Source organism: Metabacillus sp. YM-086 (assembly GCF_048059995.1).
Classification (GTDB): domain Bacteria; phylum Bacillota; class Bacilli; order Bacillales; family Bacillaceae; genus Metabacillus; species Metabacillus litoralis_B.
In genome coordinates this window covers 57,672-115,342 of the sequence record NZ_JBLUOI010000005.1, presented here as the reverse complement: position 1 = coordinate 115,342, position 57,671 = coordinate 57,672, and the positions used below count along the sequence as shown (strand labels likewise).

Below are 57,671 nucleotides of genomic sequence, written 5' to 3'. Positions count from 1 at the left end.
CTCTGTTTTCCCCTAAATGTTTTACTCCAGCAGCAAGGGCTTCCTTTGCACGTTGAACACTTACATACTTTGTTACAGCAACTACATGAACTTCATTTGCATTTCTACCTACTTGTTCACATGTTTTTTCAATTGTACTACGTATATTACGGTAATTTTCCTGCACGTTCATTTCTACAGGTGAGCCTCCTCATTTATTCCAATAAAGCTTAACATCCTGCCTGTTTTTCCTTTGTCACGACGATGAGAAAAAAACAGTCCACTTTCACAACTTGTACATAAATCGGATGTTATAATATTTTCATCCGGTATACCTGCACTCAGAAGATAGTATTTATTAAGTAGAGGGAGGTTTAATTTGTATTGCCCTTCTGATACAGTGTCATAAGGCAATGGGTAATCTTCTAAAATATTCTTATCTATTGAGGATATCACTTTTTCGTCAACAATATAACAACAATCATTAATTGCTGGACCAATAGCAACTTTAATATCCTTTAGGTTAACTCCCTCGTCTTTATTCCACTTTATGATCATTTCTCCAGCAATATTCTTTACTGTCCCTTTCCAGCCAGCATGAGCAAGGCCAATTAATGAATGTTCGGGAGCAATAAAGTATAAAGGCACACAATCTGCAAAACACAGAGATAGCATGATTCCCTTTTCAGAAGTGTAAATACCGTCAGACCCAGTTAATCCATCTGCATATACACTTATTCCTTTTCCTTTGCTCTCTTTTGTCACTTTCTTTATAACATTAGAATGAACTTGTTCTGCAAAAACCCAGTTATCTAATGAAAATCCTAGAGCCTTTGCAAGCTGATCTCTGTTCTTTATAACAATTTCGTTTTGGTCGTTAACGTGAAGACCTAGGTTTAAAGAGGAAAATTCTTCAACACTATTACCACCGTTTTTGGTTGTAAACCCAACTGAAAGACCATTTATTAAACCATCCCAGGCACTGACTGACAAATACGTTTTATCCTCTAACTGAAAAGAGTTTGCTGTCATCATTGTTTCAACCCTTTTATATTCGACATTAATTTGGTTCTAACGCTCTTTATTTTACCACATATTACCCGTTACGTTTAGCTTTCAGTGACAATTTATTCATCTTGAAGCTCAATTTGTCGATTCATTCTCACTAAAATAACATCTTCACCTATTTTTACTATATTTCGCCATGGAATGACGAATTCCTCGTCTTTTCCAAAAAAACCAAGCATTCTTCCTTGACCATTTATAATGATGGCTTGAATTTTTCCTGTTGTAACATTAATATCAAAATCTCCAATGTTACCCATCTTTTTTCCATCAGAAACATTCACAACATCTTTTGTTTGGAACTCAGATATATTCATTAACTTACCTCCATTATTCAAATTCATTATCTTTTAACTTATTACTGTATACATTTATAAGAAATCCTCTATTACATATCTATGTAGCTTATAGCATAAACTATTCAATTCGTTCAGATTTTTTTATGTCATACTTAAAGATAGGTATTTTACAGCTTGTTGTTGAAGTGAAGGGTAAGATTCCTGCTTATGGGTAGTGAAGGAAGTATACGGACTTTACAAGATGAGTCAGCTAACAACGTACAAAATAAAAAGACTGCTCAAAAGAGCAGCCTTAATTTTGGATATTTTTATTCATTTGTTTAATTGCAGCTTTTTCTAGACGAGAAACTTGTGCTTGAGAAATCCCTATCTCTTCTGCGACTTCCATTTGAGTTTTGCCTTGGAAAAATCTCTTGCGTAGAATTAGCTTTTCTCGACTGTTAAGGCGTCTCATACCTTCTTTTAATGCTAATTCTTCAATCCATTGAATATCACGATTTTTTTCATCACTTAGCTGATCCATGACAAAAATTGGGTCTCCCCCATCATTGTAGATAGGCTCAAAAAGTGAAACCGGGTCTTGAATAGCATCGAGTGCAAATACAATTTCCTCATGTGGGACATCAAGTACTTTTGATATTTCCTCTGCGGTTGGCTCCCGGGAGGTTTCACTCATTAAACGTTCTCTTACTTGTAGTGCTTTGTAAGCGATGTCTCTTAAAGAACGGGAGACACGGATTGGGTTATTATCTCTTAAGTATCTTCGGATTTCTCCGATAATCATTGGTACAGCATATGTTGAAAATTTGACGTTCTGGCCTAAGTCAAAATTATCGATTGATTTCATTAATCCTATACAGCCAACTTGAAACAAATCGTCAACAAATTCTCCTCGGTTGTTAAATCGCTGGATTACACTAAGTACCAATCTTAAGTTGCCATTTACCAGCTCTTCTCTTGCTGATATGTCTCCGTTTTGCATTCGCTTAAATAGCTCTCTCATTTTCTCATTCTTAAGAACTGGAAGTTTAGAGGTATCTACTCCACAAATTTCAACTTTATTTCTTGTCACATCTTTCCCTCCTAACAGGAGTTGCTGTACAGTGTTAAGTATCTCCTCGACAGGAAAAAATATGCACAAGCTTTCAAGTTAAAGGGAGTAGAAACCGTCTAAATAATTGATATAAAAGGACTTTTTACCGAAAAAATTTTTTTAGACCATTTTATTAAATTCTTTTTGCAGCCTTTTAATAATACGCTTCTCAAGCCTGGAGATATAGGATTGAGATATTCCTAACATATCTGCAACGTCCTTTTGAGTCTTTTCTTCACCACCAAGCAATCCAAATCTTAATTCCATAATTTGTTTTTCCCGATCATTTAATTGATGTAGTGCTTTTAATAGTAATTTTCTATCTACATTTGCTTCAAGATCCTTTGTAATAATGTCATCCTCTGTACCTAAAACATCTGATAAGAGTAGCTCATTACCATCCCAATCAATATTTAAGGGTTCGTCAAAAGAAACCTCTGAGCGTAATTTGTTATTTCTGCGTAAATACATGAGTATTTCATTTTCGATACATCTTGAAGCATATGTAGCTAATTTTATTTTCTTTTCAGGATTAAATGTATTAACTGCCTTAATTAAGCCAATTGTACCAATACTAATTAAATCTTCTATATTAATTCCTGTATTTTCAAATTTACGTGCAATATAAACAACCAATCGTAAATTTCGTTCAATTAAAATTGATCGAGCTGCTTGATCCCCTGAAGGTAGTTTTTGTAGCAAAACTGCTTCTTCATCTTTAGAAAGAGGTGGTGGTAATGCTTCACTTCCACCAATGTAGTATACCTCATCAGATTTAATCCCTAGTTTAATTAATAACTTATACCATAAGTATGTTAGCTGTAACTTTAATTTTTTCATTTTCCTCCCCCTTCTAAAATATGACAGTTACGTTTTTCTCCCCTGATCTCTTCCTTAAATTCATTATTTTAACAAATTGCTTATTGCCAAGTCCTAATGACGAGAGCCATCATTCTTCTATACTATCTACCATTAAACCTTTTACGTTCTGATAGTATAAAAAATCTTATACCTGGCGTAATAAATAAATGGAACCGGAGTAAGATAGAAGTAGGTAATTTTACGAAACATTTTGGATTGATGGGCCTTGAAGCATTTTGGGATGAACGATACATTGATATTCATCCTCTGAAGACAGAGCAGTTCGATTTAACCCAACAATTGTCTTTTGCACCTTAATTTTTTCATTATTTGTTTCTATCCACACTTCATCTGGCTTAAATCCTAATAAAAACTGATTCTCTTTTCCTACCACACGATAAGGTATAATACGAACTCGATGCTCCCATTCGTGGCCTTCTTGTTGATCGTCAGTCATTGCCTTCATCACATCATCTTGCAGCGCATGGTGAACGAGTTGATCAGGAATATAGTCCTTAACTTTCTGTGTATCTAAAATCATAACAGGACTACGAGTAATTGGATCAAAAAGTTGGTTTCCACTATCAACTAGCCCCTTTAAGGTCATTTGAGTTGAATCTACCTTTATCTTAACAGTCACTAATTGTTCGTAATGAATTTTTTTTGCCTCAAAGCCTTCTAAACTATTCCTTGCAAACAACCACAAAACCGGAAATCCAATAAGTACAAATAACCAGCTGATTGGGTGTCCAAAGCCAGTTGAATTAGTCATTAAGATTCCGTCTAAATAAGTGATTTCTGCCTGTAAAAAATAATGTACGCCGATCATTCCACCACCAACTAGAAAAGTGACAAAATAAAAGGTGAAAAGGCCATGAAAAAAATAGCGAAATCGTTTAAACCCAAATGCCAATAAGACCATTAAAATAGAGATACCCATTTTTCCAAGAGGATGTGTAGAGATAAATGCTAAAGGGCTAAACATCATAATAACAATACTTGAGCCTAATAGTGCCGCAAGAAGAATTCTTATTTTCATTATTTTCCTTTTCAATGCAATGGCTGTTAAAACAAGTAGAAACAAATCAAAGGAAAAGTTTAAGAGCCAAATAACGTCTAAATAAATAGACATCTGTTACTCCTTTCCCTTCTGTTTTAATTGTCCTTGCTACTCTGACTCTGTCTTTTATTACAATTCAAAGCTTTGGGACCTGTTGCATTAAGTATAAATCCTAAGAAATAGGAAGTCTGTCATTTAGTGCCGATAGAACGTAAGAATTTTTGAAAGATTATTAGAATTTTTGTCGACCAAATTATAAGAGTCATAGTCTAGGTTTGCAAAACAATTAGTAGAAAAAGAGATATTTGAGGAGAAGTATGAGGAAGATAAACTTTATTGGCTGGTTTATAGGTTTCTAGTACATCTTTTATACTTCAAAATAATAAAAGATATACAGATAAAAAAGAGTGCTAAATTTTCATTTAACACTCTTTTTTTGGTTTATCGACGTTTATTACGGTTACGTAAGAAGGTCGGAATATCAAGCGTTTCTTCAGGTTGTTGTGTATTAGTACGAGTTGGTGCTTCTTGTACAGGTTCCTCACGATGACTCTCACGTTTTGGCGGGACTTTTGTTAGCGTATTACCATTATTAAATTGACGCGTATTCTGTTGTTTTAAAGGACTAATTTCTTGTTCAGTAAAACCAGTTGCAATAACTGTAACAATGATTTCATCCTTTAGGTTTTCGTTAATAACAGAACCAAAAATCATGTTTACATCTTGATCAGAAGCAGTAGCTACAATATCAGCTGCCTCTTGTACCTCATATAAACTTAAATTCATTCCACCAGTAATGTTCATAAGAACACCCTGAGCACCATCAATTGATTTTTCTAATAGTGGACTGGAAATAGCTTTCTTAGCAGCTTCTGCAGCACGATTTTCTCCAGTGGCTACACCAATTCCCATTAAAGCAGATCCTCTATTTGACATAATCGTTTTTACATCTGCAAAGTCAAGGTTTATTAAACCTGGGGTAGCGATTAAGTCAGAAATACCTTGAACCCCTTGACGAAGCACATTATCTGCTTCTCTAAATGCTTCAAGCATAGGTGTATTTTTATCAACAATTTCAAGTAAACGGTCATTTGGAATCACAATAAGTGTATCCACTGACTCTTTCATTGAAGAAATACCGCCAGCTGCTTGCATTTGACGTTTACGTCCTTCAAATGTAAACGGTCTAGTAACAACACCGACTGTAAGAGCACCTAAATCTTTAGCAATTTGTGCAATAACAGGTGCTGCACCAGTTCCAGTTCCGCCGCCCATGCCGGCTGTAACGAATACCATGTCAGCTCCTCTTAAAGCTTCTTCAATTTGCTCTCTACTTTCTTCAGCAGCTTTTTTCCCTACTTCAGGGTTAGCACCAGCACCTAATCCTCTTGTAAGTTTCGAGCCAATCTGCATTTTCACTTCTGCTTTAGATAAGTTTAATGCTTGTGCATCCGTGTTAACTGCAATAAATTCTACACCTTGTACACCGTGCTCTATCATTCGATTAACAGCGTTATTACCACCGCCACCAACTCCAATTACTTTGATGGTAGCCAAGCCGTCAATATTCGTATCAAACTCCAACATGCAAAATCCTCCTAATCCATCAAATGACTTCTAATAGATGTAAACTATTCAAAGAAGTAGCCAAAAAATTTCTTCACTTTATTTACCTTTTTTTCTTCTGGGTGTTGCTGAGGTTTTGTACGCTGCTGTTGCGGTTCCTTTGTTGCTGCTACTTCTACAGCATCAACAGTAACGTTTGAACCTATTTTTCTACCTTGAATTTTAGCATTCTTATATGCAAATTGAATCAAGCCTACTCCCGTCATATATTGAGGTTCTCTGACACCAATATAATCCGGACTTGCAATTCTTACACTATTTTGAAGAACAACTTGTCCTAATTCAAGTACTCCAGGCATTCTAACTGTACCCCCGGTTAGAACAAAGCCGCCAGGTAATTCTCCGATTCCTAATCTTCTTAGCTCATGTAAGATAAGCTCATACAACTCTTCCAAACGAGCTTCGATAATGTCCGCAACTTCTAATTGGTTAAACGTTCTTTTCTGATCTGACCCTATAACTGCTGCTTCAAAAATTTCATCTTCTGAAGCATGATCATAAAAGGCATGTCCATATTTCAGCTTTATGCGTTCTGCTTCATCGGTAGTAGTACGAAGACCTATAGACAAATCCTTCGTAATGTGCTCACCACCGACAGGCAAGACACTGGATGCAATTAGGTGATTTTGTTCAAACACTGCGATTGTAGTGGATCCCCCACCAATTTCCACAAGTGCCACACCTAAGTTTTTCTCATCTTTTGATAATGCAACAGATCCCGCAGCTAGAGGTTGTAAACAGATATCAGTTATTTCAAGTCCTGCACGCTCTACACAACGCAATAAATTATGTAAGATCGTTTTAGATCCAGTAATAATGGTACCTTCCATTTCCAAACGAACCCCAAGCATTCCTCTTGGATCATTGATTTCATCTAGTCCATCTACAATAAATTGTCTTGGAATAACATCGATTATTTCTCGTTCAGGTGGAATTGAGATAACTTGAGCAGCTTCAATAACTCGTCTTACATCTTCATTAGATATTTCTCTATTCTCACTCGAAACAGCTACAACTCCGTGGCAATCCTGTAATTGCACATGATTTCCTGTAACACCTACTACCACTCTCGTTAAGGAGATTCCAACCATTCTCTCGGCCTGCTCAACCGCTTTTTTTATAGAATGAACTGTTTCGTCTATATCAACTATAGACCCTTTTCTTAATCCTTCTGATTTTACATTTCCTACACCAATAATGTTTAAAGCATCATTCGTCATTTCACCAATAATTACTTTAACACTGGATGTACCGATGTCAAGACTTACAAATAGTTCATTGCTGTTCATTCTAAGGCACCTCCCCATCTATCACTTTCTATTCTATTCTTTACAGAACAACATGACAATGAATCTAGTTTTACAGGTTTGTAACAAAAATTTTATTTAAATATTTGCTTGATTTCTGCTTTACTAGTGTTTATTCGTCAAATACTTAATTTTTCCTTTTTATTATTCAATTTTTTTCTTTTTTCCCCTAGAATTTGACCATTTCGTAATAAGAATCCTTCTTATTACGGCTATATTTTGAAATAGCCTTACTCCAAAGGCAAACATTGCTACTAAATACAAGTCTACACCAAGATGGACACCTAGAAAAGCTAAACTTGCAGCTAAAATGATGTTAAAGAAAAATCCAGAAACGAACACCATTTCATCATAGATATCCTGAAGATGTGCACGAATTCCTCCTAACAGTGTATCAAGTGCTGCTAAAATTGCAATTGATAAATAATTGGAATACTCAGGGGGAATACGTAACTCTGATACTAGACCTAAAAAGACACCGAGAATCAGTCCTAAAATTGGCAGCCACATTTTATTCTCCCCCTTTATCTGATGACTCTACAGGTTTCATATTCCGAACTCGAATTGGATCTTCATAAGGAGGAATAGTTAACTGTTCAATTGGGTCTGATATCGTTAACTTCAGATTATCAATGGCAAAATCTTCATCAGTATTCGAAGCATTCATTCTGTTATAAAGTTTGTCCACATTATCTGAAATTACGTTTATCTTTATAGGAAAACTGTTTAGGCTAAAATTATCCATCTTCGTTTGACCATTGATATCTCTGATGACAGTCGAATTAATAACCCTTCTGCCTTCTATTGAGATTTCTTTTGCTCCATAAGAATTGAGTTCATTGATTAGCCGTTTTAAAAGCTCTGGTGAGATATTTTGTATTTCTACTCCAAGTAATTCTTCTGAAAATAATCGATCAATTGTAATCGTTATGCCCTCTCCAGATATTTCGGTTAAACCAACTTCTTCCTTTAATACTGCCAAGGTTTCTTTTAAAGCTGTTTCCGGATTCGAATTTTCTTGCTTCTTATATGACTCAATAATTTCATCATATTTTCGTATCTCATTTAGAAGCTCTGCTTGAAGTTGTTGCTCTTTTTTTAAATCTTCCCTAAGCTGCCACATATCACGCGTATCTCTTTCAACTGGTTCTTTAATTGTTTGAAACTGAATTCCAAGCATTAAACCAAAGATCATTGTTAGCAAAGCAAAACTAAGACCCTTTTTCCAACTTTTTTGTTTCACACCAACCACCTATCTAAACAATAATCCTTTAGTGAAACATCGTATTACTTCCTATGACGAAGCTTTTTTTTCTTGTAGAAGTGGCTCCATCTTAATATTTTCTCGTTTTTCTAGAGTTACCACAACATTATCATAAGAAAGCTGATCTACAATTCCACCAGTAATATTCAATGCAGGTAATAAAACATTTGGGTCACCAATCGCAGATATAACAAAAGGTGCAGGGAACTGATTTCCATCAACTGTCACAACTGGGCCATTGCAATATATATACGAATGACTTGATAACCTTTGACCGTTTATTGAGATAGCATCTGCTCCCGAGATATACAGTTCATTAATAACACTAAACAAATGACTCTCATGCACGATATAATTGTTTACATTTTCTCCTTCAGGGACGTAAGAGGAATCTTCTAATGTTACTTGTATCCCTTTACCTTGAACTGCTATATCACCAACATACATGCGATACTTTTCAACATCTTCTACAAGGTTGTAGTACACCTGTTTTTGATCCTTTAGAGATTCTTCAATTTCTTTCACTTCTTCTTGTTTTTCAAAAAGTTCTTTTTGGAGATCCCGGTTTATTTCTTCTTTTGAAATAAGTTGTGACCTAATTTCATATTCTTTATCCCATTGTTCGGTGGTTATCTCTTGATTTCGATTACTTTCCCTTGTCAGCTGATAAGAATATGAAAATAGAAAACCTGCAACTAAGAGAATGAGAGAAAAAATTACATAACTACCCCTCAGTTTCATCTTGAGCTTCATCCCCCTCTTCCTTTGACTCTATCGGTGTATAAGATTCAAAATAAGAGCCTACTTCCAGATGAATAATCCCTTTACTGTTCTCGTCTAGCTGACTTACAATTTTAGTGTAAGTATTCATTTTCTTTGAGAAGGTACGAACAGATGCCATTACTTCATAACCATCATTCATATAAAGATGAACTAACCAAGGATCTGTTTTATTAGGAGTATGATGAATTTCTGAAATTGAGTTTAAGATACTAGGAGATAATTTTTTTAACTCATTTATCATCTCATTAATATCTTTCTCTTGATTCCAATTTATCAACACCGGTGCATCTGCCGGTACTTTAACAGTACGGTCCTTTAGAACTTGTCCATTTTCAAGAATCGGCTTATATGCACCATTCTCTTCTAGATAAGCAATACTGTCATACTCATCAACCTGCAAGACAATATGGTTAGGAAACTTTTTTTCAACAGTGGCTTGTTTTATTTGCAAATGCTCTTCAACCAACTGACTAGTCTTTGTTGTATTGATATTCCAAAACCCATTAGAAGTTGTAATTTTACTCATTTCAATGATCTTTTCCGACTCAACATGTACATTTCCTTTTACTGTTATACTTGAGACTTTACTTAAGGGAGACTGAAAATAGATAACAAGTAAAATTAATAGAAAAAAGATTGAAAGGAATGAAATAAGTCTTCGATTAGTCTTCTGTTTTCGCTGCTGCTGTAGTTTTGGTATGCGGTCTTCTAACGAAACAACCTTTTTCTCCAATCGTTTTCACCCCACCCTAGTAGTTCTCTCTAGGTAGATTTCTTGCACAATGTTATGGTACTAATCATCACAGTATGTAGTAATGAAATTCTTTCTATTTAAAAAGATTTTCCCCACTTACACACTGAAACGGCATTTAAAAATGCCGTTTAAGAATAAACTAAAATTGTTCAGCAATTTTTATAAAGACATTATAACACAATAAAAGGAAATAATGGGGAGTAATGTGACTATTTCCGACCTATTATTTCAACTTCAGTTTCCATTGTCACATCATACTTCTCGAGAATGGTTTCTTTAATATAATTTATTAAATCCAATACATCTTGAGCAGTTGCTCCTCCAGCATTAACAATAAAATTACCGTGCATCTCTGAAACTTTAGCACCACCTATTTGATATCCTTTTAGACCCGCTGCTTCAACTAATTGACCTGCATAATTAGGAAGTGGATTCCTGAAGATGCTCCCTGCGCAAGGATAATTCCAAGGCTGTGTTTCTCTTCTGTAATCTTTATTCTTTTGCATGATCGAAACAATTTCTTCTTTTTCACCCTTTTTAAGTTGTAGAACTGCTTCTATACAAATACCTGGTTTTTTCGCCTGAAGAATCGATGTTCGATAAGAGAACTCCATTTCTTCATTTGTCAGCCATTCCATCGTTCCATCTTCAAATAATACTAGAGCCTTCAACAGAATTTTTGACATATCTGACCCATGTGCCCCTGCATTCATGTAGACAGCTCCACCTATTGAACCGGGAATACCACTGGCAAATTCCAAACCTGATAAACCCTTCCTACTAATGAGTGTAGCAAGCTTTACAATGGAATATCCTCCGCCAACTGTTAAAACATCATCATCTAACTCAAAGTGATCGATTCCAATTCCTAGCTTAATTACAACCCCATCTATTCCTTTATCAGAAACAAGAAGGTTAGAGCCTCTTCCTATCACTGTCCATTTAGCTCCATATTGTTTTATTATTTTTATCGCTTTACTTAGGCTCTCACTGTCACTAGGTTCTAATAAGATATCTGCAGGGCCACCTATTTTTATTGTTGTATGTTTTGCTAATGGTTCATCCACAAGGACTTTCCCAATTTCTGCAGTTTTTAATGCCTCATATAACGTAGTCATAATTTACCTCCTCAGGTCAGTTTATCTCTGTTGTTACTTAGAAAGTTCCTTTAGGACTGAATAAAGTCTTAATGCAGCATCAGGAAGACCTAATTTCTTTGATGCCTGCTTCATTTCTTTCAACTTAAATTCATTAAGTAAAACTCCATCAATTTGCGACAGTAATATATCGCCATTCAATTCTTGCTCTTTCAGCATAATTGCTGCATGATGATCACTTAACGATCTTGCGTTTACTTCTTGATGATTAGCCGTTACATAAGGACTTGGAATTAATATACTAGGTAACCCCAATGCTGTAATTTCTGCAAGAGAGGTAGCTCCGGCTCTCGATACAATTAAATCCACTGCCGCTAATACTTCAGGCATATTGTGTATAAATGGTTTTATAATCAAGTTCTCAGAACTGTTTCCTTTTTTTACTTCATTCATTACTTTTTCATAATGTACTTCACCAGTGACATAAACAATTTGATACGGTTTTTCAGCAAGAGATGGAATCATTTCTAAAACAGCTTCATTAATAGCTTTAGCTCCCCTGCTTCCCCCGAAAATCAGCACTGTTTTTTTGTCTTTAATCAAACCGACTGAATGTCTCCCTTTTTCCGCATCTTGACCCAGCACCTCTGAAGCACGAGGATTACCGGTTAATACAACCTTATGTGCTGGAAAATGTTTTCTTGCTTCTTCAAAACAGATGGCAACTTTGTTAACATATCGAGACAAAAACTTATTTGTTATCCCAGGTAAACTATTTTGTTCATGAATAACTGTTGGAATCTTCATTTTAGCCGCGGCATAAACAACAGGTCCACAAACATAGCCTCCTGTTCCAATAACAACATCTGCATTGAACTCTTTTAAATATTTTTTACTAACAGAAACTGCTTTAAGAAATCTTGTAACAGTTTTCACATTTTCAAAAGAGATCTTTCTTTTAAATCCGGATATTTCTACAGATTTAAATGGTATGTTAGCTCTGTTTACAATATTTTGCTCAAGTCCGTTTTCTGTACCGATATATAGAAATTCTACATCTGAATGATGTTTTTTAATTTCATTTATTAAAGCCAGTGCTGGATAGATATGACCACCAGTTCCGCCACCACTTACAACTACTTTCATGCTTGTTCCCCCACTTTGAATGGATTTCTAATAATTCGTACGTACTTTCAACTACTAGGTTACAATTAAACTAGTAGTTGTTTAGAAACACTATGTAAAACTATGAAGGCTGACCTTTTAAGGACTGCTTAGAGGTTAAAAACCCCTAGTCTGTCACTTACCAACGTCAGCCTCGATACTTACTATTTTATATGATAAACAACCTATAATGAAACTAAAATTAGCCTTAATGAACCTAATACTTTGAGTATCTACTAACATTTAATAAGACACCCATTGCCATTAACATTAATGTTAGGGAAGATCCTCCATAACTTAAGAACGGAAGAGTAATACCTGTTACAGGCATTAGCCCGGTTACAACCCCAATGTTAATCATAACCTGAATAGCTACCATTGTTATAATTCCTATGGCCAGGAAGCTACCATATAAATCAGGGGCTCCTAAAGCAATTCGTACCCCTCTCCATAAAAGTAAACCAAACAATAATATAACTAATGACCCACCAATAAAACCAAGCTCTTCAGCTAAAATGGCAAAAATGAAGTCAGTTTGTGGCTCAGGTAAATAAAAGAATTTCTGCCTGCTTTGTCCTAACCCCTGACCAAAAAGACCTCCAGGACCAATTGCATACAAAGATTGAATGATTTGAAATCCACTACCTAGTGGATCTTCCCATGGATCTAAAAATGATGTAATCCTTTTAATTCTGTATGGTGCTGAAAGAACAAGAGCAACAAATCCCACAACACCTAAAAGGCCTAGCCAAGCAAAATGGACCACTCTAGCTCCCGAAACAAATATCATCACAATACATGTCCCCACCATAACTGTCCCTGTTCCTAAGTCAGGCTGAAGCATAATGATCCCAAATGCAGTAAAAACGAGTCCAAGAGAAGGGACTAACCCCTTTTTAAACGAGGTAATTTTCTTTTGATTTTCTGATAGAAATTTTGCTAAGAAAGCAATCATCGCCAATTTCATAAACTCTGATGGCTGGATCGAAAATGCACCAACACCAATCCAACTTCGAGAACCATTACGCTCCATCCCTATGCCAGGTATTAATACTGCAATTAAAAGAAAAAAACAAATGATAATTAACATCTTTGACCATGTCCGCCATGTCCAATAGTCAACGTTCATAATAAAAAACATGGCTATAACACCAACACCTGCAAATAACAATTGGCGCTTCGCAAAAAAGAAGGAATCATCAAACTTATATGTTGCCCATACTGCACTTGCACTATATACCATGATTAGTCCAATTGTTAAAAGAAGTAATGTTAGAATAACCAATATAAAATCTGGTGTAGACCTTTTTGCTGTCAACGCCGAACACCCCTGTATCAAATTTATTAAGGGCTGTAGCATAGACTGCAATGAATTATTATTCGTACAAGCCCTTAGTTAAGCTTATGCACGGCTTGAATAAAAATGTCTCCTCTTTCTTCAAAAGTTTTATATTGATCCCAACTTGCACATGCTGGTGACAATAAAATCACATCTTCTTTTTCGGAAACATTAAACGCCGTCAATACTGCTTTTTCTACATTATCGACACGTTTAATTTGTTCTATTCCACTTTCTCTGGCAATTCTTTCAAGCTTAGGAGCAGTTTCCCCAAATAAAATCATGGCCTTTACATGATGTAAAAATGGTTTTAATTCATCGAATTCATTACCTCTATCAAGGCCACCGGCCAATAAGACGGTAGGTGTTTTAAATGCACTAAGTGCTTTACTTGTTGCTAATATATTTGTTGCTTTTGAATCGTTATAAAAACGACGCCCCTGAATAGTATCTACATATTGCAACCTATGTTTAACTCCGTTAAAAGTCGTTAAAACCTTGTAAATAGATTCGTTAGAAACTCCTCTTAGCTTGACAGCAGCAATAGCAGCCAGTATATTCTCTAAATTATGTTCTCCCGGCAATACGATATCCTTTAAGGAAACAATTTTCTCTTCTTTATAAAAAATTGAATCATCAAAAATATAAACTCCATTATCAATAACTTCTGTAGTTGAGAAATATAATTTTTGTGCCTTTGACCTTTCAGAGCATTCACAAACTTCTTTATCATTTAGGTTTACTATAGACACATCTTCCTCGGTCTGGTTTTCATAAATCTTCCCTTTAGCAAAGACGTATTCTTCTTTCGTTCCATGGTAATCTAAATGAGCATCAAAAATATTTAATATCATTCCAATAGTTGGTTTAAAATCAATTGTTCCAAGAAGTTGAAACGATGATAGTTCCATAACAATGACATTTTCTTTTGTGGCCTTTTGTGCAACTTCGCAAGCTACAGTACCAATGTTACCAGCAATTAAAGGTTGTTTTCCGTCCTCACTTAACATTTCAAAAATAAGGGTTGTTGTTGTTGTTTTACCGTTTGAACCGGTTATTGCGATAATGTCCGCCTCTGAAATTTTATATGCAAGTTCAACTTCCGTGATTATAGGAATGTCCTTTTCCTTAGCAAGGACTAAAAGAGGGTTTGAGTATGGAATTCCTGGGTTTTTCACAATAACATCGATTGCAAAATCCTCTAATAAAGAAAGTGGGTGCCCACCACCAACAACATCAATCCCAATGTTTTTTAATTCTTTTACTACTGGGTCTTCATCAGTCGCCTTTAAATCATTTACAGTTACTGTTGCGCCCAGCCTGTGTAACAATTTAGCGGCCGCTAAGCCGCTTTTTGCCAATCCTATTACCAATACATTTTTATGTAAGTAATCATTAATGTTTTTCAATTACAACCACACCTCAATATAAATTCCAAGTACTGCAAAAATTAAGCCAATCGTCCAAAAAGTAACAACAACTCTCCACTCTGACCACCCTACTAATTCATAGTGATGATGAAGAGGACTCATCTTAAATACTCTCTTTCCAGTTGTTTTAAACGAAATAACTTGAATGATAACCGATAAAGTCTCGATTACAAAAACTCCGCCGATTAAAACTAATAATATTTCAAGCTTTGTTAAAATGGCAATTGTTACAATAGCACCGCCAAGTGCTAGTGACCCTGTATCTCCCATAAATACTTTTGCAGGATGTGCATTAAACACTAAAAACCCGAGGACAGCTCCAACAACAGCTACCGAAAAAATGGCAACATCGTATTGCGACTGATTCCAAGCTAAAACAGCAAATGCCCCAAAAGCGATAGCAGCAGTACCTGATAACAAACCATCTAAACCATCTGTTAAGTTTACTGCATTAGATCCTCCCACTAACATAAATACAACGAGAATAATATAGCCCCAACCAAGGTCTAAAGATAAAGTTGTTCCAGGTATCCCTATTTCGGTTGAAAAGCCATACTGCGTGAAGACAAGGTAAAATATAATAGCAATAATTACTTGCCCTAGAAGTTTTTGTCTTGAAGTTAAACCAAGATTTCGTTTCATAACCACCTTGATAAAATCATCCAAAAACCCTAATAAACCGTATCCGAATGTAACAAACAACAATAAATACATCTCAACACTAAGTTGCGAAAATTTCCCGGTCATAACAATCGTTGTAATAATGATCGAAATAATGATCATTACACCACCCATTGTTGGGGTACCCGATTTTTTTTGATGAGATTTAGGTCCTTCTTCTCTAATACTTTGACCAAACTTCAACCTTCTTAAAAACGGAATAATGATTGGGGAAAGTAATACACTGATTAAGAATCCCATAACGATTGTAAATAAAATTACTTGCTCTAACATGCATACACCTCCCCACAGAATACTAAGTCATTAGAATATACAAGCGTATCTTTTACGAGATTATCATATGAGGTATTTTTCTGAATATGTTCTTCTAAACTGTTTTTCTTCATCTTATCAACTTCTCTTTCTTCCTTTGTACCTATTCTTATGAAAGGTCTTGGTCATTCACTACAAATTTAAGGTATTTATTGCATTTAATGCGATTTCCTTATCATCAAAATCAAAAACTTCATTACCTATTATCTGATATGTTTCGTGGCCTTTTCCTGCAATTAGAATGACATCACCTTTTCGAGCTTTTTTAACAGCATAGGTAATAGCCTCTTCTCTGCTGATAATAGATGTGTACTGGTTACCCGCTACACCTTCTTCCATTTCCTGAAGAATGACTTGCGGATCTTCACTTCTTGGGTTATCAGATGTAAAAACGGGTTCATCACTATATGTTACCGCGATTTTAGCCATTAAAGGCCTTTTTGTTTTATCCCTGTCTCCCCCACATCCTACAATACAAAAGATGCGTCCCTCTGCAAATTGTTTAACGGTTTTAAGAACATTTTCTAGGCTATCAGGTGTATGTGCATAATCAACAATAACGGTATAATCCTGCCCACCATCAACTAATTCAAAACGTCCTCGTACCCCCTCCATCGATTCAATAGCTGTAACAATCGTATCTAAATCAACAGATGAAGCAAGTGAAGCAGAAACAGCAGCTAACACGTTATACACACTGAACTTTCCAACCATTTGAATTGTCACATTGCGTGTACCAACAGGTGTTACGAGTTGAAACATTGTACCCTTTGAAGTAATTTTTATGTTATTTGCTTTAATATCTGCAGGACGATCAATCCCATAGGTTAAGATCTTTGCAGCAGTCATCCGTTTAAAATCTTCAGACGCCTCTTCATCTTCATTTAAAACGGCAATCTTTAGATCGTTATGATCAAACTTATTACCTAATTGAGCAAACAATAGTCCTTTAGCATACTTATATGCTTCCATTGTTTTATGATAGTCTAAATGATCCTGTGTTAAGTTCGTAAACACAGCAACATTAAAATCACATCCATGAATTCTTCCAAGATGAAGGGCATGTGATGACACCTCCATAATAGCATCAGAAACATTTTGTTCCTTCATTTCGGCAAATGTCTTTTGCAATGTAAGACTTTCAGGCGTTGTATTCTTAACTTCTTTTTGTTGATTACCGATTTTTATGTACATTGTCCCAATAAGACCTGTTTGCTTATTTGCTTCATTGAATATTTTTTCAATAATATGTGTTGTTGTTGTTTTGCCATTAGTACCGGTAACACCTATCAAATGCATAGAATGAGTTGGCTGCCCATAAAATATATCCGCTAATACAGCCATAGATCTTTTAGTATCTTTTACAACAATAACCGGAACATCTAAATCTAAGTTTCTTTCAGCAACTATAGCTACTGCTCCTTGCTCTACAGCCTTTTGTGCAAAATCATGACCGTCAACCGTATAACCCTTTATACATATAAATAAACTACCGGGCTTTACTTCTCTAGAATCCATTTCTAAAGATGAGATGGTAGGGTTCTTTAAAGATAGAAGTGAGTCATCATGTAAAAATGTTAGTAAATCATTTAATTTCATCTTTATTCCTACTTTCATTACAGGGTTTTCCTTTTAATCCACATCAAAATGGATTAAATAACCATCAATTAAAATATAAATGGTAAAATATTTCTCCGTACTATTTTATCTTACTTAAAAGAAAAGAGCCATCATTCCTTTCAATTTTACGAAAAACATAAATGTTATTATACCAACAGAAAGAAAGCGTGCCAATGCAATTTTTGCAATAGCATGCTCCCCTCTTGTTATTCACTTTCTTTCTTTTCTTTATTTTCATCACCTAGATAAACTCTTAAGGTTGATCCTTCCTTAACTTTTACACCTTCATTTGGGGATTGTTGCACAACAACATCTCCTTCACCTGATACATCAATCTTCAAGTTAACGAATTGTTGAGTTAATTCTTGCTTTGTTAACCCTATAATATTCGGTACTTCTACGAGTTTTGTGTCCAGCCAATTATATTCTTTCTCAATTTGACCGTCTCTTGGCTTTACCCCTATCTCAGGTAAAACATCACGCATAATGTTTCCGACTATAGGTGCAGCAACAGTTCCACCAAATTGGACTGTTCCCTTAGGATTGTCAACTGCAACATAAATAACAATTTGCGGATCATCAGCTGGTGCAAATCCAATAAAGGAGACAATATGGTTATTTTCCATATATCTTCCATCTTTTACTTTTTGTGCTGTACCAGTTTTTCCACCAACTCGATAGCCATCTACAAAAGCATTTCTACCACTACCTAATGCAACAACACTTTCAAGCGCATAACGAATTTCTTTTGAGGTTTCCTCAGAAATAACACGTCTTTTGGCATTTGGTGTATTTCGACTAATGACTTCACCAGTAACAGGATCAACCCATTCCTTTGCTATATATGGAGTATACAAAACCCCTCCGTTTATAGCTGCAGAAACAGCTGCAACTTGCTGTATCGGTGTAACAGAAACACCTTGACCAAATGCGGTGGTTGCAAGTTCCACAGGTCCTACTTGTTCTGGTTTAAACATAATACCCGTTCCTTCACCTTGAAGATCAATTCCTGTTTTTTGACCAAAACCGAAATCCTTTATATATTTAAACAATGTTTCTTCCCCAAGTCTTTGACCAAGTTCTACAAATCCAGGGTTACAAGAGTTTTGGACAACTTCCAAAAATGTTTGATGGCCATGCCCCCCTCTTTTCCAACATCGTAATCTTGCTCCATCGACCTCTACAGAACCAGAGTCATTAAACTCATCTTTATCTAAATTTACTTTCTTTTCTTCAAGTGCTGCAGCTAAGGTAATAATCTTAAATGTTGAACCTGGCTCATAAGTACTCCAAACAGGTAAGTTGCGATTGTAAACCACCGGATCTACCTCTTTAAAATTAGCCGGATCAAAATCTGGCCTACTTGACATCGCTAATATTTCTCCATTGTTTGGGTTCATCGCAATCGCAATAATCCCATCCGGATTATAAGTAGCTTGAGCATTATCTAATTCTCTTTCAATAATAGTTTGAACTCTTGAATCAATTGTTAGTTTTAGATTATTCCCATCTACAGGAGCTGTATAGTCGTCCGCTTCATCCGGCATTCTTTGCCCCTTTGCATCTGAATAAAATTTAACGTATCCTTTTTCTCCCTTTAATTGCTCATCGTAATATGCTTCTAAGCCTAGCAATCCCTGATTATCGATTCCTGCAAAACCAAGAACATGTGATAGATAACTTCCATAAGGATAATATCTAATCGAATCTTCAGCTATATAAACTCCCTTTATATTTAAATCTCTCACTTCGTTTGCTTTTTCATGAGAGATTTTTCTCCCCTCAGGATTGATTCTTTCGATAGAAACCCTTTTTGTTATATGTTGATAGGCCTTTTCTTCTGACATATTTAAAACTGCAGCTAATTCTTTAGCAGCATCTGCAGGATCCTCAATTTGTCTTGGTACAACATAAATCGTCGGAGCACTCATATTCGTTGCTAGCTTTACGCCATTCCGATCTAAAATTTCTCCGCGTTCAGGCTCAAATGGAATGTTTCTGCTCCATAGATCTTTTGCTCCTGAAGTGAGTGTATTACCAAGAAAAAATTGAACATACCCTAGACGTATATCAATCACTAAGAAAATTAAAAAACCGAAAAGCAATGTTAAAACAAGACGCTTTCTAACGGTCACATTAGATACCCGCATATACTTTACTCCTCCTTGTCTAGGCTCGTTCAAATATATATGCTTGTACACGAGGAGTTAGAACTGTTATCCATACATATTAAACTCCAAGCTTCAGAAGAAAAATCATAGGAACTATTCAATCCTAATGAATGTATATATGAACCTATGACCTAAGAAACATCCTAATTTAATCTAAATAAAAAAAGATTGACCTCATTTTTGTTGAGATCAATCCTACCATTCATTTTATTCTTGTTCATTGCTTTCTTCAGGCTGTTTTTCATCATTTTCTGTACCCAGTGTTATCGTCAAAACATCGCTTTTCTTTAATACACTATCTTTCTTAATACTCTGTTTTATAACGAAACCAGATCCTTCTGCATTGACAGAAATATTCATTATATTTCCTAGTTTCATGACATCGCGTTTAGACCAACCTGTTAAATCTGGCATTTTAACTTCTTCAGATAACTTTAGAAAGACTTTTTCATTTAACATCATTGAAGTTTCCCCTTCAGGATATTGAGCAATAACTTTTTGTCCATTCCCAAGAATAATTGGCGTTAAACCTAACTTTTTCAATTGATTGTTAGCATCAGCAAACTTTGCATCTACTAAATCAGGAAGCACCGTGTCTTCACTTGAAGTTTTTGTTTGTGTTTCAGGTTCAAGTTCTTCTGTAGGTTCAATTTGTAAATATTGAAGGCTGTTTTTCATCACAGTATTAAAAATCATTGAAACTGGAACAGAACCAGCTTGTCCTTCAAGCTTCGGTTTCTGAACAGCTACATATACAATAAGCTCTGGATTATCTTTTGGTGCCATTCCTAAAAACGAAAAGATATGGTTGTCATTTCCTGATAAATAACCTCTTCCATTTGGATTTGGCATTTGTGCAGTACCTGTTTTTCCAGCAACCTGATACCCTTCAATGCTATAAGGTTTTCCCGTACCATTTTCTGAACTTACAACAGTTTCTAAAATATCTAGTGTTGCTTTTGCAGTTTTTTCAGTAATTGGTTGAGAAACAACCTTTGAATTATTTTCCTTTACAACTTCATTAGAATCTTTATCTACTATTTTATCAATAACATAAGGTTTCATCATTTTACCATTGTTCGCAATTGCTGTTGCTGCTTGTACGAGCTGGATCGGAGTAAAGGCTGATGCTTGTCCAAATGCAGTTGATACCTTATCAATCTCATAATTATAGTTTATTTTACTTTCAGCTTCGTTTGGCAAATCAATATTAGTTTTTTTCGTAAATCCAAATTTGTTTAGATATTGATACATTCGATCAGTTCCAAGCAAATCTTTAGCAAGAATTGAAAAACCAACATTTGATGACCTTTGTACACCTTCATTAAAGCTGATAGTCCCCCAACCGCCTCTTTTATGGTCACGTACAACAGATGGTCCTACCGCATAAGAACCAGATTGGAATGTTGCATTTCCATTATAGACTCCTTCTTCAATTGCTGCTGCTAAAGTAAAGATTTTCATCGTTGACCCCGGTTCAAAAGGATATGAGATGACATCATTGTAATAAGACGTAATGTTCCTTTTATTTGGGTCAAAACTCGGTCGCTGAGCCATAGCTAGTATTTTTCCGGTCTTCGGATCAGCTACAACAGCTACTATCTTCTCTGGTGAATATTCTTCAACTACTTGATTCATAGAATCTTCTAAAAAGGTTTGGATTTTCTGATCAATGGTTAAATACACATCTTGACCATTTTTCGGAGCTACGATTTCATCGTCACTTGTTGGTAACTTCCAGTTGTAGCGATCTTTTTCAAATTTTATGTAGCCATCTTCTTCATGGAGATATTTCTCTAATGTTTTTTCCAGGCCCATCATTCCTACCGTCTCACCTGTTGCTTCTTGCTTTTGCGCATATCCGATTAAATGCGAGGCAAAGATTCCATTAGGATAAAACCGTTGTGTATCACGAATAAACGTAATACCAGGAAGCTCCAATTTTGTTATTTCCTCTTTTAAAGTATGACTAATGTCTCTACCTGCAGATCCAAATTCAACTTGGTATAAATCCTTTGATAAAACCTCTACTATTTCATTTTCTTCCATATTTAATAAAGGTGCTAACTTTTGTGCCGTTTCTTCTACATCAACAACATGCTCTGGATTATCAGGATCTGTTGTTATTTGATCGTCCAGGATTGCAACGAGTTTATAAGAAGACTTGTCTTCTGCAATAACCTCACCCTTACGATCTAATATTGACCCTCTTGATGCTTCAATAGTTCTTTGACTTTCATAGAGTTCTTCAGCTCTTGCTGCAAGTGCTTGACCATGTGCAGTTCCAGTTGATTGAATATAAAAGAAACGAACAAAAATAACTAAAAATAGCAAACCAAAAATCAACGCTAATAATGCAGCGCCTCTATTCATGTTTATATTTTTATGCGTTAATTTCATAGAAAACCTCCTACGGTGTATGATACCACCTTTACCCGTAAATGGATAGAATAGATTGAAGGACTAAGCCATATGAAACTTACACGGCTTAGTCCCTTTTATTTGATTCTTTATTAATTTTGCACACTTTTCACATTATTTTGATCTAATGTTAACCCTAATTCTTTAGCTTTTTCCCAAATACGATCATATGTACTTAACTCTTCTACTTGAACATGGAGGTCACTGTTTAATTTCGTTTGTTCTTGAATTTTAGCTTCAGTTTTTTGAATCTCCATATTAGCTTGATACACATTATAGGAGTTCGCAACAATTGTAATAGCTCCTAATACAAAGAGAGAAACAAATAATAAAATGAGGAATTTCTCACCTGGGGTTATTGAAGCTCTTCTTGTTCTAATAATAGGTTCTTGTTTAGGGGATTGATTTAGCTGGTCCTGACGTTGTTGTTCTATTTTCATGGCTAAATTACTCATTTTAATAACCTCCTTAAAAAAATCTTATTCTTCTTAGACCTTTTCAGCAATTCTTAGCTTAGCTGATCTTGCTCGATTGTTTTCTTCCAATTCTTGTTCTGATGGAAGAATAGGTTTTCTAGTAATAATCTTTATTTTAGGCTCATACCCTTCTGGAATGTATGGCATATTCCTAGGTAACTCCGGTGGTGTTGCCGCTTCTTTAAAGGCAGTTTTACATATACGGTCTTCCAAAGAGTGGAATGTGATAACACTTACTCTTCCTTCAGGCTTTAACAATTCAATTGATTGTTCAATTGCCTCTTCAAATACTTTTAATTCATCATTTACAGCAATTCTTATTGCCTGGAAAATCCTTTTGGCAGGGTGTCCACCTTTTCGGCGTGCAGGTGCCGGAATTGCCTCTTTAATAATTTCAACCAACTCACCGGTAGTTCGAATTGGCTGAGTTTCTCTGTGACTTTCAATCTTTCTCGCAATTTGTTTAGAGAATTTCTCCTCACCATATCGAAAGAATATTTTCACTAGCTGTTCATAAGTCCACGTGTTTACCACTTCGTATGCTGAAATATCTGATTGCTGGTCCATTCTCATATCTAACGGTGCATCATGATGATAACTAAACCCTCGTTCAGGCGTATCTAACTGTGGGGATGAAACCCCTAAATCAAATAAAATACCATCTACTTTGTCGATTCCTATTTCAGCAAGTTTTTCAGAAAGGTAACGAAAATTACTTTTGATTAAGGTTACCTTACCTTTATAATTAGCAAGCTTTTCTTTCGCGTTTTCTAACGCTGTATCATCCTGATCAAAGGCGATTAGATGCCCTTGTTCTGATAACTGTGAAAGCAGATAGCTACTATGACCTGCACCTCCAAGCGTGCAATCAACGTAAATACCATCTTCCTTAATATTTAAGCCATCTACCGTTTCCTTTAGTAACACTGTTGTATGTTTAAACATGTTGTACCACCTCTTCAAATCTGTTTCAGTTAGAAGGAAGTAACGAATCTCCCCCTAAAATATTGGACTATTCTTAGCTTGTCCATTTTTCTACTCATTCTTTGCTAAAAAGAAGATTATTATATATCAAAATCAATCATATTTTCCGCAATTTCTTCAAAAGAATCTTCTTGCTCAGCAACATAAGTTTCCCAAATGGACTTACTCCACAGCTCAATCCGATTTGAAACGCCGATAACAACGCATTCTTTTTCTAGTTTTGCATACTGCAGAAGTGGTGTTGCGATATTTACACGACCCTGTTTATCAAGCTCACATTCAGTCGCACCTGAAAAGAAAAAACGGGTAAATGCACGAGCATCTTTTTTAGTTAACGGGAGATTCTTTAGCTTATCTTCAATTATTTTCCATTCACTCATAGGATAACCGAACAAACACTGGTCCAGGCCACGCGTTAAAACGAATGTTTCTCCTAGTCCATCTCTAAATTTTGATGGGACAATCATTCTGCCTTTTATATCAATGGTGTGATGGTATTCTCCCATAAACATGTTCGTTGTCCCCACTTTCTCCCCTTAACTCACCACTTCCCCCCACTTATCTCCACATCTTTATTCTACATTTGTTTTCATAAAAAAAAAACCCTGTATTCACAGGATTTTCAAAAAACTTTTATTTATATTTTGACAATTTTATGTGTTCCATTAAAGGAATATGACAAGTTTAGCAATTCTCCTACAAAATTTGGTCCAAACTTGTTTAAATAGTAATAAATATTCCAAACTCTCTCTTGTGGATGTAAATTTGGAAGTAATGATTGTTCAATTGATTTAAACTTTGACAATTGAACATTATGCTGTTGTTTCTTCCGATTTTCAACAGTTTTATAAATAAAATCAAGGTGTTCCTCAATAAAATGACCATTCTTTTTTAGCATTGGCTCTAAGCTTTGATCAATTAACATTGCAGCATCAACCAACTTAGTATGAATCTCAGAAATTTCTTTTTTAGCTTCCTCAATTAAAGGGGCCATATCAACCGGAGACATTTCCTTGAGAAAATTGTTCATTGAATTCGTTACACCTTCTTGCAGCACTGTCTCTAATTCCACACCTGTTTCCTTTATGTTTCTGTCTATAGCTCTTTCTAAAATAGTCAATTGCAGCCTTGGAAGAACCGGTGGCATTTTTATATCAAATAATGAAAAAACACCCTTTAATTCAGACCAATATGTTACTTCACCTGGACCTGCAATAAAGGCTAATGTAGGAAATAAATATTCCTGCATTAATGGCCTTGTCACGACATTGTTACTAAATTTATCAGGATTCGTTTCAATCAGATCAAAAAGTTCCGCTCTGGTAATAGTAAGTCCAATTTCACTTACTTCATACTCATTATGACTAATTCTCTCTAGAAGGAAACGCTCCCCATCATGATGGTAGAATAGATTAGCACTGTTATCTGTCATTTCTATAATAGGGTGATAATCGAATGATTGCATTCTTTGCTGTTGTTCTTTTACCGCGTCGTAAATTTTCTCATTTTGTTCTAGAATTGATTTAAAGTACGATTTTTCCAGCTTTCTAAGCTCATGATCACCTGAGTTAATCAGAATAAGCCCTTTATCCTTAAAAAGATCCATGATTATTTTTTCAAAGAATTCAACATATGTTGAAGACTCTTCAGCATATTGCTTTAAGTTAGAAATCAATTGATTGGAATAATCTGTTTCTCCAAAAGCCTCAAAAACTTGGTCAATCCAATCAAATGTTTTTTGTTTGTTAAGCTCAAGTTGTGAAACAGGTTGTTTTTTTATTGGTGAATCCTTGATTGCAAGCTTTTTCGCTATTTGATTTTTCTCTATAAAAACATGATTGATTTCCACAAAGTCATGGTCCTCACCAGCGATCCAAAAAACAGGAATAACAGGAACACCTAATTCCTTTTCTTCTTTCTCAGCAAGTACAATGATTGAAATAATTTTATGTATTGTATACAGAGGACCAGTTAACAAACCTGCCTGTTGCCCTCCAATAACTACAAGGCTATCAGGATTTTTCAATCGTTCTATGTTTTCTAATGTTTTTTCATCACTGTTTAAACATCGGTTGGTGTAGTTTTTTAAGTATGTTGCAAGCTCTTCACGTTGATAAGTACGTTCTCTTAAATCTTCAGCTCTTTCTCTAAAAAGAGAAGTTGAATGAAGGTTATAATCAAAAAAAGATTCAACATGCAACTTTTTCTCAGTTAAGTCATTAATAAATTGATTTGAAGAGCGCAGGGAGAGTTCAACTATCTCCATATATAAACTTCCTTTCTTGATTAAAGTCATATGTTGTCATTTATGTCCATTGTAAAATGTAACAAGGTGAGTATAGCACTTATGGAAATGAAACAAAAAACCTTTGCTTGAATTCTAGTTCTTTTTAAATGAACAAAACTATAATACGAATGCACTTTCAAAAACTCCTGTTAAAATACCACCAATGGTAAGACCTACATAGCTTATGAAAAAAAGTAAAAATGAAAGTCTCCACATTTTTTTAATAGCCATAAATATAGAAGGCTCCCTCGAACCTTTATACTCAAAGTAATAGACAACCAGTGCTAACAAAGTAAGTAGTAATATAATATATAGAAGAAATGATTGCTTAAATATGGTTAATAAATGAAAGTGCACTGATAATATGAAAACTACTGTTGATAAATCAACAGTCCACAAAATTGTTTTTTTTCCTCTAACAAAAATTCGAACAAGAAAATAAATGAATAACAAACTCAATATCGGTAACGTGATCGCTACTGAGACAATCCAAGTAAAAAAACTGCTCATACGCCCTCCTTTCCTATCTCTATCCCTTTGATTGCTTGATACAGGAATGAAATACGAGGACAGGATTTTCCATTAGAAAGATCTATTATATACCCGAGAATTGAATCAATTTCAGTTTGTCTACCATTGTAAATATCCTTATACATAGAAGATTTATTTTCCGAGGTATTTTCACATATTGTTTTCACTTGTTTCCAAGATAACTCTTTATTCTCTATTTTAAGTAGGTCGGCCACTTCTTCAAAAAGTTCATAAAAAAGTTTATGAAAATAAGGGTTTGTTATAAGTTCTCCATTTTTGACTCTAAAAAGTGCTGTTAGAGGATTAATGGTAGCATTGACAATTAATTTCTCTTTCAACATTCTTTCCCAATCAGATTTACGTATAAAAGGAAAAACTTCTGAGTGATTTCTTATTATTTGGTTCATTACATCCATTTCACAATCTTTATACGATGAAATTTTTGTTATTCCATTTCCTGTATGTTGTACAACAGAGTCACTTACTTTTAGTGCTCCATGTTCAGATATACCCAATATAAGGTTATGATGAGACAAGTGTTTTAGAAAACGTAAATGTCCCATGCCATTTTGAAGAAATATAATGGTTCGTGGAGAAAGTCTTGTTAAAGTATCAATAATTGGCTTAAGACTGTATTGCTTAACAGTGATTATTAAAACTGGCTCTTTATAATTTTTCTCAAATGTTGCTTCCACGTTCTTTTTCATTTCTGAATTTCCTTGAACCAACGTAATACCATGCTTATTAATTTTACTTGCTTGTTCTTCCCGTCTGGTATATAAAGTAACTTTATTGTTTTCTGAAAGGTAAAATGAATAAAGTAACCCTAGTGATCCAGAACCAATAATTCCAATTTCCATGAGCTTCACCTTCTGAAATAAGGCCCCTTAAAGCCAATATATACTTAACAAATCATTCACTCTTAATCAACATCATAACAAAACCAGCAGTAATTTTACTAGGATTTTGCTTGTTTAACAATTCTAGCTAATTTTGTGTAAGCGTTAACTAAATCATACCACTATTTACACTCACCATGGTATAATAACAATATCTTATAAAGACTTACATTAAAAGGTTTGTTGTCTAAAATAATGTGACTTTGATGATTAGAGGATTTATAAATAATCAAACAACAAACACTCTGAAAATAGTCTTTTTATCATGTGAATTTAATTTTAATTTTATTATTGTAGAATTTGCACCAAGGGGGAAAAGGTATGTTAAAAGTTGAGAGATTGTTAGTAAATTACAAAACCCTGGAAGAATTTAAAAAATTTAGAGAATATGGTATTCAAGAACTTTCAATGTTAGAGGATCTTCAATCAAATATTATTGAAAATGACAGTGATTCACCGTTTTATGGGATTTATTACGGTGACAAGCTAGTGGCAAGAATGAGCTTATACCGTGTTGACATGAAATTTGATCAATATTTTGAACCTAAACAGGATTACTTAGAACTTTGGAAACTCGAAGTATTACCAAATTATCAAGGAAAGGGTTATGGAAGAGCGTTGGTGGAATACGCAAAATCATTTAACCTACCAATCAAAACAAACCCAAGAGTCAAATCCAGTGATTTTTGGTCAAAAATGCAATTTGAGCCTGTAAAATATGATATGGATCGGGATAAAGGAGAAAACCCTTTAGTTTGGTATCCAAGTGGCGTTACTATTCAAGAATAAATTTTCAAAGCTAACTAAAAAAACAGCTCATGAAAGGGAAAGTGACCCTACATGAGCTGTTTTAATTTTTATAAGTGAACTTTTTTTACTTTTCCACTCTTTCTAGATTTCCATTTTTATCCATTTGGAATTTAACTTTCCTACTTCTTTCATCCTCTTGTAAAATAACCATTTTTCTTGCACGATCCATTATTTCAATTAACGCGCGGTAGTCTTCTTCGACAACCTGTAAATGATTTGTTAAAGACTGCTTTTCATCTTGCAGCTTTTCAACTTCATTTTGTAATTCTTGAATTTTATTTCTCAATTGCTGATTTTCTTCTTGGACCTCCTTTATGGAAGGAGCGTCTTCATACTGCTGAAGGAACGAAATAAGGTCCTTAATAGCATTTTTCGAATTAGAACTAGGTTGGTTTGATTGAGTTGGTTGAGATAATTGAGTGGGTTGTGTAGATTCTGTATGTTCCACCTCTGAAGCAGGCTCTTTTACATGAACTTCCTTTTGCTCATCTACTTTTTCCTGTGAATTAAGAGTTCGCAACTCTTTTCTTTGTTTTTTTGCAACCTCGATTCCTGTTTTATACTGTTTACGAACATGAGAGTTCCATCTAAATCCACAAGCTGCCGCTGTACGAGATAATTTACGACCTACTTCCTCAAACGCAGCGAGCTGTGTTGCCCCTTCTCGAATATGCCTTAATACCACTTCTGCTAATAATAAATCCTCATCATGTGTCCATGCATCTTGACGCGTAGTTGTCATTTAAATTCCCTCCAATAGTCACTTTTTTTCTATACATATGCAGCTAGTAGAGTAGATAGACTAAATACACTCTATTACGTTAGAAAAAAGGTGTACTAGGACGGGGAATGAAGATGCTTAATAAGTATGAATGACACAATTAACTAGACCACCATACTTAATATGGTAGAAATTGTATGTAACAGTTATGAGTATGAGATTTATTAGCTCTTCTCTTTTCTTGTAAGAAAGGAAGATACTGCCTGATGATGCTCCTCAGAAGACCAGAGCTCTGCACAACGATTAATCTCTGACATCATACGAGAATATAAATTCGATTGTTCCCATTGACTAACCTTCACTGCTTTGTAAGCTCTCAAAACATTTGGGTCATTAACTAGTGATTCTTTAATAAATGAATAGCCTAATTCTTTATAATTTTCATCAGAAACAGTCTTTTGTATAAACCCCATATGTTCTGCATCGTTTGCTGATATTTTTTTTGCTGAATATAAAAAGGAAATTGCCTGCTCGTATGATAGCTTTTCATATAACAGTGTTGCACCACCCCAACCTGTAGTAATAGATAATTGACCTTGTATAAAGCCAAGAGTAGCACCTTTCCTCGCAATTCGAATATCACACGCAGTTGCAATTTCACACCCTCCACCTAAAGCAATTCCATTTATTAAAGCGAATGTAGGTAAAGGAAAAGTCATGAGTTCATAAAGAACATCCCCCATTTTAGATAGCATAAAATATGCTTCATCCCTTGTTTTAAGATGCTGAAAAGCCTTAACATCACCACCGGAGCAGAAAGCTTTATCCCCTTCTCCTGTTACTATTAGCGCTCTTAAGTTCTTTTTTGCTTTAAGTGACTGTAAATATCTCTTTATTTCATCCATGATTCCGTAATCAATTGCATTATGCTTAATTGGTCGGTTTAGGCGCAATTCAACCAATCCATCCTCAAATTCACTTACAATTAACTTACTCATTCTTCCATACCCTCCCATCTAAAAATTTAAACTCAGGAAAAATACTCTTTGTTGCTTTAGGTCCCTTATTATCTATTAGATAAAATTTTTAAATGCAACACAACAAAAAGTTGTTTCTTTATTAAAAGCTCGACGACTAGCGGTCTGAAAGGAAACATAAAGGTTTTATGCACTTATACTCAATAACTGAATTAACTACTACGTAAAGAAACGGAAAAATCTCAGGGGGTAAGTGAAAATATGAAGTGAGGGAAAATCTATAGAAAAATAAAAGGCGTAAGGAACTATGTCCTTACGCCTCGTTGAAACAAATTATTATTTGCTTACAACGTCTTTTCCTTTGTATGTTCCACATGCTTTACATACACGGTGAGCAAGTTTGCTTTCACCGCAGTTTGGGCATTCTACCATACCAGGTACTTGTAATTTAAAATGTGTACGACGTAGTCGTTTTCTCGTTTTAGAAGTTCTTCTAAAAGGTACAGCCATTATTCCCACCTCCTTAAAGAGCATTACGCATTTGTGAAACCGATACAAACGCATCGGCTCAATTGCTTTTTAAGCTATACAAAAAATCATTAGCTTTCTTCATTTTCGAAGAATTTAGCTAGTCCAGCCAATCTTGGATCAACCTTGTTTTGTTGATCTTCCTCAGAAATAACTTCCCAGTCTCTACCAGATTGTGGAGCTGCCCCTTCTTCATTTCTTACATCATCACAGAATACCTGCATCGGAATTTCTACAAGAAGAATTTCTTTTATTAAAGGAGTTAAATCAACGATTTCACCCTCCGGTAAATAGAAATCCTCTGACGTTTCATAGTCTGCGGGTTTTAATAAAAATGTTTCCGTTGTATCAATTAAAAATGGATACGGAACATCCACTAATGTTCGTGAACAAGGTAAAACCATTGAACCTGAAATTGACAGATGGAATGTTACTTTAGTCGAGCTTATATCGGCTCTTCCTTTAACATTTACTGGCGAAATATCACGAATGTCAGATTGACTTTTGATCCAATCGCTTAAATCAATTTCTTCATCAAATTTTAATCCCTTGCTTTGTAATTGATGTAGTTGACTAATTGTCCATTTCAAATCGTATCACCTCAAGGCAACAAAGGTAATTATAGCCTTCGCAATTATATTTGTCAATATTTTTTCTTTACAGTGTAAGTATACATGATAAACCTTTATTTTCAAAACAAAACCATCTTAATAATGTTGATACCCTATTTAAATTTTGGGTTGTAATAACAAGCTTACTTTTCGTTTTTAAAGGATTATTTATTATATATTTTCACCTTTAATTATATTGCTTACTCTGAAATCGTTAATAATAGGTAAGATTTATTGACTATCTTAGATGATAATTTCCTTCCAAAGGTTTATAGATTGTTCTTTATACCCTATAATATTATAAAAATTACCCATAGGAAAATAATAGAATGAATAAGAGTGGTGATTACATGAGTGTAGTAGGTCTAGTTGTTGAATATAATCCATTTCATAATGGTCATTTATATCACTTGAGAGAATCGATTAAAAAGTCAAATGCTTCTGTTGTAATTGCTGTAATGAGTGGTCATTTCCTACAAAGGGGAGAACCAGCAATTGTATCAAAATGGACTCGTACAAAAATGGCCTTATATTGTGGTGTTGATCTTGTTGTAGAATTACCTTACGCATTTGCAACGCAAAAGGCAGAAACATTTGCTAGTGGTGCTGTATCTATTCTTGATGCTTTAGGTTGTGATCATTTATGCTTCGGCAGTGAATTAGGAGATATCAATCCTTTTATTTCCACAAATCATTTTCTAGAACAATCAAAGGCAGAATATGAAGACTTAATCCAACATTATGTAAAAACTGGGGTTAGTTATCCGAATGCATTAACTCTGGCATACAAGAATTTGAACGGTGATAAAGAATTATTAGATCTTTCATTACCTAACAATATTTTAGGGTTTTATTATGTTCGCGCAATTCTTAAGCAGCATTCAAACATAGAGCCTTTAACAATAAAACGTACCTCTGCAGGTTATCATGATGAGCAGTTTCGATCACCTACAATTGCAAGTGCAACTAGTATTCGTAAAGCATTATTTTCAGAAAATCATCACATTCAAAGTTATGTACCTGAAGTCACTTTACAACTCCTTCAAGAAAACAAAAAAGATTATCACTTACACCGTTGGGAACTTTATTTTCAATTATTAAAATATCGGATTATGACGATGACAACCAAGGAAATTGGTTCAATCTACGAAGTTGAAGAAGGATTAGAGCATAGAATAAAAAGATGCATTCAAAGTGCTTTAAGTTTCCAAGAGTTTATGGAATCGTTAAAAACAAAACGCTATACATGGACAAGACTTCAAAGACTATGTACTCATATATTAACTAACACAACAAAAGAACAAATGAAATGTATGAATGAAGGCCAAACATCACCATATGTTAGACTTCTAGGGATGTCTACAGAAGGTCAGGCTTATTTAAGTCATATAAAAAAACAATTAATGCTGCCGCTAATATCTAAAGTTACTTCTTTTGACCATCCATTGCTGGATTTGGATATTAAAGCTGCACATGCCTATCAAATGATTTATGATGAACCAATTCGCACGAAGCGGTTAAAAGAAGAGTTCTCAACTCCACCTATTAGAGTGAGATAATAGCTATAGAATTATTTAAACTTAACCTTTTGTAATCTCAAATTCTAAGTTGACCTCTTTTTCCGCTCTGAGCGTTTATTAATGTTTATAAAAAAGAGAAAGGACAAAATTCATCCTTTCTCCTTTAAGCTTTGTAAATATTCTACTGCTTCATCAAAGGTGTCTATCGGAATAATTTCCATCTTAGTCTGAATGTTTTCACCTGTTTCAATGGCTTGTTTATAATTTGATGTTGGGCTGTCTTTTTCATTAGGTGCAAAAAATACGTCAATTCCTTGTCGATCTGCTGCGACAATTTTCTGCGAAATACCACCAATAGGCCCTACTTCCCCTGTCGAACTAATTGTTCCTGTCCCAGCTATTTCATACCCTTTGGTCAAATCACCTTCTGTTAATTGATTATATATTTCTAGCGACATCATTAGACCAGCTGAAGGCCCTCCAATTTCCTCAGTTTTCAATTCAATATCAGGGTCTACATCTAATTGTCGATCTGTCACTAACGATATTCCAATCCCTACTTTATCGGGATCATTAGGGAATGATCCTAAAGGCAGCGTTGCTTGGTCCTGCTTCCCTTCACGCTCAAAAGTAATTGTTACTTCTTCTCCTTCTTTTTTCTGACTAACATATTCTATAAATTCTTCAGCTGTTTGAAATTCTTTATTATCTACCTTGTATATGCGATCTCCAACTTCTAATATACTTCCTGCAGGCATTTCCTTAATTATTCCATCAACATAAATGCCATGAAATGTATACTCAACCTTTTTATTTGCTTTTTGATAGGCAATTGTTATGGCTGATTCTTGTGAAACCTCCATCATATGTAATTGTCTGTTAAAATACTCTTTATCTGTTTCATCTTCTCTTTTAATATCTTCTAATGGATGAATATAATGGTAGTCTTGAAGCTTGGCCCATATATATGTAAAAGGGTTTGCCCTACCGAAGCGGACAGTTGTTAAGGAAAAACTCCCTTTCTCATTTTCATCACCATTTTCAACCTTAATAATCGGCTCCAATTCCGATGCCATACCGGGTTGAGTAATGTAGTACGGAAGTTTAATGAAGGATATGATAAGGATAATAATTAAAAAAATTAGACTGTATCTAAGCAGTGATTTATTCTTCATTAAAAATTTGTCTCCTTCCACTTTACGATAAGATCTTGAATTTTTTCTACATGTTTCTGAGCTTCTGTTTCCCCAATCTCAATAATTTCTTTAATATTCGTAAATGCTCTTGAACTATACTGCTCAACATGTGGTCTTATCATCACATCAGATGCTATCTCCCTGTGATGAACTAGTTCATCCTGCATTATATCTAAGCTTTGGAGTATAACATCAAAAATAGATGTAATGTCTTCATTTTTTTTCACATGTGACACATCTACAGCAATGACGATATCAGCACCCATCTCCTTTACAACCGAAACGGGCACCCGATCAACCACTCCACCGTCCACTAACAACCTTCCATCTATCTTTTCAGGGACAAATATTCCTGGTATGGCAATACTTGCACGGACCGCATCTGCAACTGGTCCTTCTTTAAATATAACCTTTTTCCCATCATATAAATCAGTTGCAACAACTGCAACAGGAATATTTAATTGATGAAAGTGTTTTTGGTGTGTAAACAACCGAATTAGCTCTTTTACACGATTTCCTGAGATAAACCCCATTTTAGGTACGGTATAATCTAAATAATATTTCCTCTTAAACGCTAATGCAAACTGATAAAGTCGTTCTATACTCGTTCCTGCTGCATACAAGGTTCCAACGACAGCTCCCATACTGCTACCGGCTATTAAATCGATTGGTATACCATTTTCTCTTAAAACCTTTAATACTCCTAAATGAGCAAATCCTCTTGCACCTCCTGAACCAAGCGCTAGTCCGATTTTGGGTTCTTTTTTCAAGGAGAGTTCCTCCTTTTCCACTGGAATAGATAAAATATATGACTAACTTATTAGTATATTTCGCAACAGATTTACCATCAAGTTTAGAGAAATAATAGTAGTAATTGCTACATTTAATACTGCACGCACCGGGGTCTTGTGACTATAGTTATAGTTCTGTTAGAGAAAATACTATGGTGTGAACCTAAGATGTTTATTTATGCTCCTATGACATTCTTATGGTCTAAAATGTCCACCTATTCACGTATATTGAATTAGTAAGGATTGTACAATTGTTTGGAAAAGCTGTATGATCCTTATTTTCATACATGTGTGTTTAATTTAGGAGGCGTCACATTTTGAGTCTTTCAAAACTTAAAACAATTATCTTAGCTATTTTTATTAGCGGCTTAACAGTTGCCATTATTCTTAATCCTAAGGAGTCTCTTGATGCATCAACAAGGGGACTTTCAATTTGGTGGGAAGTCGTTTTTCCATCACTTCTTCCTTTTTTTATTGTTTCCGAACTTCTTATTGGCTTTGGTGTTGTCAAATTTATTGGAGTTCTTTTAGAGCCACTGATGAGACCGATTTTTCGAGTTCCAGGTGTAGGTGGTTTTGTATGGGCAATGGGGATGGCTTCAGGTAATCCAGCTGGGGCAAAGCTTACGGCAAGAATGAGGCAGGAAAAACAACTAACCACAATTCAGGCAGAGCGACTTGTATCATTTACAAGTTCATCAAACCCTTTATTTATTTTCGGTGCCGTTGCAGTTGGTTTTTTTGACAATCCTTCACTTGGTATATTATTAGCTGCATCACATTATTTAGGGAATTTAGGTGTTGGATTAACAATGAGATTTTATGGAGGATCTGATTCAGCCATTCAACCCAAGAAAAAGAAGTCCTTCTTTTTACCTCTTTCAATTGCTTTTAAGGAGCTGCATGCTACAAGAGTGAGTGAAACCAGGCCATTAGGAAAAATGCTTGGAGATGCCGTCATATCATCAATCCAAACATTACTAATGATTGGCGGATTTATAATCCTTTTCTCGGTATTCAATAAAATTTTAGCCATCATTTCTGTTACGGAGATAATTGGTCTTATTTTCTCCGGATTTTTAGCATTTTTTCACATAGCTACTGATTTAAGCGTCCCTCTTATTACCGGCATCTTTGAAATTACTTTAGGCAATCAGTTAGTGAGTGAAACCAATGCGAGCCTTTTAGATAAAGTTATGATTGCAAGCTTTATTTTAGCTTTTGGAGGATTGTCAATACAGGCACAAGTTGCAAGTATTTTAGCTGACACTGATATTAGATTTAAGCCATTTTTCATCGCTAGAATCCTACAAGGTATCTATTCTTCGTTCATTGCTTACTTGTTGTTCAAGCCATTGTACTTGAATCTACAAGCTCACGATACAAGTGAATTACCTGTTATCTTAATGACAAATGGACCTGAATGGGCTAAAAGCTATTGGGAAATAGTTATCCATACTGGCCCCATCATAACATTAGCGTCTTTACTGCTATATATTATTCTTTATGGAAAAAGGAACGTTTTTACGAAATTATCATAAAGCAAATAACCAAAATATCTAAAAAAGGTGAGGATCTCCCTCACCTTTTATTCATTAACAAATTTACTTTTAAGTGCCTTTTCTACTGCCTTTGGTACCAATTCAGAAATATTTCCTTTATATTTTGCAACTTCTTTTACAATACTTGAACTTAGGAAGGAATATTGATTGTTTGTCATCATGAAGAATGTTTCAATATTCTCATCTAATACTCTGTTCATGGAAGTAATTTGCATTTCATATTCAAAATCTGAAACTGCACGTAAGCCGCGTAAAATTACTTGTGCATTTTTTTCTCGAGCATAATCAATAAGAAGACCACGATATGATTCTACTATGACATTCGGCATTTCTTTTGTCACTTCTCGGATAAGCTCACATCGTTCATCCACTGTAAACAATGGTTGTTTTGAAGCATTATTTAAGACACAAACATATACCTCTTCAAATACTTTTGCTCCTCTTTTGATAATGTCTAAATGTCCGTAAGTAATTGGATCAAAACTACCTGGACATACTGCAATTCTACCCATTTATTCATCCTCCCCAATCGCTTCCTTATAACTATAAATGGTAATTGAACTGGTACCATAGGTTTCTTGTTTAACTTGAACAAGTTCCTCAAATTCTTTAGTAAGTACTATGTCAGCACCATGCTCAGTAACAATAAAACCGTTTTTGTCTAATAAGCCATTTTCACTTATCATTTTTAAAAGCGCTTTCAATTTTTGTTGCTTATACGGTGGATCTAATAAGATTAATTGAAAGCGTAACTCCCTTTTAATTATCGCCTTTAATGCTCTTTCTGCATCATTACGATATACCTCAAATTCGGTAGCTTGACAAATCTCTAAATTTTTATGTATTGTTTGTATCGCCTTTGGCTCACGATCAACAAAGATACAGCGTTCAATTCCCCGACTAAGTGCTTCAATTCCTAACCCTCCGCTACCTGCAAATAAATCTAACGCTAGGCCTCCATCAAAATATGGACCAACCATATTAAAAATAGCTTCCTTAACTTTATCAGTTGTTGGTCTTGTTGTTGTTCCAGGTACAGCTTTAAGCTGTCTCCCTTTATAGTTTCCAGATACTACTCTCATTACGTTCACCACTACTTTTTAATTTTACATGATATAAATATAGATAAAAACATGATTTATTAGAGTTTTCACTTAATCCTACCATAGGCCTTCCGTTTGTTACAATATCTAAACTTATTAGTAGTATTTTCTTCAATGAATATTGTTTCCTATACTTAAATTTTCTCTATTTGATTTGCAGTTGAATAAAAAGTTAAGAAAAAATTACATAATGATGTATACTCATTAACCATTTGGTGATAATGATTAGTAACAACATCGATTCGTTGATGTTGTTGCCAACCGCGGAGAAGACTTACGTTTCCCCATAAGTTCTTCCTCCGGTTTCTCCTCTCCCTTTGCCTTCAGCCTTTTAGTATAAAAGGTATTGAGGGACCCTACAGTTTAATTTCTGTAGGGTTTTTTTTATTAGAAATTTAATACTAGACTAAGGATTTAGGATTAGCACTCGACGATCATCCATGTTTTCAAGAAAACATCTATATACTATTGTCAAACTTCTCTTTTTACAATTTACATGGTATAGTTGGATCGGTTAAATGAAATATTGTTAAAATTTTTATCAGGGGGAAGTTTTTAATGATACAGCGTTTTATTGAATTAGGTGAGGGTTATTCTGATATTTATGAGTTAATTGAAACAGCAATGGCTAATAAACATCGAGTGACTCATTTACTAGCTTTACATACAAAATTGAATGACAAAGATGTTACTTCCGTTGTGGTAATTATGAAACCTACTGATCCAGGAAATTTCCAAGCCTTATATATATGCAGGGAAGGGATACCTAATCCGAACCTATTAGAAAACAAACGATATGATTTATTTAATGAATTGGCTAAAACATTGCAGAAGAATATTATTTCGTTTGATGTTAAACCATCAAGTATGTTTAATGAAACGGATCTTTACTACCAATATCTGATTGGGATTTTAAGACTAAACCATCTTATCCCTCCTCTTCAATAGCATATACTTCACACTTAAAACTAGTCACTACGATCACGACCTTACTTTTTAACATATGGAAAAAGGCTGACACTATTGTCAGCCTTTCTTGGATGTAGTTTAATAACTACAAGCCAATTTTGTAATCATATTCTTTTGCTTTATCAACTTTTGATTCAAATTCCAGCTTTAGAAAGGGTTTGTATGAGGGCTCAACATGTTTAACAAAGGAGTAGGAAGAGAGCTTTTGAATCGTTTGCTCTGTTACATCCATATTACAATACAAGACAACGTATTTTAATTTCTTTGAAACATAATGAACATTCCCAAATTTTCTAAGCATTTTTAATTGTTTTAATGTATGAAGCCAAACAACTATCCCTTGACGCTTTTCAAACATACTCTGGTCTCCCTCAGGTTATCTAAAAGACATTAGTAACATCTGTATTTCCAATAAAAAGTCTAGCAAATTTTCATTTCATAAACAATATTTGTATAAGCTAATTTGATAAATCTTTAAAAAATTATCAGTTAAATCTGTATTATTTTAATCGTCTGTACATTTTAGCAAAAAAAGAAAACGAGCAGTAATACTCGTTTTAGGATACCTTACACCCACAACTTCCACCAGATCCGCATCCCCCGCCACAACTTGATTCAAAAAATGGGTTACCTGTTGGAACTTTAACATGGATGGAAACAGCTTGACCGATTTGCACACTAATTTCATCTAGAAGAGATTGTACTTCATTCTCAGCTCTTTTAAAATTAGATATACTTTCATTCAAATCTACCTCACGCTTAATATCTCGCAAATCTTTTGTAATTTTACGATAATCAGGATGATATTTACCGAAACGTTGAACATCTTCGTATAGGTCCTTAATTTTAGTAAACTCCTGAATTAGTTGTTGAGCTTCTTGATCTTTTTTTAATATATTGAAACTACGACGATACTCCACAACAATCTCTGATTGAAGTACCAAGTTAGCAAGTTCTTCAGCTTGATCTACTAATAATGTGCTCTCAATTGTAGCAAACATAGAGTATATGCACCTCCAATATTCATTCTAACATGAATATCGTCAAATGAGAAATCTAAAAAATTTACATGATTATCCTTTATTTATTGAATAGTAGCATTCCATGATTTTTTTAGTTCATAGCTAGTAGAATCATTATGAACAACCTCTATTTCAAATGTGTGGGTTCCTTTTTCTAATCCTCTAATTACAAAAGCAGCTGTTTGAATATGATCTACAACCTTGCCGTCAACAGATAACTGTAAATGACCCTCACCGTCTACCTTATTCCCTCCTCTTTCTTTAAAGGTAAATGAAGGAATATAACATTCTACATAAACATCTTGATCTCTAATATGATGTTTGACAGATATATTCATTTTACGCTGTTGATTTATAACTTCCACTGCCTCGAAGGAATGGTTTACCACTTGAAGAGGTACGACCTCTAAGTTTCCTTCTGGTCTTGGTTTATCTTCAACACAGCCAGTGACAATACCTAATAATAAAACGGTACAAAAAAAACGCTTCATTCTATCTGCCTCCTTTTTCTTAGTGTTTACAGAGGCGTAGAAATTCATGAATACTTTTCAGATGTCTCTTTATGTAAGGAGATAAAAGGAACAGGCAGGCAATTATAACCTAATTACCTTGCCTGTATGTGTAAATGACCATTCTAATCTTGTTGCCTCATAGATTGAAACATCGCTACCATCATCGAAGCCATTTGTATCGAGTTTGAAAATTGCTGAACTTTATGAGGAATTGTCTTTTGATAATAGTTCATCATACTAATTTCCATTTCGTTTATATCATTAGGATTTCTTGACAGTTTCCTATACCAATATGGTTGTTCACGTACAAATTTTTTTCGTTCATCATTTGTAAATAGATATTCTTGAACTTCTTTTCTCATCATTCTCCTCCATTCGGAGTCACGATTTAGTCACTAATCCTTTCTGAATGAAAAGGGATGCTGACTTGCTGTTGCAGACTTTTGATTAGAACCTTTTGAACCACCAAACTGATCGAAAAGACCTTGAATGGTAGAAATAGTACTACTCATGTTGTTAATATGATGGTTTACAGTATCCATATCCATTTGCTTAACAGCTGAAAATATTTGTGTCATAAAGTCAGATTTACTTTTTGTTTCCTTTTCAGAAGAATCCTCTGTCTGATCTCCTTTATACTGTTTCCAAACAATATCATTTTCTCCAAGTAAATACCAATCTTCAAACACTTCCTGCCACTCTTTATTACCCTTTCGGACTTCCTGAACAAGTTTGGGATGTTTTTTAACAAATTCCTTAAACTGTTGAACAGATGGATGCGTTTTTTTGGATGTCATTTTTCTCACCTCATTGATACATTTGCCTATAATATCTTATTAAAAAACCATTAGACTGTTCGCCCATATTTAGAAAAAATAACACAAAGCAAGTCTATTTATTATTAGAAAAATAACTAAATGTAAGAAATTTTTGGTAAAATATCACTATCTAAAAAGGAGAGGGTAACAGTATGACAAAGGATGAATTATTAAAATTAAGTTCAGAGGTTTTACAAAATGCAAATGAAGAGGATCAATATGTTTTAGAACTTCTACTTAATGGACTGAAGAAAAAGCAATTTCATGAAAAAGGTTCCTACATAGGTGCACTTCTCCATGCTGAAGGCGAGTACAAGGAACATGAATTTAAACTTACAATTCCCAACACACCAATTATTCAGAATGCACTTAATATTGTACATGGCGGAATAACCGCTACTTTATTAGACTCAGCTATGGGAGGACTTGTCCATCATATCCTACCTCCTGACAAAGCAGCGGTTACAACCGAAATTAAAATTAATTATGTGGCTCCAGGGGTTGGTAAGGAACTGTCTTGTGTTGCCGGGATGATTCATAAAGGTAATAAAACGGTTGTTACGGAAGGAAAAGTTTTTCGTGACGACGGTACATTAATTGCACATAGTACGGCAAGTTTTTTTATCATTAATAGATCGTAATGCGGGTGAGTGAGATGAAAAAGTACTTTTTAAAAAAGCAATGTAGAATGTGTAATAAGAAGAATAACAAAGGTTTATATTATCTCAATGATATTGGTCAAAAGATTTTTATATGCGCACTTTGCATAAGCTATGCTGAAAGAAGAGCGTATCGTAAAGTAAATTAATTTAAACAAGACCCTTTCCAATAAAGAGAAAGGGTCTTGCTTGTTACTATGTTTATTGGTTTATATCCCAAGTAGTAATAAAATTCTGTGTATAATAAAGACCGTCTACTCCAACTCCTAAGTGTGTAAATTCCTCATTAAGCATAGTATCACGATGACCTTTACTGTTTAGCCACCCCTCACTTGCTGCAATAGCATCTACATATTGAGCAGCTATGTTTTCGCCTGCCATCTGATACTTGATATCCAATTGAGCAAGACGATTAACAAGAGTACCTTCTGTTGGCGATTCATGTGAAAAATACTCATTCTCTTTCATATCTTTACTATGTAAAAAAGCAACCTTTGACGTATCTTCATGCCACTGAACAGCTGATAAACCATGCCTTGCTCTTAACATATTCGTTATTGACAAGATCTGTTGTTCAGCACCAGTTTCAATCTTTTCCCATTTATCTTCACTTATTTCTTTTGCTTCAATGAGCTCACCTCTGTATGTAACCTCATAAGAGCGTTGTTTAATAAATGTCTCAGCATCTACCACCCGAATGCTTGATAAAATCCCGTCAAATTTATCAATATATAATTGCACAAACACATCACCTATTTTTACTGTTGGTCTGGTGTTCATATCTTCCTCCGAAAATTCAAATCGATATGAATTACCTTCAAACTCTAGTGATAAACTAGATGAAACAGGTTGTATTTTAAAGACTTCTTGAATAGGTTGTCCAATCACAAACGGTTTAGCGTTTAATCCTTTTCCAATTCCATAAACTGATACGACCCTTTGATTTAAAACTCCCACTTGAATATATTGATTGTTTTCTTGTTCGTAAATCCACCAATCATAATCATAAGCTGAGGGATCAATACGGTCAGGCTCACCTAATATAGCAGTGATTTCTTCAGATGACTTCTCCATAAATGACAATATCCCCTCATTTGGAAAAGTTTCACCTTCAGCAACTTGTTTTTTAGAATTCGTAGATTCTTCATTTACTATTTGAACGTTCTCTTCTTTAAGTTGTTCCTTTGGAGTATATTTTCCATAATGAAAAAATAACGTATAGCTAACAAAAATAATACAAAAAATTAAAATACTCCGAATCAGTATACGCAGTGAAAAAACCTCCTCCTTATGCTTCTCCCATTTCTTTCATTATATGAGACAACATACTTGTTATTCTCTTTCTACTTTAAATGAACAAGTATGCACTAATATTTTAGAAGCCCCAAACTGTCTTATCATTATTACCCTGCAAACTTAATGTTAAAACTTTTTGATAACTTTAATTGTATCAAATAATTAGTAAGAAAGTTGTTACAAATAAATTATATAATACTTTATCGACTAATAAACATTTGTGTCCAATAGTGGCCATACTCACCTCCATTAACATACCCTACTCCGATCTCCGAAACTTCCTTTTTAAGTATATTAGCACGATGTCCCTGACTGTTCATCCATGCATTTACTACTTCTTTTGGGGTTCTCTGACCTGCTGCTAAGTTTTCTGCTGCTGTTCGAAAAGGAATTTTAAAGTTATTAATCATCGTAAATGGAGAGCCGTAGGTTGGTGAATCATGGCTAAAATAGTTTAACTCTTTCATGTCCTTTGATTTATATCTTGCAACCCTGGAAAGCTCCCAATTGATCTTTAATGGTGGGAGACCAGCATACTTCCTTTCTAGGTTTGTTAATGTAATTACTTGTTTTTCTATTAATTTAATTTCGTTTAATTGCGGAATATGTAGCTTCTGTCCTGGGAAAATTAAATGAGGATTATCTATATGGTTGTTCGAGGCAAGAATTTCTGATAATCCGACCTGATAAGATTGAGCAATACTCCATAGCGTTTCCCCTTTTTTGACTGTGTGACTAACTTCCTCTGCTCTCACTTGAAGAGGAGATAACAAAATACAAATCATGATAAATAGTAGAATATTACGATGAGTGAATTGTAAACTCATGTATATACCTCCTTTTTTCTATATTTTTTCCAATAATATTTTTTTAATAAGTTCAACTAACTATGAATGAGATAAAGTTTCACTTTAACTTTTGTGTTGTTTTAAGCTATAATAAATAACGTGAAAAGGCTTTAGGAGGGAATTACATATGAAAATGGAAGGCACTGGTTTAGAGGGAATTACAATAGATCTTGCACGTTTAGATGAGATAATGGACGATCTTGGGTTAGTAAGAGCAGGACAATGGGATTATGAGCGTGCTACCTACGATCGTAAGATTGAAGCTAAAGGGGATATCTACTATCTACGTGTTCCTGCTTATGCTGTTGAAGGAGATGTTGGAGGACGTCATGCTGTTATGAAGCTTATTACTCCTCTTTTAGGAAAGCATTACTATCCTCACGGTGTTGAGTACGGAGAAGGAGAAGAATTTCCATCAGCTGTAGTCGATACTAGTAAAAGTCTATTAAAAAGATTATCTGAAGAACTAAAAAAGGTTCAGTAAGCTTAAATAAACATGCAAAAATAAAAAAGCACCGGACTAGTCCATGCTTTTTTATTTTTGCATGAATTAACATTTACTTTATAGCTACAACTTTAACTATGGATATCTTGACTAAAGATTTCCTCCCATTCCTACCAATTTTTTAAACCTTGAAAATAAACTTTCAAACGTTTTATTGCAACTTTAAAGCGATTGAAAATTCTTTGTTTTCACCGAGTTTCGTACTATAATGAGATAAGAAATGTTTCTTAGAAAGGGGCACAAATTTGACCACTATTTTAAACAAAAGAATTCTCTTAACAATTGCATCAATTATTATTGTAGGTGTTATCCTATTTTACATTCTACCAATTTCTGTTCCACTGATTGTCGCTTTTATTACTGCCCTTTTTCTTGAACCAGCTATCCGATTGCTTCAGAGGAGAGGAACATTAAACAGACACTTATCAGTTTTAATAGTGTTTTTGTTATTTCTAATTCTCATAAGTGTTAGTGGTTATATCTTAACCACAAAGGTAGTTGGAGAGGTTGTTCAGATAGCAGATAATGCTCCATCCTATATAAATGAGATTACAAAGGTTTGGGAAAGCTTTGAAGATGATATTTCAAATACTGCTCAAGATCTTCCACCAATCTTTGTTGAAGAGGTTAGTAACCAAGTAACAAGCTTTTTACAAAAAACCAGATTAGAACTAACTAGCTATGTAAACATTGAGAATGTAAAGACAATTTTTACAAACATACCAAACTATTTAGTAAATTTAATTGTTTATTTAATTGCTCTTTTTTTATTTATGCTGGAGTTACCTCGATTAAAAACAAAAGCATACTCTTATTTAACTGATAAAACAGCTGAAAAAGTGACTTTCATGATTTCCCGCTTAACATACGTTGTGATGGGATTTATCAAAGCACAATTTTTAGTTAGTATTATTATTTTTGTTGCATCTTTAATTGGTTTATTGTTTATTGCACCTGAAATTGCACTAATTATGTCTTTAATTATCTGGATCATTGATGTAATCCCATTAATAGGATCCATTATTATTATGGGACCATGGACTCTATATCATTTAGTTACTGGTGATATGGCAATAGCAGCAAAACTCGGTGTTTTAACGATAATCCTTTTAGTTATTAGAAGAACAATTGAACCTAAAGTTATGGGAACTCATATTGGATTATCTCCTCTTGCCACATTAATTTCCATGTATTTAGGGTTAAAATTATTTGGTGTACTCGGATTTTTCATTGGACCAATGATCTTAATAGTTTACAATTCAGCAAGAGAAGCAGGTTTAATCAAAATTAAATTTAAATTATAAAAAGAAAGAGCCAGTGCTCTTTCTTTTTTGTTTTATTCGTAATCAACTTTTCTTTTAGTTTATGAATGGCTTTGTCTTTTCATTTTCTAAAAAAACAAACTGAATCTAGGACTTATTATAACAGAGGACTCTAAACTACCCCATGATTATGTAGTTTATAAAAATCTCCTTTAAGATAGATGAAATAGAAAGAGCATTTGAAAGCCTATTTCACGCAGAACTTAAAGTTTATTCATCTTTTTGAATTTCCCACATTAAAAACTGCCCTTCTTTTTCTTTGCAGATAAAACCGAGCTTTTCAAATAGTCTAACCGAATGTTTTTCATTCATTTCACACTCCATAACAACCTTCTTAACAGACATTTGATACGTTAGCCAATCAATAAAAGCATCAACTGCTTCATATGCAATTGTTTCATCTAATGTCTTATCTTCAACATGATAACAAAGATGAACTTTTCCTTCTTTAGAAGGGTTTCCTTGCATTAAGATATCACCAATAATTTTCTTATCTTCATACATAATAATCATCCACAATCCACATTCAGATTCTTTTTCCTTCTTTTCTAAACTTTCAATATAGAAAGGTAAAAATCCTCGTACATAAGAAGATGGCCAGCTTTTTGGGATTTCAATGGGTGAACGTTTATCTAATTCTTTTCTATGAAATACTAATGATTTAGCAATATCAAGTGAACAAGGAACAATCATTAACCGGTTTGTTAAAATTTCAATCAAGCCATTCTCTCCCCTCTGATTGATTTTAACATCATGAAAAGAAGTAAATACCTAAGTGAATTACAGCACTTATCATATATGGTACCTTCGCAATACTTTTCTTGTTTCAAAACAATAAAAAAAGGCGGTTTAGAACATTTTATTCTAACCCACCCTTAAAATATGTTTAAAACCCTAAGATTGCTTTAATGACTGACGTTGTTTCTCCACCGTGATAAAAAACATATAAAAGTAAATAAACTGCAACTCCCGTAATGGCTGTAAAAAACCAAACAATACTTGTTATCGGACCAAGTTTTCGATGTTTCGCATAGTTTTTTTTGTAACCAGTAATTAAAGAAATAATACCTAGTACAGCTCCAACCGTTGCTAATGTTATATGGAAGATAAGAAAAATTGTATAATAAATCTTTAACTCATCTGGACCACCGAAAGCAGTATTGCCGATAAAAATTGTGCGGGAAGCATATATAACAAAGAAAATGATAGCTGATATGGCTGCTAAAAACATTACCTTCATATGTGCTTCAATTTTTCGTTGTTTAATTAGGTACCAACCAATTGCTACAAAAATCGCACTAATCACGATAAAGGACGTACTTATTGTTGGTAAAATCGGTAATGATGTATTCATGGCTCTTCCTCTCTTATAACTTAAAATACTTATGTAAGGCTGACGGATATAAGATGTCAGCTGTCAGCCTACAATCATTCATATATTATTTTACTGGCTCTGGAGACAAGTTCTTTTTCAATTCAAGTTCATCTTTTCGTCTCTCGCTACCTGCCCATTTAAAAAAGATATAAGCAAGAATTGTCCCATAAACAATTTCTTGGATGATTTTCATTAACACTCCACCAAGCTGTTGATCCTCAACAAGTGGTAATGTATTAAACATATCAGGACCAGTAAGATTTAATCCAGCTAACATATCAGCTGGAACACATAATTGTAATGCATTAATCCATGCTTGAGGCTCGGAATAAGTTAAATAAAGTGGGTCATTAGCAAAAATAATAAGTGCACATGCAGGTGTTAATAAGACTCCATCAGCAAAAATATATCCTACTTTTTTTATACCTGTAAGCGATTTCCAATCTGATAATGTATTTAATAATGGCCACCACATACACATAGCACCGATAAAAATAGCTGTCGTCATGATCGCGTGATACAATGAATCAGTTTTCACAAAATCAAAAACTAACGGAACATGATAAAGTGAGAAAACTCCATTGAATACAATCAAAGCTATGATTGGATTCGTTAACACTTTCATTATAGGCTTTATTACTGGACGATATAATATTGATCTCCATAACCAATCCGGTACTCCCAAAATAAGAAACGGGGGTACAACTAAATATAATATTGCCATCTGTGTCATATGTGCACTAAACATAATGTGACCAAGAAGATCAACTGGACTTCCTTTACTAATATAGAGAAACAGTATAGCCGTGACAAAAAGTACTTTTTGTTTATTTGAAACAGGAGAACTATCTTCAAACTTAGTTCGCCAGGGTCCAATTATCAAAAAATAGATGGCTACAATCAAAAGTAAAACAATGAAAAAATACGGACTCCATAAGGCACGAAATCCAAATATATCAAAGCTCATCTTTAAGTCAGCTCCTTAAGCTAGTCTTTCAGCATTTATTATACACTTTTAGTTCATAGCGTATCAATGAACGTTCTATGACAAATACATTGAGGTTTATTATTGATAACACTCTAAGAGAGCATGATATTTATCTATATACCTTCTCTATTAAGGCGATTTATAATACATCTAACCAATTATATTCAGTCCAGATGGGGGTTTTAACTATTAATGGATAAAGAAAGAGCAATCAGCATAAATGCCAATTGCTCTTCATTGTTTTCATTACCACCAAATGATCGTAACGAAAGCTAAAACTGTTAAGCCAGCTACTCCTACACCTGAAAAAAGAAATAATGCTGGAGTTTCATGTCCTTTATGACTCATATGCATAAAGTAGTAAAGCTGAAAAATGACTTGAATCACTGCAAGCGTAATGATAAAAGGAATCTTGAACCATTCAGCAATTCCATCATATCCTACAGCAATAAATGCAACGATTGTTAAGAAAATCATCATGGCAAATGTTACAACCTGATGTTTCATATCCTCTGCATTTTTTTTACGACGATAAGCAAGGTCTACTTTAGGGTTTGTTGAATTATGATTATTTGCCATCAGTTTATCCCACCATTCCCATTAAGTATACAACAGTGAAAATGAACACCCAAACAACATCAATAAAGTGCCAATATAAACTTGCAACATAATATTTAGGTGCATTATACAAACTTAAACCACGTTTTGCATTTCGAACAATTAAGGTAGTAATCCATAATAGACCAAAACCAACGTGAAGTCCGTGTGTTCCTACTAGCGTGTAGAAAGAAGACCCAAGTGCACTACTAGTAATTGTGAATTCAAATTCGTGTACATAATGATTAAACTCATAAATTTCTAAAATCAAGAATGCTAATCCTAATAGAACAGTAATGATTAACCAAAGTTGCATTTTACCAAAATTGAAGTTTTTCATATGGTACATTGCATATACACTAGTTAAACTTGATGTTAAAAGTAACATCGTTGCTGCAAATACAAGAGGAATTTCAAATAACTCTTGTGTGGTAGCTCCACCTGCAGTAGATTCTCTTAAAGCTAAGAAAGTTGCAAAAAGAGTTGCAAAGAGTACTGTCTCTCCACCAAGGAATAACCAAAAGCCAGTAAATTTATTTTTGCCTTCAAGGGTTGACTTTTCAGGCGAAGCAGGGAAATTTTCTGCTGTTAATTTTTCTTCAACAGATGCCATTACGCTTTCCCTCCTTTATCTTCATTAAGTAAGTCCTCTTTATGGATATGATATCCATGATCATCAATAACAGAACGTAAGAACATACATGCGAAAGTAATAATGAAACCTACAATTATCGCAGGAAGTCCCCAACTGTAATCCTCACGGTACATTAATCCAAATGATACAATAAATAATCCAAATGACATAATAAACGGTAGAATTGATCCGTTAGGCATATGAATGTCACCAAGTGGTTCAGCTGGTGTCATTTCTTTATTCCCTTCCATCTTCTCAATCCAAAGAGCATCTAATCCACGAACAAGTGGAGTTTGTTTAAAGTTATACTCAGGTGGTGGTGATGAAATCGCCCACTCAAGTGTACGACCGTCTCCCCATGGATCTCTGCCAACTTTTTTACCTTTTACTGCCGTGTAGACAATATTGATAAGTAAAAGAATTGTTCCAGCTGCCATTAAGAAAGCACCGATTGTACTAATAAAGTTTCCTGTATCTAAGCCTTGACCAGGTAAGAATGTGAATACACGACGCGGCATACCCATTAAGCCTAAGAAATGTTGGATAAAGAAAGTTAAATGGAAACCAGTAAAGAATAAAACAAAGATTACCATGTTTAACTTTTCGTTTAACAATTTACCAAACATTGTTGGCCACCAGTAAATAGCACCAGCAAATAATGAGAATACTACCCCACCTACAATTACATAGTGGAAGTGAGCTACTACAAAGTAACTATCATGGTATTGATAGTCAGCTGCAGCCATAGCAAGCATTACACCTGTTACTCCACCCATAACGAATGTAGGAATAAATGCTACAGACCATACCATCGGGGACGTAAATTTAATAGATCCTCCCCAAATTGTAAATAGCCAGTTGAAAATTTTAATACCTGTTGGTACAGCGATTGCCATAGTAGCTACCGCGAAAATAGCATTTGCAATTGGTCCTAAACCAGTTGTAAACATATGGTGAGCCCATACCATGAACCCAAGGAAACCAATTAAAACGGTCGCAAATACCATTGATGAATATCCGAACAAACGCTTTCTTGCGAAAACCGGAAGAATATCTGAGAAAATACCGAAAGCAGGTAATACTAAGATATATACTTCAGGGTGTCCAAAAATCCAGAAAATATGTTCGAAAATTACTGTGTTACCGCCTAAAGCAGGGTTAAAGAAAGCAGTACCAAATAAACGATCAAACATTAGAAATGCTAATCCTACTGTTAATGCAGGGAAAGCAAATAAAATAAGTGCAGAAGCTACAAATGTAGTCCATGTAAATAATGGCATACGCATGTAAGTCATTCCAGGTGCACGCATGTTAATGATCGTTACTAGGAAGTTAATCCCAGCTATCAACGTACCTAGACCTGAAACCTGTAAACCTAATAAGTAAAAATCAACACCATGTCCTGGTGATTCTAACGCTAAAGATGCATATGACGTCCAACCTGCGTCAGGTGCTCCTCCTAAAAACCAACTTAAGTTTAAGAATACTCCACCAAAGAAGAATAACCAAAAACCTAAAGAGTTTAAGAATGGAAATGCTACGTCACGAGCACCAATTTGTAATGGTACAACCGCATTCATTAATGCGAATAATAAAGGCATTGCAGCTAAAAATATCATTGTCGTTCCGTGCATTGTTAACACTTCATTGTATAAACCAGCACTAACAAAATCATTGTTCGGAACGGCTAGCTGAATGCGGATCATCATTGCTTCTAATCCACCAACAAGGAAGAAGAAGCCACCGGATATCAGGTAAAGGATAGCGATTTTCTTATGGTCTACCGTTGTGAGATAGTCCCAAAGAACAGCGCCGACCCCTTTTTTCTGAGTTAACGTGCTCACAGTGTTACCTCCCTTTTCATTTAGCTCTTAATTAATTACTTGAGACTTTAAGTCCCATTAAATATTCAGTTAGAGCATCCAACTCTTGATCATTCAATTCTGGATAAGTACCAGTCATTTTATTTCCTGGCTTGTAAGCTTCAGGATCTTCTAACCAGGCACGAACGGTCTTAGCATTGTGTTCAAGAACACCTGCTACACGAGCACGCTCTCCAAATGTTGCTAAGTTTGGAGCAGTTCTTGCAGCTGCTGGTCTCTCATCAGTAGGAGAAACAGCATGACAAGCAATACATCCTTTTTCTTCGAATAATTGCTCACCTTGTTTTGCTAAATCAGTTGATGCAACGGCTTTAGCATTTTCCATGCCAGAGATCCATTGGTCAAATTCGTCTCTGGAAATAGCTTTTACTTTAAAGTCCATTAATCCGTGTGAAGGTCCACAAAGTTCAGCACATTTACCATAGAAATACTCACCAGCTTGGTCAGCTCTTGCTGAATCAAACTTTAACCACATTTGGTTTACATTGTCTACGTTCGTATCCATCTTACCACCAATTGATGGAATCCAGAATGAGTGCTTAACATCTGAAGCAATTAAGTTAAAGTAAACTTTCTCATCAGTTGGAACGACTAAATCTTGACTCGTAATTACTCCGTAATCAGGATATTCAAATTCCCACCAGTATAGATTTGCACGAACATTTACCACGATCGCGTCTTCTGGTTTTCGATTCTCGTCATCGATAGCATCCACCTCTGCAAGTTTAAATGTTGCAGATACCACAGGCACAGCTAAGACAAGAAGTAACAAAATAGGAATAACAGTCCAAATGATTTCTAGCTTATGATTCCCTTCAACTTGTACAGGAATGTTGTCTTCTCCCGTTTTGCTTCTACGGAATTTCATTACAACATAAATGAAGATTACCGTTACGATTGCAATAACGACGACCATAACTAAAGTACTTAATACCATGATGTCGTACTGCATATCCGCTACTTCACCAGCAGGTTTAAGCGTGGAAAGAAACGGTTCACCGCAGCCGGCTAAGACAAGCGTCATAACTGCGAAAAGTGAAAACAGACGCCATTTTGTCAGCCATTTTCTCATAGCCAAATCAAACCCCTCTTTCAGTAATTTAAAGTCCTATCAATTTTTACAGGAACTCTTGTATAAATAAATTCTTTTTAAGAAAGAATTTCACAATTAGATAATGGTGAATAACACCATTGATACAAACAAAATCGTTAAGTAGTTAATTGAATAGACAAACATTTTTGTTGCCCATTTCATTTCAATTTCTTTATTTTTAAAGCCTTTGATTCCAATTATTACCCACCCAATATTAAGAGCGGTTGCTAGAATTAAAAATCCCACCCCAAGCTCATATAGGTAAAACGGCAAAGGTATTAAACATGTAACCCATACCATAATTTGACGTTTCGTAACATCAAATCCATGAACAACAGGAAGCATTGGAATATTAGCAGCTCGATACTCTTCTGTTCTTCTCATTGCTAAAGCTAAAAAATGTGGTGGTTGCCAAATGAACATAATTAAAAATAGTACCCATGCCATAACACTTAAGTTAGAGTCAATTGCCGCCCATCCAATTAAAGGTGGAACAGCACCTGAAACACTTCCAATAACAGTATTAATGGTATATAAGCGCTTTGACCACATTGTATACAAAAAGATATAAGTAACAACCCCTACCAACGAAATAATTGTCGCAGTGATCGTTGTCATAAGCATTAATGCAAATCCTACAGTTAACAGAAAGATTCCAATCCACAATGCATGCATTGGATTCATTTTTCCAGTAACAGTTGGACGCTCCTTTGTTCTTTCCATTAAATGATCAATATCTCTGTCATAGTAATTATTAATTGCACAGGATCCAGCGATTACTAATGAAGAACCAAGTAATGTAAATAGTACGACATCAATATTAGCTAGAAATCCTTTACCACTAAAGTAAAGAGCAAGCCAAATACCAGTAAAGGTAGTTATTGCATTTGAATTAACAATCCCTACTTTAATTAATGAAAGGAAATCCTTCCAGAGTGTCGTCTCACGTATATCATTTGAATGATGCTTAATGGCAGCCTCATCCAAGACTTTTGTATCTGCCAATTCATTACCTCCTTACCCAATATAACCTAATGTCATTAGGCTATTTCAAATTCCTTCACCTGTCTTTAAAATACTTGCTTTTGAAATAAGCAGTCTCTTCTATTACATATGATAACATAGTTAAGAGAAGTAAGATGAAGGCGGTTGCAACCTGCTAATTTTCTATATCTTATCATACTAAAAAAATAAACATTTAAAAACGGTCTACTTGATATTAAAACATAATTCTTTCTTAAATTGTGAATAATTTATGAAGTATTTTTGTCGAAATTGTGAAGGGATACATCCCCTTGAACTATACTACTATACCAAGCCTTCCTATTTTATCATAATTTCCATTTCAATTCTTAGGAAAAAATAGTTATTGTAATAAAAATAAAGGTACATTTTATTTCTAGCAAACTCCTAATACACATTCAACCCCTTTAACGGATCAATAAATTGTATGAAAACTATATTTGACACCCTTTTCATAAAACTTAAGAACTTTGTGAACATTTTACGTTATTTATTGTCTTTTTCTTGTACATTGTGTACGATACGGTGGAGTATTTTTTTCTATTATTAATCTCAATTGACTATACTTAAGTAGGTGAACATGTTGCAACGTGCTCTTAAATGGTTCGCCGTTTTGACAACAGTGATTATGTTGTGTGTTTTAATTGGCGGAGCTCTTGTTACGAAAACTGAGTCAGGTGCAGGATGTGGAGATTCTTGGCCGCTATGTCATGGCGAGTTTGTACCGAGTGAAATTACTTTTGAACTCGTTGTGGAACTTAGTCATCGTTTGGTTAGTGGACTTGCTGGTATAGCTGTGTTAATTCTCTCAATATGGTCTTGGAAACAAATAGGTCATATAAGAGAAACGAAGTTCTTAGCTATACTATCAGTGTTTTTTCTAGTATTGCAGGCCTTAATTGGGGCTGCTGCTGTTATGTGGGGCCAATCAGATGCCGTTCTTGCTCTTCATTTCGGTATATCGCTTATTTCCTTTGCATCTGTTTTGTTATTAACACTGTTAATATTTGAAGTTGATAAGAAATTTGACTCAAAGACATTAATAATTGATAAGACTATGAAATTTCATATGGTGGGCATTATCGTCTACTCATATGTTGTCGTTTACACTGGCGCATATGTTAGACATAAAGGTGCAAGTCTAGCCTGTCCAGAATGGCCGATGTGCAGCGGACGAGCAGGTGGACTGCCGACTACACTTCATGAATGGATTCAAATGGGCCACCGAATGGCTGCAGGCATTATTTTTATTTGGATAGCATATACCGCATGGCGCGCATTTAAGTATCACAAACATCAAAAAATTATTTATAAAGGTTGGATGATTGCCTTTATTTTAGTATGTATGCAGGTAACATCCGGAGCATTTGTTGTTTTATCAGGGTTAAATCTTTTTGTATCGTTAGCTCATGCACTTATAATTTCCTGTTTGTTTGGCCTATTCAGCTATTTTCTTTTATTAGTTAGTCGTAGTAATTTAAATACTGAGGTTAGTTCAACAACTGAACAATCATTTTCCAAATAAAAAAGAGGCTTTCGCCTCTTTTTTTATTTTCTCTAAAGTATTGGTAGATTAACCTTTAGAAATTTCTATTAACAGATCACCAGATTGAATTCCCTCACCATTAGAAACATGAATATCTTTTACAACTCCTGTAAAGGGAGCTTGAACTGTAGTTTCCATTTTCATAGCTTCAGTAATGATTAAATGATCCCCTTTGTTCACTTTTTCACCTTTTTCAACTAACACCTTAATAACTGTTCCTGGCATGGTCGCACCAATATGGTCTCCGTTGCTTTTATCAGCCTTAAGCTTTGATACTACCGTAGATTGAATGTTATCGTCTTTAATCATCACTTCACGGGGCTGACCATTCAATTCAAAATAGACAATTCTATGTCCATCAGCTTGAGGTTCACCAATTGAAACGAGTTTCACTATTAATGTTTTACCTTGTTCAATTTCAACCTCTATCTCCTCACCCAATCTCATTCCATATAAAAAAGTCGGGGTATCAAGGACGGAAATATCACCATACATGTCGCATGTTTTAATATATTCGGAAAAGACTTTTGGGTAAAGAGCATTAGCAATTAGTTCAAAATTAGTTACAGGTCTCCCTAAACTATGAAATAGCTCTTCTTTCATAGCTTGAAAATTTACAGGTTCAAGTTTTTCACCAGGTCGTTCTGTAATAGGCGTGCGACCTTTTAAAATAATTCGTTGTAATTCTTTAGGAAACCCTCCGTGCGGTTGCCCTAAATACCCCTCAAACAATTCAATAACTGAATCTGGAAAATCCAGTGTTTCTCCCTTTTCAAAAATATCATCTTCATTTAGTTTATTTTGAACCATAAATAATGCCATGTCGCCAACAACCTTTGACGAAGGGGTAACTTTAACTATGTCTCCGAATAGATCATTCACTCTTCGGTACATCTCTTTTACTTTATCCCATTCATCACCTAATCCAACAGCCTTTGCTTGCTGCCTAAGATTACTATATTGTCCTCCTGGCATCTCATGCATATAAATTTCTGAATGTGGTGCATTCATACCACTTTCAAAGTTAACATAATATTTTCTAACATTCTCCCAATATTGTGAAAGCTGTTCTAATGACTGTATATCTATATTTGGTTGTCGCTCATATCCTTCTAGTGCATAATAGAGGGAATTCGCACTAGGCTGTGAGGTAAGCCCCGCCATTGAACTTACGGCTACATCAACTATATCCACTCCAGCCTCAATCGCTTTTGAATAGGTGAAAATTCCATTACCACTTGTATCATGGGTATGAAGATGGATTGGAAGATCAACTGCATCTTTAAGAGTAGATATGAGTTCATAAGCTGCTTTAGGTTTAAGTAAACCTGCCATATCCTTAATCGCTAGGATATGTGCACCAGCTTGCTCAAGCTCTTTTGCTATGTTTTTATAGTATTCTAAATTATATTTAGGTCTACTTGAATCCAATATATCTCCTGTATAGCAAATAGCAGCTTCAGCAATTTTTCCGGATTTACCTACCTCATCAATTGCCAATGTCATTCCTTTAACCCAGTTCAAGCTGTCAAAAATTCTAAAAACGTCAATACCAGCATATGCTGATTTTTCAACAAATTCCTTTATGACATTATCAGGATAATTTTTATATCCAACTGCATTTGATGCTCGTAGTAGCATTTGTAATAATACATTCGGCACTTTTTCACGAATTGTTAATAAACGATCCCACGGATCTTCTTTTAAAAAGCGGTAAGAAACATCAAAAGTTGCCCCTCCCCACATTTCTAATGAAAATAAATGAGGTAACAGATGCGAAGTAGGTTCTGCTATATTCTTCAAGTCATTTGTTCGCACTCGTGTTGCAAGTAAGGATTGGTGTCCATCCCTAAATGTTGTATCAGTTAACAGTACTTGATTTTGATCCTTTATCCACTTAACAAGCCCTGAAGCACCTTGTTGGTCCAAAATCTGTTTCGTTCCATTTACTCTTTGTTCAGAGTACTTTACTTTTGGAACAACAGGCTTCTCAAACACTGGCTTCTTTTGTTTATCTATTCCTGGGAATCCATTTACAGTAACAGTTCCAATGTATGAAAGCATTTTTGTTCCCCTGTCTTTCCTTTTTGGAAAAACGAATAACTCAGGTGATGAGTCAATAAAGGATGTATTATATTTTCCACTTAAGAAATCCTCATGCTTTACTACATTTTCTAAGAAAGGAATATTTGTTTTAATCCCTCTTATTCTAAATTCCCTTAAATTTCTGACCATTTTAGATGCAGCTTGCTCAAATGTTAAAGCCCAAGTCGACAGCTTTACTAGTAATGAATCATAATGAGGAGTAATAACAGCCCCTTGAAACCCATTTCCTGCATCTAATCGAACACCAAAGCCGCCACCTGATCGGTAGGCCATAATTTTACCGGTATCGGGCATAAAGTTATTTAAAGGGTCTTCTGTCGTAACCCTAGATTGAATTGCATATCCATTTACTTTAATTTGATCTTGAGATAGAATACCAATCTCTTTACTTGCTAGATTATGGCCCTGAGCTATCAGAATTTGAGTTTGAACAATATCGATCCCTGTTATCATTTCGGTTATCGTATGTTCAACCTGAACACGTGGATTTACTTCAATAAAATAATAGTGATCTCCTGAAACTAAAAATTCAACTGTTCCTGCATTTAAATATTTTACATTATCCATAAGCTTTACAGCATCATCACAAATTCTAATACGTAGGTCCTCTGATAAAGAAACACTAGGTGCTACCTCAACAACCTTTTGATGACGTCTCTGGACAGAACAATCTCTTTCATAAAGGTGAACAGTATTCCCATCATGATCTCCGAATATTTGAACTTCAATATGTTTAGGATTCTCAATAAATTTTTCTACATAAACCTCATCATTACCAAAAGCTGCTTTTGCTTCAGATTTTGCACGTTCATATGATTCTTGTAAGCTTTCTTTACTTCTTACAATCCTCATCCCTCTTCCGCCTCCACCAAGTGAAGCCTTAATCATAAAAGGATAACCGTATGTATCTCCAAATTCAATCACTTCATCAAGGCTTGCTACAGGACCATCACTCCCCGGAATAACAGGTATATTTGCTAGTTCTGCCTGTTTTCTTGCCTTTACCTTATCTCCAAACATATCTAAATGCTCAGATTTAGGTCCTACAAAAATGATTCCCTCTTCCTCACATCTTCTAGCAAAATGAATATTCTCAGATAAAAAACCATAACCTGGATGTATGGCATCAACCTGATTATTTTTTGCGATCTCA

Annotated in this window: 58 protein-coding genes (2 of these 58 cut by a window edge); 8 read left to right on the top strand and 50 right to left on the bottom strand. The window is 34.7% G+C overall.

Annotated elements, in window-relative coordinates; genetic code table 11:
• The 26 genes from ACEWK1_RS03930 to ACEWK1_RS03805 form a co-directional block, all read right to left on the bottom strand.
• Nucleotides 1–172 carry the beginning of a YggS family pyridoxal phosphate-dependent enzyme gene (locus ACEWK1_RS03930; protein ID WP_121661333.1) on the bottom strand. 515 nt of this gene lie to the left of the window's left edge, so the window shows 172 of its 687 coding nt (coding positions 1–172); its start codon is at nucleotides 170–172; the stop codon falls past the left edge of the window.
• A 2-nt stretch (nucleotides 173–174) separates the two neighbouring features.
• A complete protein-coding gene (pgeF, locus tag ACEWK1_RS03925; RefSeq protein WP_180320433.1) occupies nucleotides 175–1,011 on the bottom strand; it encodes a peptidoglycan editing factor PgeF in 837 nt (278 codons plus the stop codon).
• A gap of 95 nt (nucleotides 1,012–1,106) precedes the next feature.
• The gene (locus tag ACEWK1_RS03920; RefSeq protein WP_121661331.1) at nucleotides 1,107–1,388 is read right to left on the bottom strand and encodes a YlmC/YmxH family sporulation protein; all 282 of its coding nucleotides are present in this window, start codon (nucleotides 1,386–1,388) and stop codon (nucleotides 1,107–1,109) included.
• A gap of 247 nt (nucleotides 1,389–1,635) precedes the next feature.
• Nucleotides 1,636–2,457 (bottom strand): RNA polymerase sporulation sigma factor SigG, encoded by an 822-nt coding sequence (sigG, locus tag ACEWK1_RS03915; protein ID WP_180320432.1) that lies wholly within the window; start codon nucleotides 2,455–2,457, stop codon nucleotides 1,636–1,638.
• 99 nt (nucleotides 2,458–2,556) lie between these two features.
• A complete protein-coding gene (gene sigE, locus ACEWK1_RS03910) occupies nucleotides 2,557–3,276 on the bottom strand; it encodes an RNA polymerase sporulation sigma factor SigE (protein WP_121661330.1) in 720 nt (239 codons plus the stop codon).
• Between the two features lie 220 nt (nucleotides 3,277–3,496).
• A complete protein-coding gene (spoIIGA, locus tag ACEWK1_RS03905) occupies nucleotides 3,497–4,429 on the bottom strand; it encodes a sigma-E processing peptidase SpoIIGA (RefSeq protein WP_121661329.1) in 933 nt (310 codons plus the stop codon).
• A 369-nt stretch (nucleotides 4,430–4,798) separates the two neighbouring features.
• Entirely contained in the window at nucleotides 4,799–5,944 is a 1,146-nt protein-coding gene (ftsZ, locus tag ACEWK1_RS03900; protein ID WP_121661328.1) for a cell division protein FtsZ, read from the bottom strand.
• 44 nt (nucleotides 5,945–5,988) lie between these two features.
• Nucleotides 5,989–7,272: a cell division protein FtsA gene (ftsA, locus tag ACEWK1_RS03895; RefSeq protein ID WP_121661327.1), complete on the bottom strand. Its 1,284-nt coding sequence runs from the start codon at nucleotides 7,270–7,272 to the stop codon at nucleotides 5,989–5,991.
• 162 nt (nucleotides 7,273–7,434) lie between these two features.
• Nucleotides 7,435–7,800 carry a small basic family protein gene (locus ACEWK1_RS03890; protein ID WP_212134458.1) on the bottom strand — a complete coding sequence of 122 codons (366 nt, stop codon included), beginning with the start codon at nucleotides 7,798–7,800 and terminating at the stop codon, nucleotides 7,435–7,437.
• Between the two features lies 1 nt (nucleotide 7,801).
• Nucleotides 7,802–8,533 carry a DUF881 domain-containing protein gene (locus tag ACEWK1_RS03885; RefSeq protein ID WP_306821500.1) on the bottom strand — a complete coding sequence of 244 codons (732 nt, stop codon included), beginning with the start codon at nucleotides 8,531–8,533 and terminating at the stop codon, nucleotides 7,802–7,804.
• A 51-nt stretch (nucleotides 8,534–8,584) separates the two neighbouring features.
• Nucleotides 8,585–9,289, bottom strand: a complete 705-nt coding sequence (locus tag ACEWK1_RS03880) for a DUF881 domain-containing protein (protein ID WP_212135132.1) — start codon at nucleotides 9,287–9,289, stop codon at nucleotides 8,585–8,587.
• Nucleotides 9,279–10,070: a cell division protein FtsQ/DivIB gene (locus tag ACEWK1_RS03875; RefSeq protein ID WP_212134456.1), complete on the bottom strand. Its 792-nt coding sequence runs from the start codon at nucleotides 10,068–10,070 to the stop codon at nucleotides 9,279–9,281. The genes ACEWK1_RS03880 and ACEWK1_RS03875 overlap by 11 nt, the downstream gene beginning before the upstream one ends.
• A 230-nt stretch (nucleotides 10,071–10,300) precedes the next feature.
• Nucleotides 10,301–11,209, bottom strand: coding sequence for a UDP-N-acetylmuramate dehydrogenase (gene murB / locus ACEWK1_RS03870; protein WP_121661324.1), 909 nt, complete (start codon nucleotides 11,207–11,209; stop codon nucleotides 10,301–10,303).
• Between the two features lie 33 nt (nucleotides 11,210–11,242).
• A complete protein-coding gene (murG, locus tag ACEWK1_RS03865; protein ID WP_121661323.1) occupies nucleotides 11,243–12,334 on the bottom strand; it encodes an undecaprenyldiphospho-muramoylpentapeptide beta-N-acetylglucosaminyltransferase in 1,092 nt (363 codons plus the stop codon).
• Nucleotides 12,335–12,569: 235 nt separating this feature from the next.
• Nucleotides 12,570–13,712 carry a stage V sporulation protein E gene (gene spoVE / locus ACEWK1_RS03860; RefSeq protein WP_416635739.1) on the bottom strand — a complete coding sequence of 381 codons (1,143 nt, stop codon included), beginning with the start codon at nucleotides 13,710–13,712 and terminating at the stop codon, nucleotides 12,570–12,572.
• Nucleotides 13,713–13,744: 32 nt separating this feature from the next.
• Nucleotides 13,745–15,100 carry a UDP-N-acetylmuramoyl-L-alanine--D-glutamate ligase gene (murD, locus tag ACEWK1_RS03855; RefSeq protein ID WP_212134452.1) on the bottom strand — a complete coding sequence of 452 codons (1,356 nt, stop codon included), beginning with the start codon at nucleotides 15,098–15,100 and terminating at the stop codon, nucleotides 13,745–13,747.
• The gene (gene mraY / locus ACEWK1_RS03850; protein WP_121661321.1) at nucleotides 15,101–16,075 is read right to left on the bottom strand and encodes a phospho-N-acetylmuramoyl-pentapeptide-transferase; all 975 of its coding nucleotides are present in this window, start codon (nucleotides 16,073–16,075) and stop codon (nucleotides 15,101–15,103) included.
• 171 nt (nucleotides 16,076–16,246) lie between these two features.
• Nucleotides 16,247–17,713, bottom strand: coding sequence for a UDP-N-acetylmuramoyl-L-alanyl-D-glutamate--2,6-diaminopimelate ligase (locus tag ACEWK1_RS03845; RefSeq protein ID WP_121664929.1), 1,467 nt, complete (start codon nucleotides 17,711–17,713; stop codon nucleotides 16,247–16,249).
• Between the two features lie 227 nt (nucleotides 17,714–17,940).
• Entirely contained in the window at nucleotides 17,941–19,884 is a 1,944-nt protein-coding gene (locus ACEWK1_RS03840; protein ID WP_121661320.1) for a stage V sporulation protein D, read from the bottom strand.
• Between the two features lie 228 nt (nucleotides 19,885–20,112).
• Nucleotides 20,113–22,305 (bottom strand): penicillin-binding protein, encoded by a 2,193-nt coding sequence (locus tag ACEWK1_RS03835; RefSeq protein WP_212134450.1) that lies wholly within the window; start codon nucleotides 22,303–22,305, stop codon nucleotides 20,113–20,115.
• Between the two features lie 113 nt (nucleotides 22,306–22,418).
• The gene (gene ftsL, locus ACEWK1_RS03830) at nucleotides 22,419–22,781 is read right to left on the bottom strand and encodes a cell division protein FtsL (RefSeq protein ID WP_212134448.1); all 363 of its coding nucleotides are present in this window, start codon (nucleotides 22,779–22,781) and stop codon (nucleotides 22,419–22,421) included.
• 33 nt (nucleotides 22,782–22,814) lie between these two features.
• Entirely contained in the window at nucleotides 22,815–23,747 is a 933-nt protein-coding gene (rsmH, locus tag ACEWK1_RS03825; protein ID WP_121661317.1) for a 16S rRNA (cytosine(1402)-N(4))-methyltransferase RsmH, read from the bottom strand.
• A gap of 119 nt (nucleotides 23,748–23,866) precedes the next feature.
• Nucleotides 23,867–24,298 (bottom strand): division/cell wall cluster transcriptional repressor MraZ, encoded by a 432-nt coding sequence (gene mraZ, locus ACEWK1_RS03820; protein WP_098799612.1) that lies wholly within the window; start codon nucleotides 24,296–24,298, stop codon nucleotides 23,867–23,869.
• Between the two features lie 125 nt (nucleotides 24,299–24,423).
• Nucleotides 24,424–26,052 (bottom strand): bacillithiol biosynthesis cysteine-adding enzyme BshC, encoded by a 1,629-nt coding sequence (gene bshC, locus ACEWK1_RS03815; protein WP_212134446.1) that lies wholly within the window; start codon nucleotides 26,050–26,052, stop codon nucleotides 24,424–24,426.
• Between the two features lie 138 nt (nucleotides 26,053–26,190).
• Entirely contained in the window at nucleotides 26,191–26,583 is a 393-nt protein-coding gene (locus ACEWK1_RS03810) for a DUF3397 family protein (RefSeq protein ID WP_212134444.1), read from the bottom strand.
• Nucleotides 26,580–27,464: a 2-dehydropantoate 2-reductase gene (locus ACEWK1_RS03805; protein ID WP_212134442.1), complete on the bottom strand. Its 885-nt coding sequence runs from the start codon at nucleotides 27,462–27,464 to the stop codon at nucleotides 26,580–26,582. Before ACEWK1_RS03805 ends, ACEWK1_RS03810 begins: the two co-directional genes overlap by 4 nt.
• Nucleotides 27,465–27,824: 360 nt before the next feature.
• Here ACEWK1_RS03805 and ACEWK1_RS03800 point away from each other — a divergent pair, with 360 nt between their 5' ends.
• Nucleotides 27,825–28,292 (top strand): N-acetyltransferase, encoded by a 468-nt coding sequence (locus tag ACEWK1_RS03800; RefSeq protein WP_121661313.1) that lies wholly within the window; start codon nucleotides 27,825–27,827, stop codon nucleotides 28,290–28,292.
• Between the two features lie 85 nt (nucleotides 28,293–28,377).
• Here the strand turns inward: ACEWK1_RS03800 and ACEWK1_RS03795 are convergent, their stop codons facing one another.
• The 4 genes from ACEWK1_RS03795 to ACEWK1_RS03780 form a co-directional block, all read right to left on the bottom strand.
• Entirely contained in the window at nucleotides 28,378–29,055 is a 678-nt protein-coding gene (locus ACEWK1_RS03795; protein WP_212134440.1) for an RsfA family transcriptional regulator, read from the bottom strand.
• 203 nt (nucleotides 29,056–29,258) lie between these two features.
• Entirely contained in the window at nucleotides 29,259–30,032 is a 774-nt protein-coding gene (locus ACEWK1_RS03790) for an enoyl-CoA hydratase/isomerase family protein (RefSeq protein ID WP_212134438.1), read from the bottom strand.
• A 315-nt stretch (nucleotides 30,033–30,347) separates the two neighbouring features.
• On the bottom strand, nucleotides 30,348–30,521 hold the full coding sequence (rpmF, locus tag ACEWK1_RS03785) for a 50S ribosomal protein L32 (RefSeq protein WP_026560479.1): 174 nt from the start codon (nucleotides 30,519–30,521) through the stop codon (nucleotides 30,348–30,350).
• Between the two features lie 89 nt (nucleotides 30,522–30,610).
• Nucleotides 30,611–31,129, bottom strand: a complete 519-nt coding sequence (locus tag ACEWK1_RS03780) for a YceD family protein (RefSeq protein ID WP_121661310.1) — start codon at nucleotides 31,127–31,129, stop codon at nucleotides 30,611–30,613.
• Nucleotides 31,130–31,500: 371 nt separating this feature from the next.
• Here ACEWK1_RS03780 and ACEWK1_RS03775 point away from each other — a divergent pair, with 371 nt between their 5' ends.
• On the top strand, nucleotides 31,501–32,709 hold the full coding sequence (locus ACEWK1_RS03775) for a nucleotidyltransferase (RefSeq protein ID WP_121664928.1): 1,209 nt from the start codon (nucleotides 31,501–31,503) through the stop codon (nucleotides 32,707–32,709).
• A gap of 110 nt (nucleotides 32,710–32,819) precedes the next feature.
• Here ACEWK1_RS03775 and ACEWK1_RS03770 read toward each other — a convergent pair whose 3' ends face one another.
• Both ACEWK1_RS03770 and ACEWK1_RS03765 read right to left on the bottom strand, forming a co-directional pair.
• Nucleotides 32,820–33,845, bottom strand: a complete 1,026-nt coding sequence (locus tag ACEWK1_RS03770) for a SepM family pheromone-processing serine protease (protein WP_212134436.1) — start codon at nucleotides 33,843–33,845, stop codon at nucleotides 32,820–32,822.
• Nucleotides 33,845–34,636, bottom strand: a complete 792-nt coding sequence (locus ACEWK1_RS03765) for a patatin-like phospholipase family protein (RefSeq protein WP_121661308.1) — start codon at nucleotides 34,634–34,636, stop codon at nucleotides 33,845–33,847. The genes ACEWK1_RS03770 and ACEWK1_RS03765 overlap by 1 nt, the downstream gene beginning before the upstream one ends.
• A gap of 338 nt (nucleotides 34,637–34,974) precedes the next feature.
• On the opposite strand from ACEWK1_RS03765, the gene ylbJ reads away from it, so the two are divergent.
• Nucleotides 34,975–36,198: a sporulation integral membrane protein YlbJ gene (gene ylbJ, locus ACEWK1_RS03760; protein WP_212134434.1), complete on the top strand. Its 1,224-nt coding sequence runs from the start codon at nucleotides 34,975–34,977 to the stop codon at nucleotides 36,196–36,198.
• 47 nt (nucleotides 36,199–36,245) lie between these two features.
• Here the strand turns inward: ylbJ and coaD are convergent, their stop codons facing one another.
• Nucleotides 36,246–36,731, bottom strand: coding sequence for a pantetheine-phosphate adenylyltransferase (coaD, locus tag ACEWK1_RS03755; protein ID WP_121661306.1), 486 nt, complete (start codon nucleotides 36,729–36,731; stop codon nucleotides 36,246–36,248).
• Nucleotides 36,732–37,301: a 16S rRNA (guanine(966)-N(2))-methyltransferase RsmD gene (rsmD, locus tag ACEWK1_RS03750; protein ID WP_121661305.1), complete on the bottom strand. Its 570-nt coding sequence runs from the start codon at nucleotides 37,299–37,301 to the stop codon at nucleotides 36,732–36,734. It abuts the gene before it with no gap.
• Nucleotides 37,302–37,880: 579 nt separating this feature from the next.
• Here rsmD and ACEWK1_RS03745 point away from each other — a divergent pair.
• A complete protein-coding gene (locus ACEWK1_RS03745; protein WP_121661304.1) occupies nucleotides 37,881–38,270 on the top strand; it encodes a DUF7147 family protein in 390 nt (129 codons plus the stop codon).
• 106 nt (nucleotides 38,271–38,376) lie between these two features.
• On the opposite strand, the gene ACEWK1_RS03740 is transcribed toward ACEWK1_RS03745, so the two are convergent.
• The 5 genes from ACEWK1_RS03740 to ACEWK1_RS03720 all read right to left on the bottom strand — a co-directional run bounded on the left by ACEWK1_RS03740 (nucleotide 38,377) and on the right by ACEWK1_RS03720 (nucleotide 40,622).
• Nucleotides 38,377–38,649 (bottom strand): YlbG family protein, encoded by a 273-nt coding sequence (locus ACEWK1_RS03740; protein ID WP_121661303.1) that lies wholly within the window; start codon nucleotides 38,647–38,649, stop codon nucleotides 38,377–38,379.
• A 199-nt stretch (nucleotides 38,650–38,848) separates the two neighbouring features.
• The gene (locus tag ACEWK1_RS03735; protein WP_121661302.1) at nucleotides 38,849–39,292 is read right to left on the bottom strand and encodes a YlbF family regulator; all 444 of its coding nucleotides are present in this window, start codon (nucleotides 39,290–39,292) and stop codon (nucleotides 38,849–38,851) included.
• 83 nt (nucleotides 39,293–39,375) lie between these two features.
• Entirely contained in the window at nucleotides 39,376–39,804 is a 429-nt protein-coding gene (locus ACEWK1_RS03730; RefSeq protein ID WP_212134432.1) for a hypothetical protein, read from the bottom strand.
• Between the two features lie 143 nt (nucleotides 39,805–39,947).
• The gene (locus tag ACEWK1_RS03725; RefSeq protein WP_121661300.1) at nucleotides 39,948–40,187 is read right to left on the bottom strand and encodes a YlbE-like family protein; all 240 of its coding nucleotides are present in this window, start codon (nucleotides 40,185–40,187) and stop codon (nucleotides 39,948–39,950) included.
• A gap of 33 nt (nucleotides 40,188–40,220) precedes the next feature.
• Nucleotides 40,221–40,622 (bottom strand): YlbD family protein, encoded by a 402-nt coding sequence (locus tag ACEWK1_RS03720; RefSeq protein WP_212134431.1) that lies wholly within the window; start codon nucleotides 40,620–40,622, stop codon nucleotides 40,221–40,223.
• A 173-nt stretch (nucleotides 40,623–40,795) separates the two neighbouring features.
• Between ACEWK1_RS03720 and ACEWK1_RS03715 the strand changes: the two genes are divergently transcribed.
• Nucleotides 40,796–41,284 carry a PaaI family thioesterase gene (locus ACEWK1_RS03715; RefSeq protein ID WP_121661298.1) on the top strand — a complete coding sequence of 163 codons (489 nt, stop codon included), beginning with the start codon at nucleotides 40,796–40,798 and terminating at the stop codon, nucleotides 41,282–41,284.
• Between the two features lie 219 nt (nucleotides 41,285–41,503).
• Here the strand turns inward: ACEWK1_RS03715 and ACEWK1_RS03710 are convergent, their stop codons facing one another.
• Both ACEWK1_RS03710 and ACEWK1_RS03705 read right to left on the bottom strand, forming a co-directional pair.
• Nucleotides 41,504–42,574, bottom strand: a complete 1,071-nt coding sequence (locus tag ACEWK1_RS03710; RefSeq protein WP_212135131.1) for a CAP domain-containing protein — start codon at nucleotides 42,572–42,574, stop codon at nucleotides 41,504–41,506.
• Nucleotides 42,575–42,798: 224 nt separating this feature from the next.
• Entirely contained in the window at nucleotides 42,799–43,425 is a 627-nt protein-coding gene (locus ACEWK1_RS03705; protein ID WP_396653750.1) for a CAP domain-containing protein, read from the bottom strand.
• Between the two features lie 148 nt (nucleotides 43,426–43,573).
• Between ACEWK1_RS03705 and ACEWK1_RS03700 the strand changes: the two genes are divergently transcribed.
• Together ACEWK1_RS03700 and ytvI are read left to right on the top strand one after the other, a co-directional pair.
• Nucleotides 43,574–43,930, top strand: a complete 357-nt coding sequence (locus ACEWK1_RS03700) for a YugN family protein (protein ID WP_212134429.1) — start codon at nucleotides 43,574–43,576, stop codon at nucleotides 43,928–43,930.
• A 266-nt stretch (nucleotides 43,931–44,196) separates the two neighbouring features.
• The gene (gene ytvI / locus ACEWK1_RS03695) at nucleotides 44,197–45,255 is read left to right on the top strand and encodes a sporulation integral membrane protein YtvI (RefSeq protein WP_121661295.1); all 1,059 of its coding nucleotides are present in this window, start codon (nucleotides 44,197–44,199) and stop codon (nucleotides 45,253–45,255) included.
• Nucleotides 45,256–45,483: 228 nt separating this feature from the next.
• On the opposite strand, the gene ACEWK1_RS03690 is transcribed toward ytvI, so the two are convergent.
• The 8 genes from ACEWK1_RS03690 to cyoE all read right to left on the bottom strand — a co-directional run bounded on the left by ACEWK1_RS03690 (nucleotide 45,484) and on the right by cyoE (nucleotide 52,848).
• Complete coding sequence (locus ACEWK1_RS03690; RefSeq protein WP_162987285.1) at nucleotides 45,484–45,993, bottom strand: GNAT family N-acetyltransferase; 510 nt, start codon at nucleotides 45,991–45,993, stop codon at nucleotides 45,484–45,486.
• 166 nt (nucleotides 45,994–46,159) lie between these two features.
• The gene (locus ACEWK1_RS03685) at nucleotides 46,160–46,627 is read right to left on the bottom strand and encodes a DUF420 domain-containing protein (protein ID WP_121661293.1); all 468 of its coding nucleotides are present in this window, start codon (nucleotides 46,625–46,627) and stop codon (nucleotides 46,160–46,162) included.
• An 85-nt stretch (nucleotides 46,628–46,712) separates the two neighbouring features.
• Nucleotides 46,713–47,615, bottom strand: a complete 903-nt coding sequence (gene ctaG / locus ACEWK1_RS03680; protein ID WP_212134427.1) for a cytochrome c oxidase assembly factor CtaG — start codon at nucleotides 47,613–47,615, stop codon at nucleotides 46,713–46,715.
• Nucleotides 47,616–47,882: 267 nt separating this feature from the next.
• Nucleotides 47,883–48,215: a cytochrome c oxidase subunit IVB gene (gene ctaF, locus ACEWK1_RS03675; RefSeq protein WP_121661291.1), complete on the bottom strand. Its 333-nt coding sequence runs from the start codon at nucleotides 48,213–48,215 to the stop codon at nucleotides 47,883–47,885.
• A gap of 4 nt (nucleotides 48,216–48,219) precedes the next feature.
• Complete coding sequence (gene ctaE, locus ACEWK1_RS03670) at nucleotides 48,220–48,846, bottom strand: cytochrome c oxidase subunit III (RefSeq protein ID WP_212134425.1); 627 nt, start codon at nucleotides 48,844–48,846, stop codon at nucleotides 48,220–48,222.
• Nucleotides 48,846–50,711 (bottom strand): cytochrome c oxidase subunit I, encoded by a 1,866-nt coding sequence (ctaD, locus tag ACEWK1_RS03665; protein WP_121661290.1) that lies wholly within the window; start codon nucleotides 50,709–50,711, stop codon nucleotides 48,846–48,848. Before ctaD ends, ctaE begins: the two co-directional genes overlap by 1 nt.
• A 31-nt stretch (nucleotides 50,712–50,742) precedes the next feature.
• Complete coding sequence (coxB, locus tag ACEWK1_RS03660) at nucleotides 50,743–51,822, bottom strand: cytochrome c oxidase subunit II (RefSeq protein WP_121664927.1); 1,080 nt, start codon at nucleotides 51,820–51,822, stop codon at nucleotides 50,743–50,745.
• Nucleotides 51,823–51,918: 96 nt separating this feature from the next.
• Nucleotides 51,919–52,848: a heme o synthase gene (gene cyoE, locus ACEWK1_RS03655; protein WP_212134423.1), complete on the bottom strand. Its 930-nt coding sequence runs from the start codon at nucleotides 52,846–52,848 to the stop codon at nucleotides 51,919–51,921.
• A gap of 601 nt (nucleotides 52,849–53,449) precedes the next feature.
• Between cyoE and ACEWK1_RS03650 the strand changes: the two genes are divergently transcribed.
• Entirely contained in the window at nucleotides 53,450–54,391 is a 942-nt protein-coding gene (locus tag ACEWK1_RS03650; protein ID WP_121661288.1) for a COX15/CtaA family protein, read from the top strand.
• A 48-nt stretch (nucleotides 54,392–54,439) separates the two neighbouring features.
• On the opposite strand, the gene pyc is transcribed toward ACEWK1_RS03650, so the two are convergent.
• A protein-coding gene (gene pyc / locus ACEWK1_RS03645) for a pyruvate carboxylase (RefSeq protein WP_212134421.1) crosses the window boundary here: on the bottom strand, nucleotides 54,440–57,671 show its 3' portion. It continues 209 nt past the right edge of the window; the window shows 3,232 of its 3,441 coding nt (coding positions 210–3,441); its start codon lies beyond the right edge, outside the window; its stop codon occupies nucleotides 54,440–54,442.

Excerpts from the sequence above, each read along its gene's own strand:
- pgeF (WP_180320433.1), bottom strand. The coding sequence starts at position 1,011 with ATGACAGCAAACTCTTTTCAGTTAGAGGATAAAACGTATTTGTCAGTC.
- ACEWK1_RS03920 (WP_121661331.1), bottom strand. The coding sequence starts at position 1,388 with ATGAATTTGAATAATGGAGGTAAGTTAATGAATATATCTGAGTTCCAA.
- sigE (WP_121661330.1), bottom strand. The coding sequence starts at position 3,276 with ATGAAAAAATTAAAGTTACAGCTAACATACTTATGGTATAAGTTATTA.
- spoIIGA (WP_121661329.1), bottom strand. The coding sequence starts at position 4,429 with ATGTCTATTTATTTAGACGTTATTTGGCTCTTAAACTTTTCCTTTGAT.
- ftsZ (WP_121661328.1), bottom strand. The coding sequence starts at position 5,944 with ATGTTGGAGTTTGATACGAATATTGACGGCTTGGCTACCATCAAAGTA.
- ftsA (WP_121661327.1), bottom strand. The coding sequence starts at position 7,272 with ATGAACAGCAATGAACTATTTGTAAGTCTTGACATCGGTACATCCAGT.
- ACEWK1_RS03890 (WP_212134458.1), bottom strand. The coding sequence starts at position 7,800 with ATGTGGCTGCCAATTTTAGGACTGATTCTCGGTGTCTTTTTAGGTCTA.
- murB (WP_121661324.1), bottom strand. The coding sequence starts at position 11,209 with ATGACTACGTTATATGAGGCATTAAAAACTGCAGAAATTGGGAAAGTC.
- murG (WP_121661323.1), bottom strand. The coding sequence starts at position 12,334 with ATGAAAGTAGTTGTAAGTGGTGGCGGAACTGGTGGTCATATCTATCCA.
- spoVE (WP_416635739.1), bottom strand. The coding sequence starts at position 13,712 with ATGCTACAGCCCTTAATAAATTTGATACAGGGGTGTTCGGCGTTGACA.
- mraY (WP_121661321.1), bottom strand. The coding sequence starts at position 16,075 with ATGTTAGAGCAAGTAATTTTATTTACAATCGTTATGGGATTCTTAATC.
- ACEWK1_RS03845 (WP_121664929.1), bottom strand. The coding sequence starts at position 17,713 with ATGAAATTAAATGATTTACTAACATTTTTACATGATGACTCACTTCTA.
- ACEWK1_RS03840 (WP_121661320.1), bottom strand. The coding sequence starts at position 19,884 with ATGCGGGTATCTAATGTGACCGTTAGAAAGCGTCTTGTTTTAACATTG.
- ACEWK1_RS03835 (WP_212134450.1), bottom strand. The coding sequence starts at position 22,305 with ATGAAATTAACGCATAAAAATATAAACATGAATAGAGGCGCTGCATTA.
- ftsL (WP_212134448.1), bottom strand. The coding sequence starts at position 22,781 with ATGAGTAATTTAGCCATGAAAATAGAACAACAACGTCAGGACCAGCTA.
- rsmH (WP_121661317.1), bottom strand. The coding sequence starts at position 23,747 with ATGTTTAAACATACAACAGTGTTACTAAAGGAAACGGTAGATGGCTTA.
- mraZ (WP_098799612.1), bottom strand. The coding sequence starts at position 24,298 with ATGTTTATGGGAGAATACCATCACACCATTGATATAAAAGGCAGAATG.
- bshC (WP_212134446.1), bottom strand. The coding sequence starts at position 26,052 with ATGGAGATAGTTGAACTCTCCCTGCGCTCTTCAAATCAATTTATTAAT.
- ACEWK1_RS03810 (WP_212134444.1), bottom strand. The coding sequence starts at position 26,583 with ATGAGCAGTTTTTTTACTTGGATTGTCTCAGTAGCGATCACGTTACCG.
- ACEWK1_RS03805 (WP_212134442.1), bottom strand. The coding sequence starts at position 27,464 with ATGGAAATTGGAATTATTGGTTCTGGATCACTAGGGTTACTTTATTCA.
- ACEWK1_RS03800 (WP_121661313.1), top strand. The coding sequence starts at position 27,825 with ATGTTAAAAGTTGAGAGATTGTTAGTAAATTACAAAACCCTGGAAGAA.
- ACEWK1_RS03795 (WP_212134440.1), bottom strand. The coding sequence starts at position 29,055 with ATGACAACTACGCGTCAAGATGCATGGACACATGATGAGGATTTATTA.
- ACEWK1_RS03790 (WP_212134438.1), bottom strand. The coding sequence starts at position 30,032 with ATGAGTAAGTTAATTGTAAGTGAATTTGAGGATGGATTGGTTGAATTG.
- rpmF (WP_026560479.1), bottom strand. The coding sequence starts at position 30,521 with ATGGCTGTACCTTTTAGAAGAACTTCTAAAACGAGAAAACGACTACGT.
- ACEWK1_RS03775 (WP_121664928.1), top strand. The coding sequence starts at position 31,501 with ATGAGTGTAGTAGGTCTAGTTGTTGAATATAATCCATTTCATAATGGT.
- ACEWK1_RS03770 (WP_212134436.1), bottom strand. The coding sequence starts at position 33,845 with ATGAAGAATAAATCACTGCTTAGATACAGTCTAATTTTTTTAATTATT.
- coaD (WP_121661306.1), bottom strand. The coding sequence starts at position 36,731 with ATGGGTAGAATTGCAGTATGTCCAGGTAGTTTTGATCCAATTACTTAC.
- rsmD (WP_121661305.1), bottom strand. The coding sequence starts at position 37,301 with ATGAGAGTAGTATCTGGAAACTATAAAGGGAGACAGCTTAAAGCTGTA.
- ACEWK1_RS03745 (WP_121661304.1), top strand. The coding sequence starts at position 37,881 with ATGATACAGCGTTTTATTGAATTAGGTGAGGGTTATTCTGATATTTAT.
- ACEWK1_RS03740 (WP_121661303.1), bottom strand. The coding sequence starts at position 38,649 with ATGTTTGAAAAGCGTCAAGGGATAGTTGTTTGGCTTCATACATTAAAA.
- ACEWK1_RS03735 (WP_121661302.1), bottom strand. The coding sequence starts at position 39,292 with ATGTTTGCTACAATTGAGAGCACATTATTAGTAGATCAAGCTGAAGAA.
- ACEWK1_RS03730 (WP_212134432.1), bottom strand. The coding sequence starts at position 39,804 with ATGAAGCGTTTTTTTTGTACCGTTTTATTATTAGGTATTGTCACTGGC.
- ACEWK1_RS03725 (WP_121661300.1), bottom strand. The coding sequence starts at position 40,187 with ATGAGAAAAGAAGTTCAAGAATATCTATTTACAAATGATGAACGAAAA.
- ACEWK1_RS03720 (WP_212134431.1), bottom strand. The coding sequence starts at position 40,622 with ATGACATCCAAAAAAACGCATCCATCTGTTCAACAGTTTAAGGAATTT.
- ACEWK1_RS03715 (WP_121661298.1), top strand. The coding sequence starts at position 40,796 with ATGACAAAGGATGAATTATTAAAATTAAGTTCAGAGGTTTTACAAAAT.
- ACEWK1_RS03705 (WP_396653750.1), bottom strand. The coding sequence starts at position 43,425 with ATGAGTTTACAATTCACTCATCGTAATATTCTACTATTTATCATGATT.
- ACEWK1_RS03700 (WP_212134429.1), top strand. The coding sequence starts at position 43,574 with ATGAAAATGGAAGGCACTGGTTTAGAGGGAATTACAATAGATCTTGCA.
- ACEWK1_RS03685 (WP_121661293.1), bottom strand. The coding sequence starts at position 46,627 with ATGAATACATCATTACCGATTTTACCAACAATAAGTACGTCCTTTATC.
- ctaG (WP_212134427.1), bottom strand. The coding sequence starts at position 47,615 with ATGAGCTTTGATATATTTGGATTTCGTGCCTTATGGAGTCCGTATTTT.
- ctaF (WP_121661291.1), bottom strand. The coding sequence starts at position 48,215 with ATGGCAAATAATCATAATTCAACAAACCCTAAAGTAGACCTTGCTTAT.
- ctaE (WP_212134425.1), bottom strand. The coding sequence starts at position 48,846 with ATGGCATCTGTTGAAGAAAAATTAACAGCAGAAAATTTCCCTGCTTCG.
- coxB (WP_121664927.1), bottom strand. The coding sequence starts at position 51,822 with ATGAGAAAATGGCTGACAAAATGGCGTCTGTTTTCACTTTTCGCAGTT.